50 protein-coding genes and 5 pseudogenes (1 of these 55 cut by a window edge) are annotated in these 57,671 nt (G+C 35.7%); 34 read left to right on the top strand and 21 right to left on the bottom strand.

All coding sequences use genetic code 11. The features are described from left to right. Positions 1–598, top strand: the final stretch of a protein-coding gene (gene pepF, locus KHA94_RS04745; protein WP_213100949.1) for an oligoendopeptidase F. It extends 1,190 nt beyond the left edge of the window; only the last 598 of its 1,788 coding nucleotides appear in the window; its start codon lies off the left edge, out of view; the stop codon is at positions 596–598. Positions 599–705: 107 nt separating this feature from the next. On the opposite strand, the gene KHA94_RS04740 is transcribed toward pepF, so the two are convergent. Together KHA94_RS04740 and KHA94_RS04735 are read right to left on the bottom strand one after the other, a co-directional pair. Then, on the bottom strand, positions 706–1,473 hold the full coding sequence (locus KHA94_RS04740; protein WP_213100948.1) for an alpha/beta fold hydrolase: 768 nt from the start codon (positions 1,471–1,473) through the stop codon (positions 706–708). Between the two features lie 181 nt (positions 1,474–1,654). Beyond that, a complete protein-coding gene (locus KHA94_RS04735) occupies positions 1,655–1,903 on the bottom strand; it encodes a hypothetical protein (RefSeq protein ID WP_213100947.1) in 249 nt (82 codons plus the stop codon). A gap of 235 nt (positions 1,904–2,138) precedes the next feature. Between KHA94_RS04735 and KHA94_RS04730 the strand changes: the two genes are divergently transcribed. The 5 genes from KHA94_RS04730 (at position 2,139) to KHA94_RS04710 (ending at position 5,858) form a co-directional block, all read left to right on the top strand. Beyond that, positions 2,139–2,417 (top strand): hypothetical protein, encoded by a 279-nt coding sequence (locus KHA94_RS04730; RefSeq protein WP_213100946.1) that lies wholly within the window; start codon positions 2,139–2,141, stop codon positions 2,415–2,417. Positions 2,418–2,787: 370 nt separating this feature from the next. Further along, complete coding sequence (locus KHA94_RS04725) at positions 2,788–3,144, top strand: hypothetical protein (RefSeq protein WP_213100945.1); 357 nt, start codon at positions 2,788–2,790, stop codon at positions 3,142–3,144. 26 nt (positions 3,145–3,170) lie between these two features. Beyond that, positions 3,171–3,575, top strand: coding sequence for a hypothetical protein (locus tag KHA94_RS04720; protein WP_213100944.1), 405 nt, complete (start codon positions 3,171–3,173; stop codon positions 3,573–3,575). A 310-nt stretch (positions 3,576–3,885) separates the two neighbouring features. After that, on the top strand, positions 3,886–4,662 hold the full coding sequence (locus tag KHA94_RS04715) for an HAD family hydrolase (RefSeq protein ID WP_213100943.1): 777 nt from the start codon (positions 3,886–3,888) through the stop codon (positions 4,660–4,662). 71 nt (positions 4,663–4,733) lie between these two features. After that, the gene (locus tag KHA94_RS04710; protein ID WP_213100942.1) at positions 4,734–5,858 is read left to right on the top strand and encodes an NAD(P)/FAD-dependent oxidoreductase; all 1,125 of its coding nucleotides are present in this window, start codon (positions 4,734–4,736) and stop codon (positions 5,856–5,858) included. 104 nt (positions 5,859–5,962) lie between these two features. Here KHA94_RS04710 and KHA94_RS04705 read toward each other — a convergent pair whose 3' ends face one another. Continuing rightward, positions 5,963–6,448: an SRPBCC domain-containing protein gene (locus KHA94_RS04705; RefSeq protein WP_213100941.1), complete on the bottom strand. Its 486-nt coding sequence runs from the start codon at positions 6,446–6,448 to the stop codon at positions 5,963–5,965. Between the two features lie 238 nt (positions 6,449–6,686). On the opposite strand from KHA94_RS04705, the gene KHA94_RS04700 reads away from it, so the two are divergent. Together KHA94_RS04700 and KHA94_RS04695 are read left to right on the top strand one after the other, a co-directional pair. After that, on the top strand, positions 6,687–6,938 hold the full coding sequence (locus KHA94_RS04700; RefSeq protein WP_213100940.1) for a hypothetical protein: 252 nt from the start codon (positions 6,687–6,689) through the stop codon (positions 6,936–6,938). Between the two features lie 205 nt (positions 6,939–7,143). Further along, on the top strand, positions 7,144–7,998 hold the full coding sequence (locus KHA94_RS04695) for a chemotaxis protein (protein ID WP_249365301.1): 855 nt from the start codon (positions 7,144–7,146) through the stop codon (positions 7,996–7,998). Between the two features lie 32 nt (positions 7,999–8,030). Here KHA94_RS04695 and KHA94_RS04690 read toward each other — a convergent pair whose 3' ends face one another. The 3 genes from KHA94_RS04690 to KHA94_RS04680 form a co-directional block, all read right to left on the bottom strand. Next, the gene (locus KHA94_RS04690) at positions 8,031–9,260 is read right to left on the bottom strand and encodes an amidohydrolase family protein (protein WP_213100939.1); all 1,230 of its coding nucleotides are present in this window, start codon (positions 9,258–9,260) and stop codon (positions 8,031–8,033) included. A gap of 411 nt (positions 9,261–9,671) precedes the next feature. Continuing rightward, positions 9,672–9,851 (bottom strand): small acid-soluble spore protein H, encoded by a 180-nt coding sequence (locus tag KHA94_RS04685; protein WP_213100938.1) that lies wholly within the window; start codon positions 9,849–9,851, stop codon positions 9,672–9,674. Between the two features lie 201 nt (positions 9,852–10,052). Beyond that, positions 10,053–10,499, bottom strand: a complete 447-nt coding sequence (locus KHA94_RS04680; protein ID WP_213100937.1) for a hypothetical protein — start codon at positions 10,497–10,499, stop codon at positions 10,053–10,055. Positions 10,500–10,759: 260 nt separating this feature from the next. On the opposite strand from KHA94_RS04680, the gene KHA94_RS04675 reads away from it, so the two are divergent. Then, positions 10,760–11,041, top strand: coding sequence for a hypothetical protein (locus KHA94_RS04675; protein WP_213100936.1), 282 nt, complete (start codon positions 10,760–10,762; stop codon positions 11,039–11,041). Between the two features lie 56 nt (positions 11,042–11,097). Here KHA94_RS04675 and KHA94_RS04670 read toward each other — a convergent pair whose 3' ends face one another. Then, entirely contained in the window at positions 11,098–11,610 is a 513-nt protein-coding gene (locus KHA94_RS04670; protein ID WP_213100935.1) for an undecaprenyl-diphosphatase, read from the bottom strand. Positions 11,611–12,040: 430 nt separating this feature from the next. On the opposite strand from KHA94_RS04670, the gene KHA94_RS04665 reads away from it, so the two are divergent. The 3 genes from KHA94_RS04665 (at position 12,041) to KHA94_RS04655 (ending at position 15,007) form a co-directional block, all read left to right on the top strand. Next, a complete protein-coding gene (locus KHA94_RS04665; protein ID WP_213100934.1) occupies positions 12,041–13,645 on the top strand; it encodes a C40 family peptidase in 1,605 nt (534 codons plus the stop codon). Between the two features lie 369 nt (positions 13,646–14,014). After that, the gene (locus KHA94_RS04660; RefSeq protein WP_213100933.1) at positions 14,015–14,353 is read left to right on the top strand and encodes an ArsR/SmtB family transcription factor; all 339 of its coding nucleotides are present in this window, start codon (positions 14,015–14,017) and stop codon (positions 14,351–14,353) included. A 123-nt stretch (positions 14,354–14,476) separates the two neighbouring features. Next, a complete protein-coding gene (locus KHA94_RS04655; RefSeq protein WP_213100932.1) occupies positions 14,477–15,007 on the top strand; it encodes an SRPBCC family protein in 531 nt (176 codons plus the stop codon). Between the two features lie 75 nt (positions 15,008–15,082). Here the strand turns inward: KHA94_RS04655 and KHA94_RS04650 are convergent. Beyond that, positions 15,083–15,169, bottom strand: a pseudogene (locus tag KHA94_RS04650) (AsnC family transcriptional regulator); the annotation flags it as partial. A 460-nt stretch (positions 15,170–15,629) separates the two neighbouring features. Between KHA94_RS04650 and KHA94_RS04645 the strand changes: the two are divergent. Next, positions 15,630–16,268: a class I SAM-dependent methyltransferase gene (locus KHA94_RS04645; RefSeq protein WP_213101298.1), complete on the top strand. Its 639-nt coding sequence runs from the start codon at positions 15,630–15,632 to the stop codon at positions 16,266–16,268. Positions 16,269–16,467: 199 nt separating this feature from the next. Continuing rightward, positions 16,468–16,782 carry a thioredoxin family protein gene (locus KHA94_RS04640; RefSeq protein WP_213100931.1) on the top strand — a complete coding sequence of 105 codons (315 nt, stop codon included), beginning with the start codon at positions 16,468–16,470 and terminating at the stop codon, positions 16,780–16,782. Positions 16,783–17,712: 930 nt separating this feature from the next. Here the strand turns inward: KHA94_RS04640 and KHA94_RS04630 are convergent. Continuing rightward, entirely contained in the window at positions 17,713–18,903 is a 1,191-nt protein-coding gene (locus KHA94_RS04630) for a coenzyme F420-0:L-glutamate ligase (protein ID WP_213100930.1), read from the bottom strand. A gap of 112 nt (positions 18,904–19,015) precedes the next feature. On the opposite strand from KHA94_RS04630, the gene KHA94_RS04625 reads away from it, so the two are divergent. The 5 genes and pseudogenes from KHA94_RS04625 to KHA94_RS04605 all read left to right on the top strand — a co-directional run bounded on the left by KHA94_RS04625 (position 19,016) and on the right by KHA94_RS04605 (position 24,649). Further along, positions 19,016–19,903, top strand: a complete 888-nt coding sequence (locus KHA94_RS04625) for a LysR family transcriptional regulator (protein WP_213100929.1) — start codon at positions 19,016–19,018, stop codon at positions 19,901–19,903. Positions 19,904–20,030: 127 nt separating this feature from the next. Further along, positions 20,031–21,203: a multidrug efflux MFS transporter NorA gene (norA, locus tag KHA94_RS04620; protein ID WP_213100928.1), complete on the top strand. Its 1,173-nt coding sequence runs from the start codon at positions 20,031–20,033 to the stop codon at positions 21,201–21,203. 77 nt (positions 21,204–21,280) lie between these two features. Further along, positions 21,281–21,477: pseudogene (locus KHA94_RS04615) on the top strand (MerR family transcriptional regulator); the annotation flags it as partial. A gap of 702 nt (positions 21,478–22,179) precedes the next feature. Then, on the top strand, positions 22,180–23,718 hold the full coding sequence (locus KHA94_RS04610; protein ID WP_213100927.1) for an ABC-F family ATP-binding cassette domain-containing protein: 1,539 nt from the start codon (positions 22,180–22,182) through the stop codon (positions 23,716–23,718). Positions 23,719–23,962: 244 nt separating this feature from the next. Then, on the top strand, positions 23,963–24,649 hold the full coding sequence (locus KHA94_RS04605) for an MBL fold metallo-hydrolase (protein WP_213100926.1): 687 nt from the start codon (positions 23,963–23,965) through the stop codon (positions 24,647–24,649). An 895-nt stretch (positions 24,650–25,544) separates the two neighbouring features. Here KHA94_RS04605 and KHA94_RS04600 read toward each other — a convergent pair. Next, positions 25,545–25,754, bottom strand: coding sequence for a hypothetical protein (locus KHA94_RS04600; protein WP_213100925.1), 210 nt, complete (start codon positions 25,752–25,754; stop codon positions 25,545–25,547). A 528-nt stretch (positions 25,755–26,282) separates the two neighbouring features. Here KHA94_RS04600 and KHA94_RS04595 point away from each other — a divergent pair. The 6 genes from KHA94_RS04595 to mprF all read left to right on the top strand — a co-directional run bounded on the left by KHA94_RS04595 (position 26,283) and on the right by mprF (position 32,971). Continuing rightward, positions 26,283–26,852, top strand: a complete 570-nt coding sequence (locus KHA94_RS04595; protein ID WP_213100924.1) for a DinB family protein — start codon at positions 26,283–26,285, stop codon at positions 26,850–26,852. Positions 26,853–27,252: 400 nt separating this feature from the next. Next, complete coding sequence (locus tag KHA94_RS04590) at positions 27,253–27,417, top strand: hypothetical protein (RefSeq protein WP_213100923.1); 165 nt, start codon at positions 27,253–27,255, stop codon at positions 27,415–27,417. Positions 27,418–27,709: 292 nt separating this feature from the next. Then, the gene (locus tag KHA94_RS04585; protein ID WP_213100922.1) at positions 27,710–27,931 is read left to right on the top strand and encodes a DUF3955 domain-containing protein; all 222 of its coding nucleotides are present in this window, start codon (positions 27,710–27,712) and stop codon (positions 27,929–27,931) included. A gap of 360 nt (positions 27,932–28,291) precedes the next feature. Continuing rightward, complete coding sequence (locus KHA94_RS04580; protein ID WP_213100921.1) at positions 28,292–30,088, top strand: S9 family peptidase; 1,797 nt, start codon at positions 28,292–28,294, stop codon at positions 30,086–30,088. A 467-nt stretch (positions 30,089–30,555) separates the two neighbouring features. Next, a complete protein-coding gene (locus KHA94_RS26455; RefSeq protein ID WP_338030711.1) occupies positions 30,556–30,993 on the top strand; it encodes a hypothetical protein in 438 nt (145 codons plus the stop codon). Beyond that, positions 30,881–32,971 (top strand): bifunctional lysylphosphatidylglycerol flippase/synthetase MprF, encoded by a 2,091-nt coding sequence (gene mprF, locus KHA94_RS04575; RefSeq protein ID WP_338030702.1) that lies wholly within the window; start codon positions 30,881–30,883, stop codon positions 32,969–32,971. The genes KHA94_RS26455 and mprF overlap by 113 nt, the downstream gene beginning before the upstream one ends. Before the next feature lie 286 nt (positions 32,972–33,257). Here mprF and KHA94_RS04570 read toward each other — a convergent pair whose 3' ends face one another. Both KHA94_RS04570 and KHA94_RS04565 read right to left on the bottom strand, forming a co-directional pair. Continuing rightward, complete coding sequence (locus KHA94_RS04570; protein WP_213100920.1) at positions 33,258–34,565, bottom strand: VTT domain-containing protein; 1,308 nt, start codon at positions 34,563–34,565, stop codon at positions 33,258–33,260. Positions 34,566–34,846: 281 nt separating this feature from the next. Further along, entirely contained in the window at positions 34,847–35,803 is a 957-nt protein-coding gene (locus KHA94_RS04565; protein WP_213100919.1) for a DUF1259 domain-containing protein, read from the bottom strand. A gap of 544 nt (positions 35,804–36,347) precedes the next feature. Between KHA94_RS04565 and KHA94_RS04560 the strand changes: the two genes are divergently transcribed. The 4 genes and pseudogenes from KHA94_RS04560 to KHA94_RS26600 all read left to right on the top strand — a co-directional run bounded on the left by KHA94_RS04560 (position 36,348) and on the right by KHA94_RS26600 (position 40,584). Continuing rightward, positions 36,348–37,895, top strand: a complete 1,548-nt coding sequence (locus tag KHA94_RS04560) for a vanadium-dependent haloperoxidase (RefSeq protein ID WP_213100918.1) — start codon at positions 36,348–36,350, stop codon at positions 37,893–37,895. 346 nt (positions 37,896–38,241) lie between these two features. Continuing rightward, positions 38,242–38,589 (top strand): annotated as a pseudogene (locus KHA94_RS04555) (superoxide dismutase); the annotation flags it as partial. Positions 38,590–39,036: 447 nt separating this feature from the next. Next, positions 39,037–39,213 carry a hypothetical protein gene (locus KHA94_RS04550; protein WP_213100917.1) on the top strand — a complete coding sequence of 59 codons (177 nt, stop codon included), beginning with the start codon at positions 39,037–39,039 and terminating at the stop codon, positions 39,211–39,213. Positions 39,214–39,359: 146 nt separating this feature from the next. Further along, positions 39,360–40,584, top strand: a pseudogene (locus tag KHA94_RS26600) (ATP phosphoribosyltransferase regulatory subunit). Between the two features lie 51 nt (positions 40,585–40,635). Here KHA94_RS26600 and KHA94_RS04540 read toward each other — a convergent pair. The 8 genes from KHA94_RS04540 to KHA94_RS04505 form a co-directional block, all read right to left on the bottom strand. Continuing rightward, positions 40,636–41,304: a metalloregulator ArsR/SmtB family transcription factor gene (locus tag KHA94_RS04540; RefSeq protein ID WP_213100916.1), complete on the bottom strand. Its 669-nt coding sequence runs from the start codon at positions 41,302–41,304 to the stop codon at positions 40,636–40,638. A gap of 1 nt (position 41,305) precedes the next feature. Next, a complete protein-coding gene (locus KHA94_RS04535) occupies positions 41,306–42,529 on the bottom strand; it encodes an MFS transporter (protein WP_213100915.1) in 1,224 nt (407 codons plus the stop codon). After that, positions 42,516–42,977, bottom strand: a complete 462-nt coding sequence (locus KHA94_RS04530; RefSeq protein ID WP_213100914.1) for a MaoC family dehydratase — start codon at positions 42,975–42,977, stop codon at positions 42,516–42,518. The genes KHA94_RS04535 and KHA94_RS04530 overlap by 14 nt, the downstream gene beginning before the upstream one ends. A 28-nt stretch (positions 42,978–43,005) precedes the next feature. Continuing rightward, entirely contained in the window at positions 43,006–44,160 is a 1,155-nt protein-coding gene (locus KHA94_RS04525; RefSeq protein WP_213100913.1) for an acetyl-CoA C-acyltransferase, read from the bottom strand. A 38-nt stretch (positions 44,161–44,198) separates the two neighbouring features. After that, positions 44,199–45,497 (bottom strand): MFS transporter, encoded by a 1,299-nt coding sequence (locus KHA94_RS04520; protein ID WP_249365299.1) that lies wholly within the window; start codon positions 45,495–45,497, stop codon positions 44,199–44,201. A 93-nt stretch (positions 45,498–45,590) separates the two neighbouring features. Then, a complete protein-coding gene (locus KHA94_RS04515) occupies positions 45,591–46,013 on the bottom strand; it encodes a Zn-ribbon domain-containing OB-fold protein (protein ID WP_213100911.1) in 423 nt (140 codons plus the stop codon). Next, entirely contained in the window at positions 46,007–47,182 is a 1,176-nt protein-coding gene (locus tag KHA94_RS04510; RefSeq protein ID WP_213100910.1) for a thiolase family protein, read from the bottom strand. Before KHA94_RS04510 ends, KHA94_RS04515 begins: the two co-directional genes overlap by 7 nt. After that, the gene (locus tag KHA94_RS04505) at positions 47,179–49,125 is read right to left on the bottom strand and encodes an acetoacetate--CoA ligase (RefSeq protein ID WP_213101297.1); all 1,947 of its coding nucleotides are present in this window, start codon (positions 49,123–49,125) and stop codon (positions 47,179–47,181) included. The genes KHA94_RS04510 and KHA94_RS04505 overlap by 4 nt, the downstream gene beginning before the upstream one ends. 298 nt (positions 49,126–49,423) lie before the next feature. Between KHA94_RS04505 and KHA94_RS04500 the strand changes: the two genes are divergently transcribed. The 5 genes and pseudogenes from KHA94_RS04500 to ltrA form a co-directional block, all read left to right on the top strand. Then, on the top strand, positions 49,424–49,918 hold the full coding sequence (locus KHA94_RS04500; protein WP_213100909.1) for a hypothetical protein: 495 nt from the start codon (positions 49,424–49,426) through the stop codon (positions 49,916–49,918). Positions 49,919–50,047: 129 nt separating this feature from the next. Next, positions 50,048–51,685, top strand: a complete 1,638-nt coding sequence (locus KHA94_RS04495) for an NAD(P)-binding domain-containing protein (protein ID WP_249365298.1) — start codon at positions 50,048–50,050, stop codon at positions 51,683–51,685. Positions 51,686–51,766: 81 nt separating this feature from the next. Next, positions 51,767–51,973, top strand: coding sequence for a hypothetical protein (locus KHA94_RS04490; protein WP_213100908.1), 207 nt, complete (start codon positions 51,767–51,769; stop codon positions 51,971–51,973). Between the two features lie 1,746 nt (positions 51,974–53,719). Then, positions 53,720–55,039 carry a hypothetical protein gene (locus KHA94_RS04485; protein ID WP_213100907.1) on the top strand — a complete coding sequence of 440 codons (1,320 nt, stop codon included), beginning with the start codon at positions 53,720–53,722 and terminating at the stop codon, positions 55,037–55,039. A 769-nt stretch (positions 55,040–55,808) separates the two neighbouring features. Then, positions 55,809–57,290 (top strand): annotated as a pseudogene (gene ltrA / locus KHA94_RS04480) (group II intron reverse transcriptase/maturase); the annotation flags it as partial. A gap of 112 nt (positions 57,291–57,402) precedes the next feature. On the opposite strand, the gene KHA94_RS04475 reads toward ltrA, so the two are convergent. Next, positions 57,403–57,671, bottom strand: a 269-nt coding sequence (locus KHA94_RS04475; RefSeq protein ID WP_213100906.1) for an IS3 family transposase, incomplete at its 5' end; no start/stop codon positions are given.

Genomic DNA, 57,671 nt, shown 5'->3' with positions numbered 1-57,671 from the left:
ATTGAGTGCTCAGCATCAGCCGCAAATTACTGCCAGATATAGCATTTTTGTTGCGGAGGTTGCATCAACCGTTAATGAAGTCCTTTTAATTAACTATTTATTAAATAATGAAACAGATCCTGAAATACGTAAGTATCTACTGAATCATTTCATTGATCAATTTAAGGGAACCTTCTATACACAAGTAATGTTTGCCGAGTTTGAGAAATTAACACATGAAATGGCGGAAAAAGGACAGCCATTAAATGTCGATGTGTTTAATCAAACATACGAAGCACTTTTTAGGGAATACAACGGTGAAGAAATTATTTTCGATGACGAATTGAAATATGGCTGGTCGAGGATTCCTCACTTTTATCGTCCTTTTTATGTCTACAAATATGCAACAGGATTTGCTTCAGCCATTCATCTTGCAACGAAAATCCTTGAAGGGGATCAAGATACTCTAAATTCTTATTTAGAGTTTTTAAAAAGCGGAAGTTCAGATTATCCACTTGAATTATTGAAAAAAACAGGTGTAGATTTAACAACTTCTCTTCCGATTGAAAATTCTATTAAACGCTTTGCTGAGCTAGTTGAAGAATTTTCGAATCTTTAAAAAAGCACTTGAATCCTGAAAAATGAGAGGCAGCACCCTCTATACATCAGAGAGTACTGCCTTATTCGATTAATTGACTTTCTAAATTGGAGATGATACTCAACTTCTTAATCATGTGAAAGACAAAACTGCTTGATCATTTTATTTAACTCATAAGCAGCTTTTGTCGGGATTTGATGTTTAGTATTTGTGAATTTTAATTCATTATTTGGTAATTTCTCATTGAGCAGTTTTGCGTACTGATGAAATGATTTATCCTTCATACCATAAACTAATAAAATTGGATGATCAATGTTATTAAGCTGATCGTTACAATCATACAGCAAACTGTATCGATAATACTGTTCGATATTCCGCAAATCACTTAGTCGGGCATCGGCAACCATCTTTTTAAAAAGTTCTATTTTATTTGCATTTCCAAAAGATATAGCCCAAGTCAAAACCTTCTTAGCTCCTGCATTTGCCAGTTTAACTCCTAAAGAAATCTTTTTCCTCAAACTATCATCATTTACATAAGACATGCCACTGATAATAATACCGCCTAAAGCACTATCTGGAAAAGTAAGTAAGAATTCCAGTACAATTGATCCTCCAGTGGAGTATCCGCATATGTATGCTTTCTTAATTTCCAAATGATCCAATAACTGTTTAATATCTTCAACAACTAACTTATACGTTATCGGTCTCTTTGAATATTGACTTTTTCCATGACCGCGAATATCAAAAGTAATGACTTGAAAATGCTGTGATAAATCCTCCATTTGATAAAGAAAATTTATAGAAGTAAGTAAAGGAGGATGAATGAAAACGATTGGTGTTCCTTTTCCTTGCACATTATAGTATAAGCTGCTACCATTTACGTTTAATAAGGGCATGTTTTAACCACCTTTAATTATAAAGTCTAAAAAACAAACTGATTTCTTTATTATTACAATTAGATGCAAGTCAAAACAAGATTGTAATTTTCTCAATGACTATATTTTACGCAGTTTTTACTTAATTATTTTCGATAGTTAATAAATTTAGAATCTAAAATCAGAAAGAAGCAAATGAATATTACGTAATAAAAGGGGGTACTTCTTCCGGTTCTTCTGGAATTACCTCAAAGCCAGTAATCTGAACAATGTCACCATACGTATCATTCACATACTCGATTAGCTTTGAATCTATTACTAACTTTTTCTCTTCATTCGTCAAATTTTCCTTATCTATTACCTTCTCGACTTGATTATCCGTTTTTGCGCTACAAACGACTAACCCTAATGAAAGAAAAATACAGACGAAAAACCATTTCTTTATGTTCATATCCTCCCTCATCGTACTCTATTTTCTACTAAACTAGTACCTATTCCTTTCCGGGGTCACCGCATGCCTGCAAAATAAGACAGATTTACCCCATCGATGTTTAAGATGATAGGAACCAACACCTTGTACCTAATTCGAAGGTCCGTACGAAATTCCTCATCGACCAATAGGTCCTTTTTATGTGCCCAGTAAAGACTTATACTTTATTTTAAATATTTTGAAAGGAGGTTAAAAAATGAGAAGGGCAAGCGGAATAGTTGGTTTTGTACTTGTTTTAATGCTTACGGTAGGAGTATCACCTAACCAGGCTTTTGCCGTGTGTGATGGACACGGTTTTGTTAATGAGAACACTTCAGCTTATGATTGGCCTGGGGGACAGTTCATTGATGTGTATCTGCCTGGAGAAGACACGTTCGTACATGGGAAGATGTTAGATGATGGATGGACATATAGGTGGAATGGGGGTGGGTTTATTCAAAATAAAGATTTCTGGTATTTTGAGTGCAGTTATTAACTTGTCCTAAGACGATGTCTCTGCATCGATATGAAAGTTCTCTAACCGTACTATTTTTTAGTATCGGTAGGGGACCCAATTAAAGTAATAAACTTTTATTCTGATAACCGCATTTCTACTTGAACATAATCATTAATATACGTCAGCTTTGCCTCAAGAAAATCACCAGTTAATTTCTTCTTATTCGGTTCATATTCCCTTAGACAATGTGTCTATTTATTATGCTTCTAAAATGCAATCAAACACTTGATTTTAGTCTTAGCGAGCAAAATCCGCGTTTTATCGGCGATACCTGAAAATATAATGAGAGGGGCTTGTCACATTGAGAAAATATTACTGGGTTCTGACTGCCTTAGTCGTGACTTTGTTTATGACAACAACTACAAATGCTTCTGCTGCTGTTTCTGACAGTATTGAGTACAAAAATCTAATGTATTCAAAAGCCTTTTTGCATGACAGTAGCCTGGGCCCTACTAAATTAGTAACCAATTGTCGAAATACTAGTGGTTGGCTTCAAAATGTTTATTTAGAAAGGTCTGTTGCTGGGGGCTGGAAAGTAGAAAAATCATCGTCGATCAATTGTGGCTGGTGGTCATATCAACATGATGAAATAAAATGGTTAACTGACAATACTGGGAATTATCTGCCTAAGGGAACATACAGATTTGTATTTCAAAATCAATCCGGAACAAATTCTACGACCTATATGAATTATACAATCTACTAAAGTTTCTCTAAAAAGGAGGAATATTCGTGAGAAAATTTCCTGTATTATCGATGATTGCCGTTGCATTGTTATTTGCTATAACACCGAATGCATACGCTGAATACCCTGTTAATGGATACGTCGAATACAAGTATCAAACATGGTCAAAACAATTCCTTCACGATAGTTCTTTTGGTTATTCCACCTTGCGTACGTCTTGCGATAATAAAACCGACTCTACTCAAGTCGTTACCTTGGAATACAATGATAACGGCACTTGGAGACCGATGAGAACTAGTAAATTTTCATGTATTCTTTGGAAAACTGATGTGATCCGTTGGCTTCATGATTCTAACGGAAATATATTGCCGACAGGGTATTACAGATTTCATTTTACAAATAATTATGGTTGGGGTAATTCTACAACCTATTCATGGTATGAAGTTTATTAATTAATCGCTCACCAAAATAATACCCCAATAAAGAGATAAGTCGGGTTTTTATGTAGGAAAGCTCTTAACGTTGTAATACGCATTTTCCTAACGGTACACCTCATTAAACACAAATAGGAGAGAAATTCAGTTTTCATGAACGCTTGATCGGCTCAAGTGAATAGAAAGAAGTGATACATCAGCTGGCAAACTTTCAAAATACTATTTTGAAAGTTTGCTTTTTCGTTATAAATTCACAAGATCAATTTTTTTCTATGATTACTCGTGATAAACTTGTATTTAAAACTACTAAATAAAAGAGAGGCTCACAATGATAAAAGCTATTTTTTTCGATTTAGATGATACACTTCTTTGGGATCAAAAAAGCGTAAAGGAAGCCTTCATAGCTACTTGTAAATTAGCAGAAGATCGCTATAGATTAGACCCTTACCAGTTTGAAGAAGCCGTTCGGGAAGAAGCAAGAAATCTATACTCTTCCTATGAAACTTATCCATTTACACAGATGATAGGGATCAATCCTTTTGAAGGGTTATGGGGGAATTTTTTAGATGATCAAGATGAATTTAGAAAAATGAAAGAAATCGTTCCTGCATATAGAAGAGACGCATGGGCTTTAGCCCTAAAAAAATTAGGTGTGGAGGACCCAGACTTTGGGCATGAATTAGCAGAGCAGTTCCCTCAAGAGCGCCGAAAAAACCAATTTGTGTATGAAGAAACATTTCAAGTTTTAGATACTTTAAAAAAGAACTATAAACTCCTATTATTAACAAATGGTTCACCTGATTTACAAAATACAAAATTAACGATCACACCAGAAATTGCCCCATATTTTGACCATATTGTCATTTCCGGCGATTTTGGAAGAGGGAAGCCTGACCCATCTATTTTTGAACATGCTTTATCTCTTATGTCCATGAAGAAAGAGGAAGTGATTATGGTAGGAGATAACTTGATGACAGATATTCTTGGTGCTAATAAAGCTGGAATTAAATCAGTGTGGATTAATCGTCAAAATAATGAAAGAAACGATGTCATTCCCACATATGAGATTCAGCATTTAGAGGAGCTTTATCAAATATTAAAATAACTATATAGAAAAGCATTAACTAAATTAATTTAAGTATGATTTTAAAATAATTAATGAATAAGGTGTTAACGATGAAAACCTTTATTGTCATTGGCGCTGGTATATTAGGTGCATCATCTGCTTTCCATCTTGCTAAAACAGGAGCGAAGGTGTATTTGATCGATCGAAATGAACCCGGCCAAGCTACTGATGCAGCTGCTGGCATTATTTGTCCATGGCTTACACAACGTCGGAATCAAGCATGGTACAAACTTGCTAAAGAAGGGGCAAAATATTATTCGACTTTGATTCAGTTATTAGAAGAAGATGGAGAAATGAATTCGGGTTACAAAAAAGTTGGGGCCATAAGTATTCATACAGATGAAATGAAATTAGATAAAATGGAGGAACGTGCATACAAACGTAAGGAAGATGCACCTGAATTGGGTGAAATTTCTCGTATATCATCATCTTCAGCAAAAGAACTTTTTCCTCCATTGGCAGATAATTATTCTGCCGTTCATATTAGTGGGGCAGCTCGTGTTAATGGTAGAGCTTTGCGACAATCTCTTGTTAATGCTGCTCGGAAGAATGGGGCTGTCATTATACAGGGAAATGCACAATTAATTTATAATGCTGGGAAAGTGATTGGAGCAAAAGTAGAGGAGGAGTCTTTCTTTGCAGATCAAGTAATTGTCACCGCAGGCGCTTGGGCACATGAATTATTAAAACCGCTTGGGGTAAACTTCCTCGTATCATCCCAAAGAGGTCAAATTGTACATCTTCGTTTGAATGATTATGATACGAGCAATTGGCCAGTCATTATACCACCTAATAATCAATACATTCTGGCATTAGAAGATGGCAGTATTGTGATAGGGACCACACATGAAGATGATAAAGGATTTGACCGTATTGTAACAGTTGGTGGGTTACATGAAATATTCGATAAAGCTTTATCTATTGCACCTGATCTATATGATTGTGAAGTAGTTGAGACAAGAGTAGGATTTCGACCATTCACACCCGGATTCCTACCTGTGATTGGTCCATTGCCTGGCTTTGAAGGAGTATTAATTGCGAATGGCCTAGGTGCATCTGGGTTAACCATTGGACCTTATTTAGGATTAGAATTAGCAAAGCTCGCTCTTGGAAAGTCTGTTGATATTGATCTTTCTCTCTACGATGTTGGTGGAGCGATAGAATTACTGAAGTAATCCTGTTGGTTTAAAAGAAAGGAGATTGGTTCTGCTCCAACTCCTTTCTAAGACAAATATTATTAATATGGCTTGTCCAACAATTATTTATTACTAATTCTCATTTACTTTCTCAATTGCCTGAATATACTTTTTATGCCATTTTTCCATTCGGACTCTCTAGAATGAAAGGCAATTCCATCGAGAAGCGCTTTAATAACTTCTAAGCATACATGCCATCCTGCAAGATCTTTAGAAGTATAATTAGTCATTTTATATATTTTTTCTGTTAAGATTAGCCGACAGCCCTCTGACTCTGGATACAATTCGAAGCGGACACTGTCTTCTCCCCACGTAATCTGTATTACGGAAAACATTTTGAGTTCAGTAATTTCCAACTCCTCAAATGTACCATCCTGCATGTCAAACTTAATGATTCCACCCTCACGGAGTTCTTCAACACTAAGTTCTGAAAACCATTTTGATAGCATCTTATTATCTGTCAGCATAGACCATACTTTTTCAACAGAATGATGAAGCTGGCGTTCAAAATGGGCGAGATAAATACGATCCGTTTTTTTATTTCTGCTAACATCATATTCCTCCTCCATATAGATCTTAAAAATATTTGATAAACTTAAATAGTAGTGGATTAAAACCAGGGCGGTTTCTTGTATTACAGAAAAAAATCCTGAATTTGATATTTCATTGGGTTATCAAGTGCAGAATGAATGTTAAAATAAAAAAGAATCAAGGTCATGAAATAATTGCCTTCAAAATGGGCCTCACTAGTAAAGCAAAAATGACCTAAATAAATATAACTGAACCTATCTACGGATATATTTTTATATGAATATTCCAGTTAAAGGTAAAATATCAATAGACGAACTCATCCATCCGAAAGTGGAGGCAGAAATTTCCTTTATTCTTAGTGAGGAACTTGAAGGTCCAGATATAACTGGAGAACAAGTGATGGAAAAAACAGAATGGATTTTACCTGCATTAGAAATTATCGATAGTCGGTATCAGAATTTTAAATTCAAGATCCCTGACGTCATTGCAGATAGCACCTCCGCATCTAGAGTGGTTTTGGGAAACTGATCTTAACTGGCGGAATAACATAGGCTATTTTGTTAAACAAATGCGATATCGTTACTTCAAATTTTGAAAATAGGTGAAATTTCATTTCGAATAAGTTAATTAAAAAGAGTAGCAATATCTAGGAAAAATTAACCTTAACACCTATGTATGAACACTCTCTAAATTGGAGTAGTATTATATATAGCAATGAGGAGGGAATATCAACTTGAAACAAGTAGCCGTTGCTATAATCCACGGTATGGGAAATCAAAAGGAAAATTATGCTGAAAAGATGGCAGCTATCCTTCAGCAAATGATTAATGACAAAGCACATTTTTTGTTGAAGGATTCTTGTAATCCAATAGTTATTGAACCCGTCTATTGGGCAAAAGTCTTTGAGGACCGAGAAAATGACTTATACAAGCGTTTAGTAGTAGATAATAACCTTCGATACAAATGGCTTCGAAGATTTATCATTCATTATTTGGCAGACGTGATTGGTTATCAACCAGTAGAAACAACTAATCATAATTATCATCTTGTCCATAGGAAAGTGGCAGATTCTCTAGAAAGACTTGCCAAAAAAGCCGGTCCTGATGCACCATTATGCGTGATTTCCCATAGTCTTGGTACAGTGATTGCCAGCAATTTTTTCTACGATTTGCAGATGAATCAAAAGAATGTTGAGTTTTCCCTTGATGATTTATCACCTCTAGAGAAAGGAGACTCTTTGGCACTATTTTATTCAATGGGTACGACAATACCGCTATGGAGCCTCCGCTATGATAAATTTGATAGACCTATTCATATTCCATCCCGCAAAATAGAAGAATACTACCCAGGACTAAAAGGAGAATGGATTAATTTTTATGACCGGGATGATCTTTTGGGTTATCCATTAAAGGGTGTAAGTCCTGAGTATGAAAGAGCAGTGACCGAGGATAGAAAAATTAATGCGGGGGGCATACTTGTAAACTGGAATCCATTCTCACACTCCGCATATTTAACAGAAAAAGATGTGCTCAAGCCAATTGCAGATGGCTTGTTTCGGGTATGGAAGCACATAAACAATATTAAGTAATAGAAACCTATTACGGTAGAAGTAAATAAATCCTATTTATTATTTGTTCTATCTATCACTTTTACGCCTCTAAAATATACTTGTTTTAGCTTTTCAATTTCAGTAATTTCTAAACCTGGAATACCGTCAGAGATTAGAAAGTTAGCATCCATACCTTTATCTAATCTTCCAATGCAATCTTCTTTTCCTAATACTTTTGCTGGGTTTGCTGTGATTAAAGCTAAAATATCATTTTCATCATATTGATTCTTTTTTAAGAGCTTCATGGCTGGTTGAGCAATTAACATTAACACATCGGGACCCTTTAATTTATCGTCTTGAAACGGAAGCCATGAAGCTCCTTTGTACGGAGGCAGATAGGAGTCTGTCGAAATAGATACAGAAATATCATTTTCAACTAACTTTAATATTTCTTCAGGAGAATTTGGCTCTAAATGAGTTCCTCCTAATGGCGTGACAACAATTTTTGTATGTTGTTTAGCTGCCTTTTTAATTAATTCATAAGAAATACCATGTGCATGGTGTAAGATGTCTACTTTTGCTTCTAGAGCCATTTTAATTCCATTTTCACCAGCAACGTGAGCACCTATTTGTTTTCCTAATTGATGATAAATTTCTACTATTTGTTTTAATTCTTCTAACGTATAGATGATTTCACCTGCTCTAGGCACTTCTTTTTTTGTAAAGTTTGCTGGTGTAGCATTGATAAATATATTTTCGCCTGGATAATCACTTGATTGAGCGATCTTATGCACTAAAACAGGATCAATTAAATCGTTTTTATTGACCTTCCTTGACTTTGTAATTGAAGTGAAATGGGCTAAATGTTCAAAACCGATGGATATGCTTATAGCTGCAAATGAAATATCTAAAGGCAAATCAGTAACTGCATGACGATAATCCGTTATGGAAAAATTGCAGAGAGGATGCCCGCATATTTGTTCTCCAAGGGCTGTGATTCCAGCTGATAAAGCCTGAAAAAGGATTGCTTTACCGCCTAATAGGTGAGTTTCTGGAGTAACGGGATAAAGTGAAGATGGTGCGAATTCAAGTAAATGCGTATGACAATCGATAAGAGAAGGTGTAATGACGGAATCAGAACAATCAATTAATGGTATATTAGGATATCGTTTACTCAGTATCGCCCAATCCCCAATTTCTGTGATTTTTCCTTTTTCAATTATCATTGCGCCATTTTCTATTGAACCCATCCTACTTACAGTAACGATTTTCTTTCCTAGAATCATATAAATACTACTCATTATTTATCCCACCAAAAATGGAGTTAAAAAGTAACCTAAAACACAAGCGGTAATAAATCGAAGAATCATTCCTACAATCGCAGCTTCTAATACTTCTTTTTCATTAAGCTCTGATGTTTCAGCCCATGTAACTGGTATTTGACCAAAAATGACAGATATTAGAAGATCAGAATTGGCTAAAACAAAGATCCAACAATTAAACGCGGGTCGATTGTGCTAGTTAGTTCAGCAAGCTGAGCAACAGCTAAGGTCGGAGATGCAAGTATTGATACAATCCCCTAGCTGGTTCAATACTTAAAAATGTGAGAACGGAAGCTAAAGTGGATTCTAAAATACCGAGTGAAGTAACTGATCCTTTCTTTTTTAAGCATTACTTTTGCGTGATTTCCTAAGAGAAATATTTAACAAAACTTAATGTTCTGTTAAAAGAGATAGAGAAACCTCTTGTTCATTCTTAGGTTCATCAAGAGGGAAAATTCTTGCTGTTTCATTATTTGCATCTACTTTTTGAATATAAATTGGAACTCCATTATATGTTACATTAGCCATTACTGGTGAAGCAGCAATCGCTTGTGCACGTTGTGTATTCATTTAAATGACCTCCTAGATTTAATTACAGTTATAATGTTTACTTCAAATTCCTTAAATATTCTTTGTCCGAGTGTGATGTAAGCTTAAAAAAGATATGTAAAATAAGGCAACTGCCCCAATGGACGTTGCCTTTCGTGTTGGATATTTTTCGCTTAAATTTGGCGTAGCTCCTAATTAATATGCCCCACTCTGCTGTTCACTTCAAGCAGGAAAAGACACCCCCATTGAACGCAAAGCTTCCTTTGCTTGCTTTAGGTACGCTTCTGATTGTCCTTGCCATTGGATAATTACTTTAATAAATGGTTTATAGTCAGGACTTGCATTCTCTTCCATTATATTTAAGCCTGCTCGAACTTTCTTATCGCGAGCTTCAGCATTTAAAATACAGGCAATCAATGTTGCTATAATTGTTTGCTGTTGTTCACTGTTAATTAGTCTACGAGACGACCCAGCTGCAGATACACGGTGGTAGGAAGCAGGAACTAAATGGCTATGCATTTCATCGAGACCCTTTAAATTCTTTGTTTGGGGAATATGATAAAGTTCACTGCTCATAGAACATACTATTTCTTCTGCACTTAAACTTTGATGTAATAAGTTCATAATATGTTCCCAGTTTTTTACTCTGCCATCATAATGTTGAAACATTAAACCATCACCCTTATAAGAAAATTGAACTCTTATCATTGTTATGATTAATATTCCAATAGGTGTATTTTATTTAGACGATTGTACCGGAAAAATGAATGAACTTGTTTTATGATGATTCAGCTTCAAAAAAGTATCGTTATCAAAAGTTTACACCAAATCAAAGCATTACCAGCATTATCATTCATCTTTAAGAACATATTAGAAATGGAGAGCGGCCAATTTTGCTTTTCAAAACTCTTAAGAGGAAGTGTATTAAAATGAATAAATGGATAACAATGCTATTAAGTACACGGATATTACAAAACATATTTGGCAGAAGACGAAATAATCGAGGAATGATTTTGGCATCTTTGTTAGGGTTAGGAGTTGGTGCAGCAGCATTTGGATTAAGCAGGAATCGTAATAAAAATATGATGAATCCACTGCAAAATATAATGAATAATTTGCAAACTCCATTTAATCGCCAAGTCCCAAACGCTGCATTAACAGAGTTTGCAAAAGAAATAACACCTAATAAAGACACCTTAACCAACAAATAAATTTCTAATAATATTAAAATGCCCACTTAATGTGGGCATTTTAATACATAAAAATATTAACGTGCAAAGTAATTTACAAAACGGTTCGTTTTTTCAAAAATAATGCTCGTTAATGTGCCAATAAAGGCACTTCCAATAATATCAGAAGGATAATGATGCCCTACCCATACACGTGAGAAGCCAGTCACAATAGATAAAATCCACATAATTGATCCGATGAAACGTTGATAAAGAAAAATAGAAGTAGAGACAGCAAAAACAAGCAGGGTATGTTTGCTTGGAAATGATGAATCCATTTTTGAGGGAATAAGAATGCCAACCCTTCGCTTTACAAATGGTCTTGATTTAAAATAGAACAGTTTAATCAATATGTTTATTAACATAGTTATCCCCGCGGAAATTACCGCATTTCGAGACATTATTTTATTAGCGTCATTTCTGAACCACATAAAAATCAGAACAAAAATGAACACATAGCGAATTCTGTTAGATATCAAAATCATTAGTATATCAATTGGTGAACAACGCCCAGATAGCTGATTGATTTCCTTAAATATCTTGTAGTCCATAAAAAGTATCTCCTTAAATAATTGATACTGATAAATTTCCCACCTTCTAAAAAAATATGTAAGCTTAATCTCGGGATCTCTGTTTTTCATTCTTTAAAGAAATAGCTCGTTGAGAAAAATTTAATGTTTCTCAACGAGCGGCAGTTATGATTGTATGGGGTGTTTTTGCACATCTCCCGAAAAAGGGGAGCTTAATTTTTAGGATAATCGGGAAATAGTGTGGAAATTCACAAAAAAAGATTTTAATTTCGTCACAGGTCATTTCTCAGGCATGATTTTTCTAGCTGTGCTTTTTACGTGCAAAACTTCCGTTAGTCCTATAAGAGCCGCCCTCTTATTCCTGCATTAACAAAAATAGATATTGTTAACTATTGTAGCCAGACTAAGTTATTTGAAATAATAGAAAAAAGTTAAGAAAGGAGTGAGAGAAATGCAAAAATGGCGGAATACATGTTTAATTCTAGGAATCTACTTTTTATCCGTTTTCTTTAGTCCTACAGTCTTTGCTGCTGAAGAATTAAGTATTACAAAAACAGCTCAAAAATACCTTGGGTTTCCTTACATTATAAATGGTCAAGAGCCCAATCAAGGATTTAGCACAGGGGGATTAACTAAATATGTCTTTAAAGAAGTGAAGAATGTAGATTTACCAATGTCTCCTAGAGAACAATTTAATCTTGGGAAAGCTATCGACAGGAAAGATCTCCTGCCTGGTGACCTTATTTTTTTTTCAGGAATGAATACGAGTGAGGTCACAAGTGTGGGAATATACAATGGAAATGATGAAGTCATCATCAGTACTGTGTCAAAAGGAGTCATAATAACTAAACTAACTGAAGGGTCTTATTACGCTGATAGGTATATTAGCGCCAAACGAATTGAAACTGATAACCTTTATCAAGTCGAACATCCTTTGTTAGTAGAAGCCATGAAGTATGTTGGAACCAACTACTCAAGTAATGGAAAAACGCCTGATGAAGGCTTTAATCCGGCAGGATTCGTTCAATTCATTTTTGAAAAATCCTTGAATCTCAATCTTCCTGAAAATTCCAGTGGACAATGGAGCATAGGAACGAACATATCTAAAGAAGATCTTCAGCCTGGTGACGTTCTATTCTTTAAAAATAAGGATACAGGAGAAATCACCACAACGGCTTTTTATGTAGGAAATGGAAATATGATTTACAGTTCTGTTTCAGAGGGTGTCACAACGATCAATTTTGAACAATCTTCTTATTGGAATGATCGTTATTATGGAGCAAAGCGAATAACAGAGGTTCCCGATATTGATCGAAAGGACCCTCTAATCAATGAGGCTTTGAAATATATAGGAGTACCTTATCTTGAAGGTGGTAAAACACCCAAAGGATTTGATTGTTCTGGATTCACAAAATATGTATATGAAAAAGCGATGGGGATTCACTTGTCTGAAGCACCAGAACAGCAATGGCTGCTAGGAACCCCTGTTGAAAAAAAGGATATAGAAATAGGGGATCTAGTTTTCTTTAAGGATACCCACCGACCAGGCATTTCCCATGTTGGAATATATGCTGGAAACAATCAAATGATACATGCTTCAAGAACACAAACAGCGAAAGTTGAAACCATTTATTTGTCTAATAATTATTATACGGAAAAATTCGCTGGTATCAGACGTGTGAAAAACCTTAAAATTCCTGAGAATATTCCGGTTATTAAAAAGGCTACAGACCTTCTAGACGTTCCTTACCTATCAGGTGGTACAACACCGGAAGGATTTGATACTGGAGGTTTTATCCAGTATGTCTACCGACAAATTGGTATAGAGCTACCTCGTTACGGAAAAGACATGCTTCAAAAAGGAACAGAAGTGAAAGAGGGGGATTTACAGCCGGGAGACCTAGTGTTCTTTGAGTCCAACAGCATCATCCCCGCCATCTATATTGGAAATGAACAAATTGCAGTGGTTTCAAGAAGCGAAGGGGTTCGAATTGTTAATTATAAAGTGAGTTCTTATTGGGGACCCATTTACCATAGTGCAAGACGCATTTTATGAATTGTTGACTAAATACTAATAGGTAAAGCCTGTCTCTAAAGAAGGGCTTTTGTGTTGTGTACCTATAGGGGTAGCAACAGCGTAACTGATTGATCGAAGTCAGGGATTTTTAGTGACCTCTGAGCTTCCTGATTAGGACAAAACAGGGCTGACAAAACCAAGCAGGTGTTAAAGGTTCAATTGTTGTTTTCAGAAAATATTTTTTTCGTTAATTTGTTGACAACAACATTCCTTAATTTTATATTCCTTTTAAGGAATGTTCAACAACTGGAAAGTCAATCATAACCATCTGGGAGGATGCGCAATGAGCCAACCACTGTGAAAGCCGTGTTTTGTTAAGGAGAACCGGATCGGGAGGGGGCGGAGGAAATGAAGACGACCACTTTGAGTGCGCTTGCCGAATCTAACCGATTACAGATTGTCGAACTCTTGCGGAACGGGCCCCTTACGGTGGGGGAAATCACCGAACGACTGAGGCTACGCCAACCGCAAGTTTCGAAACATCTTCGTATACTTAGTGATGCCGGCATTGTCGAAGTGCATGCGTTCGCCAATCGGAGGATCTACCAGCTGCGGCGGCAGGCGTTCCAAGAACTGGACGCTTGGCTGGACTCTTTCCGCCGCATCTGGGAGGAGAAACTCGACCGCTTGGACGATTATTTGCAGGAACTACAAAGCAAGGAGGGGTGCCGCGAAGATCAGCAGTAATTTTTTTTCCCCTTCTGAAGGGGTGGCGAAAGTTCTAATGTCATTTTGATGATCTTACCTTGTTTTATGGCAATCATGCCACAAAATAAAAAAGCCAAAAATGGCTCAGGAGGAAAAATAACCATGACAAAAAATATTTCATCCCCAATGACGCATCGTATTGAAGGAGAAGGAAGAACTCTTGTTCTAGAGCGCGTCTTTAACGCTCCTCACTCCCTTGTATTTCAAGCTTTCTCTCAGGAAGAGCATCTGAAGCGCTGGTTTTCGCCAAAGGGTTGGTCGCTCCCCGTGTCCAACTTCGACTTTCGTCCAGGTGGAAAATGGCATTACTGCATGAAGTGTACCGATGAAAGCCAGGAATATTACGGGAATGAATCATGGGGAATCACCACCTATGAGGAGATTGTGGAGCCGGAACGCATTGTTTACGTTGACTCGTTCTCCGACCCGGAGGGCAATATCGTGGAAGGACTTCCCACGACGAAAGTTACGATGACGTTTATTGAGCAGGAAGGGAAAACGAAGTTGATCAGCAGTGCCGAATATGTGTCAGCTGAAGCACTCAAACAAGTAATGGACATGGGAATGCTTCAGGGCGTGGCCCAAACCTGGGACAAACTGGCCAGCCTGTTGGAGGAGCTTCAAACCAAGTGATTCTATGCTGGAAGCAAAAAAAGCCGCGTTGTCGGTTTTTTTTGCGTGATTTTAGTCGCGTGGGAAAACTTTTCGTTACCCCTCTTCACTAATAAAAGGTTCAATTATCCTTTTGTCATGCGAAGATAACACGATATTGGTTGAGGGTGTGCCGTATGCCATTAAGTTTATATTTAGTCCTTACACCTGGCATTTTTACTTTGTTTGGTCTCACTATTATTTCTTACTTGATTAGTTTTCTATTTATGCGATTAGAAAAGAAGAAACGATTATTAAACAACAATTCAGCGGGGGTCTCTTTCCCAGTCATGCTTTTAACTTTTCAACTTTCGCCAATATTTCAAAGTCTTCGCAACTCTCTCGTTTCGCTATCCATATATATCAAAAGTGAAGGTTCAAATCAACCATATAATCCGATCTGGGAAACCTGCTTTTTGGACAGAAATACGGTGAAACGTAAAAACTTGTCCCGATGCAAAAAACCAAACCCGTTAGTTTTCCGCTGCCTGGTTTATTTTCATCAAGCCACCTTTTGTTGGTGGGACCCCATTAAGAACTATTTCTCATTTAATTCATATTATACACATAAGAATTATAAACTTTAAAACAAAAGGTGATAATGATGGGCAGAGAATTCCTTGAGTTATTTGAGAAATGGGCAGATTCCTATGATGAAACAGTAGCAGGAACTGATATTGAATATCGTGAAGTTTTTAAAGGGTATCAATTAATACTTGATCATGTTGCAGAACATTCATACGGTCATGTTTTAGAATTTGGATCAGGAACTGGAAACTTAACAGAAAAACTTGTTAGAAAGGGGCTTAAGGTTACAGCTATTGAACCTTCACATGCCATGAGAGAGATTTCACTTGAAAAATTAAAAGGGAAAGCTAACATTCTAGATGGGGACTTTTTATCTTTTCCAGTTATAAGCCCGATAGATACAATAGTAAGTACTTATGCGTTTCACCATTTAACAGATGTGGAGAAAGCAAAAGCGATTGCTAAATATGCAAAATTATTAAAGACGGGTGGAAAAATTATCTTTGCAGATACGATGTATCCTTCAATTGCTGAGTATGAAAAGGCGATAGAGGATGCAAAGTCAGCAAATTTCCTTGCATTGGCTAAGGATTTGCAATCGGAATATTACCCCACAATTCCTTTTTTACAAAAGATAACTGAAGAGAATGGTTTTTTAGTCACTTTTCAGCGTTGTAATGATTTTGTGTGGATAATGGATTCTGTGAAATCATAAATTGGATTTCAATCTTTAACTATTACCTCTCTTTTTGTTTTTACCTTAGTTGCTAGCATTAAAGCTGGTATGTTAAACTCTTTGTACCATACAATTGGTACAAAGGGTTTATTACATAAAGGACTCAACATAAATGATCATTAATAAAAACATGTTAGCAAATGAGTTGGAAGATTAGTGAACAACAGGAGGATAAATCATGATACAAGTCAAAACAGAAAAAGAATATAGTGAATTAATCAGTCAAGATGAAGTAACAGTTGGTGTTTTTACGACAACTTGGTGCCCAGATTGCAAACGTTTAGATATGTTCATTGATGAAATTATCGCAGAGCATAAAGACAAACAATGGTTTATGATTGACCGTGATGAATTCCCGGAAATTTCTGAGAAACATAATGTAATGGGAATTCCATCTTTATTAGTATTTAAAAAAGGGGAAAAGATTGCTCATTTGCATAGTGCGAACGCCAAAACGGCAGATGCAGTAAGTGAATTCTTAAACAACTTATAAAATATGTTCTGTTGTGCTGCAGGTTGCATTTTCAGACCGTTGAGAAATTTCTTCTCAACGGTCTTTTTCTGTTGACGAACAAGTTGCTAATTAAAGGTAAAATACTAGCACTTGTACAAATAGTCAAATAAAGATCAAAAGAGGGGGTTCTTATTTGGCTAATATTCAAATAGTAGAGCTTGAGAATGAAATGCTAGAAGGAATGGGAAGCTATTGTCTTCGGAGTAGAAAAAAGTCGAATGGGTACATAAACAAAAATAAATGATTAAACGATAGATTTGAAGAAGGATTAAAATATGTAAAATTGATTGAAAATAAAAGACAAGTGGGGTTTATTGAGTACACCTCAGCTGAATGTTCTTTTAGAGCAGTTCACGCTGACGATTATTTAGTAATCCATTGTTTATGGGTCAGTGATATCGGAAAAGGATACGGGACTAAACTTATAAATAAATGTCTTCAAGATGCTAGCACTCAATCAAAAAAAGGTGTAGTCGTAGTGCCAAATTCTGAAACTTCTTGGGCACCAAGCAAGGACATCTTTCTTAAAAAAATTTTATAGAAAATAATGTGGCAAATGCAAATTAGATAGTGGAGGCAGAAAAAAGGAAGCAGTCATTTCATTTTATGAAAACTACAATGAAGATTATTTTTGCGAATATATTTGAAATTGGTCATTTACCAAATTCAGAAATTGATGAAATAAAACTATTTGATAAACTCCCTAAAAATCTTACATATTCTGAAGTTCAACCCCAACTATTCGAAAAGACAATGGCATTCTTAAGTCATCGAGAGCAAATTCGGATAATCCAGAAGTGATAGGAAAGGGTAAAGAAAATAAATTTTCATAAAAAAAAGCGGAAAATCCTTATTTATTAAAGAATTTTCCGCTTTTTCCTTTACTATCTTTTAAACACAATATGATTATTATTTTGTATAGTTATCAAAATAGCCTTGTATAAAAACGATCGGGGTTCCTTTATCGCCACTTCCTGATGTTAGATCAGATAGGGATCCAATTAGGTCTGTAAGTCGTCTAGGGGTAGTCCCTTGGGATTCCATCGAACCTACAAGATCTGAATCTTTATTAGCAATATATTGTGAAATAGCTTGTTTCAATTCTTCCCCTCTTAAATCTGCAAAGTTATTATCGGCTAGATATTTTAGTTTTATTTCATTCGGTGTTCCGTCAAGACCTGCCGTGTATGCTGGTGATACAACAGGATCAGCAAGCTCCCATATTTTTCCGACTGGATCTTTGAATGCTCCATCTCCATAGACCATAACTTCAACATTTTTTCCAGTTTTTTCATTAAGCATTTGTTGAATTTGGTCTACAATTGGTTGACAATTACGCGGGAAAAGTTTAATGCTCTCATCTGTCGCTTTATTTGAACCGAGAAGACCATATTCCTCATTATACCCACTTCCAGAAATTGGATCTACTAAAATATTATCAAGGCTATAAATTTTTTCTCCACCATTTGCTTTTAAGATTCGCTTCGTTCTAAATCGTGTATGGATGTCGCATGTAAGAACACTTTTTGTATAATTTAAAATAGTTTTTGCATTGTTAGAGAAGATGACTTCACATTCAACACCGAATTCTTCCACTAGCGATTTATAGTAATCAATGTAATCGACACCCGTAAAGGTATGCTTATTATATCCGAAATGCTCACGGAATTCTTTTTCAGTTAATACGTCTGTCCAAGGATTAATGCCCTTTTCATCAAGTCTGTCAATGTCAACTAAGTGGTTCCCAACTTCGTCAGAAGGATAGCTAAGCATTAAAACAATTTTTTTCGCACCTTTTGCAATACCACGAAGACAAATTGAAAAACGATTACGGCTTAAGATTGGGAAAATGACACCGATCGTATCGTCTCCAAATTTAGAACGCACATCTTCAGCAATATGATCAATCGTTGCATAATTTCCTTGAGCGCGAGCGACGATCGATTCTGTTATAGTAACAATGTCTCGATCATTTATAGTAAATCCTTCAGCTTCCGACGCTTTTAAAACACTATCTACAACAATCTGTTCGATGCTATCGCCTTGATTGATAATGGGACAACGAAGACCTCTAACAACAGTTCCAACTACTCTATCCAATATAACCGCTCCTAAAATTCATTTTTAAATACTACCTACTTGAAATATACACCAGTTTATTGGTATAAGTAAAATTAATATATCTAATGATAGGTATAAGGAGTGGTTATATATGGTAAGTAAATTAGACTTATATAAAGTATTTTGCATCGTCGGTAAAGCTAATAGTTTTTCAAAGGCAGCAAAGAAGCTTCACATGACACAGCCTGCTGTTAGTCAAGCTATAATGCAATTAGAAAGAGAATTAGATACACATCTATTTAAGCGAACGCCAAGAGGAGTATCTTTTACAGATGAAGGCAGTCTCCTCTTTGAATACGTTCATTCGGCCATTAGTCTAATTGATGCAGGGGAAGAAAAGATTTTAGAATTTAAGAATTTAACAACTGGAGAATTAAACATTGGTGTAGGCGATACGATTTCTAAGTATTTTTTACTTCCTTATTTAGAAGATTTCCGGAATAAATATCCCAATATTAAGATTAAGGTTTTAAACGGCACAACATTAGAGCTTTGTTCCTTCTTAAAATCAGGAGAAGTTGACCTTGCCATTTGTAATTTACCGATTGACGATTCTTCAATAGTCCAAAGACCCTGCTTAGACATCGAAGATACGTTTGTTTATGGGGAGAAGTATAAGAAGCCGTTTTCTAAACCAGTTAGCCTACATGAATTAGTAAAATTTCCATTAATTTTTCTTGAGCAAAAATCAAATTCACGGAAATATGTAGATGAGCAATTATCCTTGCTAGGAATAAAAATTTCTCCAGAATTTGAATTAGGCTCGCATAACTTATTACTGGAGTTTGCAAAAATAAACTTAGGAGTTGCATGTGTGACAAAAGAATTTTCGCTTGAGTACTTAAATGAAGGAGTACTCCGTGAAGTACAACTCATAGAAAAAATTCCAAAGAGGAGTATAGGGATTTGCTATATGAAAAGTGTACCTCTATCGCACACATCAACAAAATTTGTAGAAATCATCGAAAATAATATTTAAATTATTTATCATAATAAGGTCAAATAAAATCATGAGTTAAAACATTAAGAATATTTATTGACTCTCCACTAAGGGGAGACATTATATTGTTGATTATATGTGTTTTTCAATAAAAAGGGGAGTCATTATGCAAAAACAGAATATAACGTTAGCTATATTATTAATGAATTTATTCATTGCCTTTTTAGGGATTGGACTTGTTATTCCGGTAACACCTACAATCATGAATGAATTGAATATATCTGGATCGGTTGTCGGCTATATGGTTGCATCTTTCGCTATTACACAGTTAATGGTATCACCAATTGCAGGTCGTTGGGTTGACCAATTCGGACGGAAAAGAATGATCGTTATTGGTTTATTCATTTTTAGTATTTCAGAGTTTTTATTTGGTATCGGAAAAAATGTTGAGGTACTCTTTATTTCACGAGTTCTTGGTGGTGTGAGTGCAGCATTTATTATGCCAGCTGTAACAGCATTTATTGCGGATATTACTACAATCAAAACTCGATCAAAAGCTCTAGGCTATATGTCAGCATCTATTTCAACAGGTTTCATTATCGGACCTGGTATTGGAGGTTTTTTAGCAGATATTAGTACTCGCTTACCATTTTTCTTTGCGGCAGCTTGTGGGTTACTTGCAGCCGTTTTATCTATCATCACGCTTCGTGAGCCAGAGCGAAATCCTGAAAATAAAGAAGTGGAAGGGCAGAAAACAGGGTTTAAACGAATTTTTGCACCGATGTATTTCATAGCCTTTATGATTATTTTAATTTCATCGTTTGGCTTAGCTTCATTTGAATCGTTATTCGCTTTATTTGTCGATCATAAGTTCGGGTTCACTCCAAAAGACATTGCCATCATAATTACAGGTGGTGCCATTGTGGGAGCGATGGTACAAGTTGCATTATTCGATCGCTTAACGAAAAGTGTCGGCGAAATCCGCTTAATTCGTTATAGCTTGATTTTCTCGACGATTCTTGTGTTTCTACTAACAATGGCAAAATCATACTTTTTGATTTTACTTATCACAGTTTTAGTATTCGTTGGATTCGACTTAATGAGACCAGCAGTGACCACGTATTTATCTAAAATTGCAAGCGATGAACAAGGATTCGTTGGAGGAATGAACTCGATGTTCACAAGTATCGGTAACGTATTTGGTCCAATTATTGGCGGGATATTATTCGATATCGACCTAAATTACCCATTCTATTTTGCAACAGTCGTCTTAGCGATCGGTATTGGGTTAACACTTGCTTGGAAAAAACCAGCTCATATTAAAGTCAGCACACACTAAATAATCTCATGCGTATTCTTTGTTCCCTGCAAAGAATACGCTTATCTATTATACTTTAGTGTAAGGAAGTGCAAGAAATGAAGGAAACACTTTATTCAATTGATGAGGTATCAAAACTAGCGAATGTCTCGATAAAATCAACTTATTAACCTGCATATGTCGATCCAGATACATACTATCGCTATTATAAAGATTCGCAGCTATACCATCTGGATTTAATTAAATTACAAAATATATTGGAACACCTTTAGAAGGAATGAAAAAACGCAGAAATTAAGGACAGTTGATTTTTTGGATATCATTGCTTACACCAAATATAGAGGTTACAACAATTCCAAATGGGGGTCACCATATCAAAAAAAGAAAATTGTACGTTTAGACACAATTTAGCTGATTACCTGTACGTTAAGATGTTACTGAAAACGGATATAGACGGGACTTGTTTGGATTTTTAGGTTAATTATATTTAGACGTGATTTAAATGATTTCTTGCATACTAGGAAACTAATTTTGGGGATTATTAATACTTACAGACGTAAATATAAATCTCAACTTGTCATTTATTAATATTTGATTTAAAATTTTTAATAAGGAAGGTGCTTTAAAATGCTTTATATAAAATTTGTAAAACTCATTAGAAAACTTTGCTCCGCACAAATGTATACGATGAAGCGTTGTACGGAGCTTAATCAAGAAGCATAATGCTTCTTATATTCATCGGCTGAATAGTCAAAAAAAGTGTAGTTTTTACTATACTTATTTAGTTATGACTATTTGCTGATGGAAGGATAGATTAAGGGGCCATAGACGATGCTTTGTCTATGGCCTTTTGTGTTTGTTGCAACACCAATGAGTTTTACAACAAATTGGTGTTGTATATACCGTGCTGAAAAGTACGATACATCACAAAGCAGAGGGCTAGTGTCAAAAGACACTACTCTCTGCTTTTTTATTTTTTTAGAAAAGAGGAATCATTATGAGCTTACTTAAAGTTGAAAATTTATCACATTCTTTTATAGATAAAACCTTATATGAAAATGCTTTTATTGATTTGCATAAGGGCGAACATTTGGGGATAGTTGGGCAAAACGGTGCTGGAAAAAGTACCTTAATAAAAATATTTATGGGAGAGATTATTCCAGATGAAGGGAAAATCAAATGGCAATCCAATATTCAAATCGGACATTTAGATCAAGATGCTGAAATCGATGGAAATAATTCGATTTGGGAATATCTCAAAACTGCGTTTGTAGATTTGTTTGAAATTGAGAAGAAAATGAACAAACTATACCAAGATAGCTTTATTACTGGTGATACTAATCAATTACTACAAGCTGCAACATATCAAGAACAACTGGAAGCTAATGATTTCTATTCCGTAGATAGTAACATTAATAAAATTGCTGCCGGTTTGGGTATCGATGCAATTGGAATAGATCGTAAGATTCAAGAGCTAAGTGGTGGACAACGTGCCAAGGTCATTTTAGCGAAGCTTTTACTGGAAAAACCCAATGTACTGTTGTTAGATGAGCCTACAAACTTCCTTGATAAAGAACATGTGGAATGGCTTGCAAATTATTTAGAAGCGTTTGATGGTGCTTTTATTGTCGTTTCCCATGACTTTGATTTTTTAGAAAAGGTATCTTCTTGTATATGTGACATAGAGTTTGGAACTATCAAGAAGTACTATGGCAAGTATTCAGATTTTCTTCGCCAAAAAGAGCATTTACGACAGGACTATATTCGCCGATATAATGCTCAGCAAAGAAAGATTGAAAAAACGGAAGAATACATCCGAAAAAATATTGCGGGGAATAACTCTAAAATAGCAAAAGGACGTAGAAAACAACTGGAAAGGATAGAAAGAATCGCTCCACCTACATTCACTCATAAGCCATCCATTCAGTTTGATGAAGTGCCAATTTCATCACATACAATACTCACAGTCAAAGACCTTGAAGTTGGCTATGAATCAGCACTTTTACCAAAATTAAATTTTTCAGTTATGGGTGGACAAAAACTGATTATTACAGGGTTTAACGGGATTGGAAAATCGACTTTATTAAAAACTTTAGTTGGGCGTATTTCGGCCATTTCAGGTTATTTTCGATTTTCAGACCAGATAAAAATGCGATATTATGAGCAAGATTTAAACTGGGACAACGGAGCAATGACACCCCTCCAGATTATCTCGGAACAGTTCCCTAAACTGAATGTGAAGGAGATACGGCAGCATCTAGCTCGATGTGGCGTAAAAGATAAGAACGTTTCACAAGAAATTAGCACATTAAGTGGTGGAGAACAATCAAAAGTGAAATTATGTGGTTTGATACTGTCTCCTTGTAATTTTCTCATTTTAGATGAGCCTACAAATCATCTGGATGCGGAAGCGAAAGAAGCTTTACGGAATGCTTTAATCCAGTTTAAAGGAAGTGTGTTACTCGTTTCTCACGAAGAGAATTTTTACCGTGATTGGGGAGATAACATTTTTAACATAGAAAATGGCGTGATCTAAATTCTATAAAAAAACTTACGATAAAACAAAAGGTGTTAAAGAAATTGATACTATATAGTTAATTCATATGTGTGAGAACTCTCACTCACACATATGATTACATCTTAAATTATTTTTAATAAATGAATGACACCAACGATTATCATTCATATGTTTGTCTCTAAATTCACCATCGGTTTACGAATAATAAAGTTGTATAAAAAACAATAAAGTCGTTGAAAAGATAAAATAATGGAGGAAGAAAATGAAGATAATAGAGCTACCAATTGAATTTGAATTTAATGGACAAAAAAATTACATTTATCCTAGCTTAGTTATATTGAATAATGAACTAACTTTGGTCGATACAGGGTATACAAGTTTCTTACCTTTAATTGAAAATGAAATTTTAAAAAATGGATATGAAGTGAAGAGTTTAAAAAATATTATTATTACTCACTATGATGATGATCATATAGGTTCCCTATATGATTTCAAAGAAAAGTATCCTTGGATTAACATTATAGCTAGTGAAAGTGAATCAAAATACATTAGTGGCGAAATGAAGTCACAGAGATTGGTTCAAGCCGAAGAAATGCTAGAGAATATGCCAAATAAAGAAATCCAATTTGGTAAATGGTTTATACAGCAATTAAAGAATTTGAAGCATGTTTCAATTGATGAAAAGGTACATGATGGCGATATGATTTTAGATAACAAATGTAGAGTAATAGCAACACCAGGTCACACTTCTGGGCATATTTCATTATATTTTCCAAGTTTAAAAAGCGTAATTACAGGTGATGCAGCTGTTAATGAGGGTCATGAATTGATCATTGCTAATCCACACTTTTGTTTAAATGTTGAGAAAGCGCAACAGTCTTTAAGAAAGGTTAAAAAACTTAAAGCAGAAATTTACTTTTGTTATCATGGTGGGAAGTTTACTTTATAATTGCTGTTGGTTTGAAATATAGTTTAACCGTTTTAAAATTATCAAGACCAAAATTTAAGAAAATCAAATAAACTAAAGGGTTCCACATATTAGTCATGACTAATATGTGGAACCCTTTATGTTTAACTATCGAACTCGTTAGTTGAATAATATTCCGTTACTTATGATACTGTTGGTTTGGAATAAAGTTTGATTAAAAATCACTCTAAACTCTTGATTTCACTGCATATAAAGAGCCATCGTTTTGAACAAAGATTGATCAAAACGATGGTTTTCTTCTACTTTTAGGGACTGCTTTTTATAAAAAAGTTCGATCAAAATTAAATATAAATGTTGATATAACAGTATTTTATTGATTTTGATATGCTTAAAACGGTTAAACTTTCTTCAAAACGGTGCAACTTTTTTCAAAACAGTTCAACTTTGTTTTAATCCGACAGATACAGTTCTGCCTGAAACTCCCATAGCTAAAGCAATGGGGTTCTTGAACGACTAGCTTGTTTCTTCTATACTCTCCCCCATTTTAATCCATCAAATAGGGTACAACATATAGACACTACAAAGCGTTTGCTCAAGACTTCCGCAGCCAAACACCTCAGCGGTGCTTATCGACTGCTGGGCTCGTTTCTAACCCAATATTTCTTTAAATTACAAAACTGATTATTTTGTTTGTTTAATGTTATTCCTATTATATCAGATTTACAGAAAAAAGAACATATGTTTCTATATTAATCTTCAGATACTTGAAGTACCGCTAACAATTAGACTTTTTAGCGGCACTCCGTATCTGACCACACTTTCATCCCACGTCTAAAGACAGGCTATGCCCGGTGTGGGCTTTCTCGTTCGGGAAATTTGTAATGGGGGAGACAGTCACTTTTCCGATTTCGTCCTACTACTGCTTCTCCCCGACCAACCCATAGAAAAACAATTCCATCAATTGATCCATACTCCTCGTTATGCTTTTTTGATTCGACGATTTCCAATACCGATTCAGCTCATTTTTGTACATCGTGAAGTACAGCATAATTATTTCTTCTGTTTGATCTCTATGAATGTAACCCAATTGCTTTCCAATCGCGACAAACTTCATGAAAAATTGCATGATTTTCTGCTCGGTATAACCCTTATTCTGACGATTCTGAACTCGATAGAAAAGGAAAAAATAGTGTTACAGCTTTTGTATCCTTTTTTTTTGATAAAAGCTTTATGCTCAATGAAGAGGTGTGGGGCTTTTATGAAAGAATTTGTTTTGTACAAAAGAGGAATGGGACAATGCTTTTAAATATGAATTATCGGAATATAAAGGAGCAAAAGGTTCTGTTCAGTTTCCTTTAGAAAAAAAGCTACCTTATGAATTAATAAGCGAGATCGTAAAATATAGGGTTGCTGAGAATATAAAGAAAGCAGAAAGCAAAATGAAAAAGAAGAAATAATCTCATTACAATTCCAGTTAATGATCATTTCCTAAGCAACTGCTTTTTAGTTCAAAAAAATTTTATAAAATGAAACAAGTTCCTGGAAAAAATATATAATTGATCTATTAGAATGAATAGGAGGATTATAGTGAGCTTGGATGTAATAAACCGAGCTCGTTATTCTCAATTTGAAGTCAAACGGAGGATTCTAATAGATGAAATCTGAAAGTATATCAAAACATTTTCAAACATTATCTCAGCAAAGATCTCAATTCACGCATGAAATTCAATTTCTAACACAAGAAAAACTATGGTATCGGAAAGATGCTGGAAAATGGTCTATTGGAGAGCATTTATATCACTTATATTTAATAACAAGAATGCTTAAAGTCGCGACTAAATTTTCTTTTGTACTTATTCCATATGCCAAAATGAAAAGAAAAAAACCATTTTCAACTGAAATACATGACATTTATGCTGAATTTAAAGAAAGAAAAGGAAGAGGGATGAAAGCCCCATCGATTTTAATACCACCTAAAAAAATACGCTATTCTATGGACATGAAAGAATTAGAACAATTGTTGCTGAACGAGACAAATGAATTAAAAGCATTAGTTAAAAATATTGAAGAAGATATTGCGGGACACATTGTGTTTTTTGATCCAATAGCTAAGTATCCTAACCTAATTCAGGCAATTCAGCTACTGGCTATACACGAGAAGCACCATTTTACAATTATTGAAAATACCTATAAAACGGTGCTTGAATCTAGTTTGAAAATATAGTTAACCTTTTGAATCAACTGCTTACCTTTATTATTCAATATATCGTAGACGACAACCTTATTTAAGTCCCTTGAGATTGGACACTTAAAAAAGTGAACTTCACAAGGGGCTTTTTTATTTTACATTTCAGCGTAAAAAATTCCATAAATAATATTTTATTCTACGTTAAAAAATAAAAAGAAAAAGGAATCCAGAAAAAGGAGAGGTAGGGAATATGAGAGGATATGTTCTTTCGATTTGGAGATTAATCGACCCCATTTACTATTTTTTCACACACCTTACATTACTTCCATGTGAAGGAACTAAGGCAGGACACACATGCCTATAGCTCCAAAATTGAATAAAAAAAATGATATCTTCTTATACTATGATCGATACTAATTATTAGGAGGAATAATGAATGACTGAACAAAATAAATCCATTGATCAAGGACGAAATAGTATGAAACGCGGGGTTGAAGCAGTAGGGGATGCAGCAAAAAATGCAATTGATACGATTGAAGATGCTGGAAAAGCAGCTGTTGACAGGATCTCGGACACCATTAAAGATGTTACTGCTAGATAATTGGTTTTAATTTACCTTTAAAAAAAGTGAAGAAAGCAATGAATAAGGATGAAAGGATCGTTAAGTAGCGGTCCTTTTTATTATGAATTAGGCACAACTTTAACTTAGATTGAAAATACGTATAAAACACCTAGTAGTTATTTAAAATACAACAATTATTTATTGTTTTACGATAAATAATTGTTGACTAGAGATGTATTTCGGATTATTATATTGATAGTAAGTTTAAGATGTGTTTTATGAAACATAAATAATAAATTTACATTATTCTCGGGTAAAGGGGAGTATTTTTATGAAGAATAAATATCTATTAGCATCAACACCAATATTTTTAGGGGTTATTTGTCTTATTATTACTAGCATGACAGAATCAACTGTTGCACCAGACGGTATGTTGAATGAACCTTACTTCTTTTTAATACCTGTAAGTTATATATTGTTCTTTATTGGTATTATTTCATTTTTGTTTATGTCAATGATTTCTATGTTCAAAAAGAAAAACATAGCTAAATAATCAAGTCAAAGACCAGTTCATTACAGGGGACCTGGTCTTTAATTTTAGATTAGCAAAACATTATGGGGAATTATTAAAGCTGTATTGCTAAGGGATAGCACTTGCTACCCAGGTGCTTCTTTTTTACTTTGGCAGGTCAAATAAAAAATGATTGTAGCTAATTTACGCACATATTCAAATACACTTTTAATAAAAGGAATTAATACCAACCGTCTTACACAATAAAGCATGATACTCATTAAGTCTAAATATAATGAATTGGTATATAGGTTTTGTTTAACGAATATTTCTCCAAACAAAACTCAGAAATAATTCTATTATGGCAGACATTTTTGAATCTAGATGATGGGTGGTAATGAAATGGATGAAATTAGTCTAGATCCTTATGTACATGTTCGTACAGTGAAAAATCTTGAATACGAACCAAATGGAAAAAAAATAAGCTTTATTTCTGATTATACGGGATTACCACAGGTATGGGATTATTATCGTGAAAATAGGATGGTTGCCCAATCTTCTTTTTCAAAGGAAGGAATCACCTTCATAAAATTTGTAACTGGTACATCGGATCGGATTATCGGAATGGATGTTTCTGGAAACGAAAGGGAACAATTATTCTTATTAAAGAATGAGGGAGAGCTGATCGCCCTGACAAACTCCCCAGAACATGTTCATTTATATGGAGGAAGCTCTCCAGATGGAAAATGGATTGCTTGGTCCAGTAATCGGAGAAATCAAGCATTCTTTGATATTTATATTCAGAATCTTGAGACCCTTGAAGTTCGCCTTGTTTATGCCCAAAATGGGAGGTTTTCTGTTGTGAAATGGTTTCCAAATGGGAATTCATTATTGGTTAGAAAAACAAACTCTCCCCTTGATCATGATTTAGGTGTGTTATCACTTTTAACTGGCTGCATAAACTGGATAACAGAGCATACAGGAGAAGCAAGTTTTATAAATATCCATTTTAATAAAGAAGGAAATCATATTTATCTATTAACAAATAAAGACCGTGAATTTTTTGGGCTAGCATGTATTCATTTACCCACTAAAGAATTCACTTGGATAGCGAGGGGAAAGTGGGATTTTGAAGGCCTAGCCATGAATAATGAAAAAAATAAGTTAGCATTCACCATCAATGAGGGAGGAATATCAAAAGGGATTATACTAAACTTAGATACAGGTACTCTTTATACATGGGAAACACCCATGGGAGTGATTACTAATCTCAAATTTTCACCTACAAATCAAAAACTCCTCTATATATTGAACGGGCCGGCACACCCATCTGATATATGGGAGCTTGACCTTGAATCCCTTAAGACAAAACGTCTTACATATTTTTCACACAACCCCATTCTTGAAGGAAAATTAATTGAGCCTTCTTTAATATTCTATCGTTCTTTTGACAACCTTCTCATCCCAGCCTTTTACTATAAGCCAAAACATACAGCTGAGAAAATGCCTGTTGTCATATTTATTCATGGTGGTCCTGAAACTCAAAGTCGCCCCGTTTACAACTCTCTTTTACAATATTTTCTATACCGTGGCTATGCAGTAGTAACTCCAAATATTCGCGGCAGTACAGGTTACGGAAAAACGTATACTCATTTAGATGATGTTCGTAAACGGACGGATGCTGTGAAAGATCTTATTTCATTAGTGGAATGGCTAAAAGGAGATAAGAATGTTGATGTTGGAAAGATAGCAGTTATGGGAGGAAGCTATGGGGGATTCATGGTTCTTTCCGCCATCAGTCACTATCCAAACTTATGGGCGGCTGCCGTCGATATCGTAGGAATTTCAAGCCTGCGAACATTCTTAAAAACAACAAGTCCTTGGCGGAAGAAGTTTAGAGAGTATGAGTATGGAACGATTGAAAAGGATGGTGATTTTTTTGACCAAATCGATCCATTGAACCATGCAGATAAAATCACCTCTCCTCTTATGGTAATCCATGGAGTTAATGACCCGCGTGTCCCAATTGAAGAATCAGAGCAGATCGTGAATAAACTTAAGGAACGAAATCATCCTGTTACATTTATTCGTTTCGAAGAGGAAGGTCATTCGTTAGTAAAACAAAAAAGTAAAAAATATGCATATTCTAAGATTGCCGACTTTCTTGAAAAATACATTGGAAAAAATCAGTTTCTTTAATGTTGATGAATGTTTTTTAAAATTAATTGATTAACAGCGTGATATAGGGCATTAGATCATGCTGTTTTTATATTTGATGTAAAAAGTTAAAAACATGATTCCACGTTTTGGCGGAAGAACTCTTAGTTTTAAGTAAATCACTAACGATTTTGTACAAATGAAACACTTTTTAATAGGTATGTATATTACTCTTGGTAGATACAAATAATGTTTCGTATGATAATTTATTCTAATTATAGGAATTAATGGATCGAATTCCACTGTGAAGTAACATATATTTGCTTTTGGTAAATCATACGCGGGTTTTTTTACCAGTGAAAAAGGAAAGAAAAAATAGGGGATGAGTATGCAAAGAATAATAAACATAAAAAAGATATTTCAATTCCTAAAAATAATTTTTCCACTCATTTTATTAATTCTGGCAGTCATTGAAATAAAAAAATTCACAGGGGGACATAAATGTAGAGTTGCTCCGGCGTGAAGTAAGCCAAATTCATTTTGTAAAGCTGGCCATCGTTCTATTGATTACGATGGCAGCAATATTGCCAATGTTTTTTTATGATTTGGTAATTGTTAAAAAATTGGGGATAACTGTACCGACAAAAAAACTGATCAAGCAGTCTTTAATTATAAACTCCTTTTCAAATCTAATTGGGTTTGCCGGTTTAATCGGAGTGATGCTTAGAACTTACTTCTATCAAACACATGAAATGGACAAGCGCAGACTGCTTAAGACAATTGCTCACGTTTCATTATTCTATCTAACAGGCATTTCCTTTGCTTTCATTAGTTATACTTGCAGGCTACAGAGATTTCCCTCTTTTATTAAGCAAAAAATGGATTTATTTAGCCGTGATAGGAGTGGGGCTGTATCTTCCGGTCCTATTAATCATTTCTTTCATTAAAAACAATAAAGGTTCAGACACATCCATAAATTTACGAACTAAGTTCCAACTTATTTTGATTTCTTTCATGGAATGGGCAGCTATCCTCCTAGCTATCTGGATATTGGCCATGGTGATAAAAATTCCTCTTCACTTTAACGAAATCTTTCCTATTTTTATTGTTGCGTCATGTGCCGGAATTGTAAGTATGATCCCTGGAGGCCTTGGATCATTTGACCTCGTTTTTATTTGGGGATCACAACACTTTGGGATACAGGATGAAAAGATCCTTTTCTTGCTGATTTTATATCGGATTGGCTATTTATTCATTCCATTTTTATTTGGATTTGTATTATTTGTAAAGGAATTCTGGGAAAAATGGAATAAATCATGGGATAATCTGCCGAATGTGCTTCTACAGAATGCAAGTCATGTGCTATTAACAATATTAGTATTTTTTTCAGGGCTAATCTTACTTCTTTCGGCATCTGTGCCAGGAATCGTGAAAAGGTTGAAATTTGTCGAAGATCTTTTATCATTCCCCATTATTAGCTTATCCCACCAGCTTACTGTTGCGGCTGGATTTCTCCTGCTTGGTCTATCAAGAGGAATTGAATATAAAGTAAAACGGGCTTATCATCTGACCATCGCGGTTTTATTCTTTGCTGCTATATTTTCACTTTTTAAAGGATTTGACTATGAGGAAGCACTCGTAATGCTGGTTGTAGCCTTACTCCTTCGAATGTCCAAATCACGATTTTATAGGGAAAGTTATGTTTTGACATGGAGCAAAACCATTTTTGACGTAATAATGATCATACTCATTACTTCTATGTATGTGATCATCGGATACATAAATTTACCTACAGCAAAAGTCAATATCCCGACAAAGTTAATCCCTTATGTTATTACTGATTATCGTGATTTATTTTACAGTGCTTTTATTGGACTTAACATTGCCTTATTCGTGCTTGTCATTGGAAATGTCATTAAAAAGCCACGGAATAGGTTTATGGAAAGATCTAATAGCCAGGAAGAAAAAATACGCGAACACATTAAAAAATATAATGGAAATGTTCTAACCCATTTAATTTTCCTGCATGATAAATTTATTTTCTGGAATAGCAAGAACAACGTCCTGTTTTCCTTTCAAAAATACGCGGACAAGCTCGTAATTCTTGGAGATCCTATTGGAGAGAAAGCCGATTTTCCTTATGCAATTGAAGAGTTTCAACAAATTTCAGATCTTCATGGGTATACGCCCGTATTTTATGAAGTTAGCAATAAAATGCTTCCTAATCTTCATGAAAGTGGTTTTGCCCTTTTTAAACTTGGCGAAGAGGCATTTGTTGATTTAGAGAAATTCTCCCTTTCAGGTAAAAAAATGAAAGGGGCAAGAACTGTTAAAAATAAGTTTGAACGAGAGAATTATATTTTTGAAATTATTATACCGCCTTTTAGTAATGAGTTACTGAATGAACTAAAAGAAGTATCGGATGATTGGCTTCAAGGTAGAAGGGAAAAAGGATATTCATTAGGTTTTTTTGATGAAAATTATCTGAACAAGGCTGAAATTGCTATTTTGAAAGAAAAAGGGACAAAGATCATCGCCTTTACAAGCCTGATGCCAGTTTATGATAATAACGAAACGATTTCTGTGGATTTAATGCGCTTTATACAAGATTCTCCTTCAGGAACGATGGATTTTATCTTTCTATCTTTATTTGAATGGGCAAAAGAAGAAAGATATAAAAACTTTAATATAGGAATGGCACCACTTTCTAACGTAGGGCATTCCAAATTTGCGTTTTTGAGCGAAAAATTTGCCGCACAAATCTATCTGCACGGCCATGTTTTCTATCATTTTCAAGGCTTGAGAAAATTCAAAGAAAAATATGCAGATTCATGGGAATCAAAGTATTTGGCTTATCGTAGAAAATCTTCACTTCCTTTTACCATGGCACAAGTGACACTTTTAATAGGGAAAAAAAGAAAATAATTACACTTACTCAAAACGAATTGTTTTATCTGGAACATTTCTTTTATTAGTATTCTGTTGAAAATGTTAGAGTAGTGTGGTTTCTTGGAAATTCTAGAGTTATTCTGGGTTAGTTAACAATTTTCAGATTCGGGGGCAACACTTCTAATAGCGTTATATGGTTTACGACATATGCAAAAAGGGCTTTCTAAAATATTAGGAAAGCCCTTTTCGTTATGTTTGAGCTGCAAAATCAACAAGCTAGGAGAAAATATTCATTCTTAACAATCATTTTTCTCATCAATTGTTACTTTATATACTTCAATCTGTTGAGCCTGTTTGTGAATCGGAAAATTTCCATTACTAGAATGTTTAGACTTAACCAAACTCCGCCAAAAGCGTAGCCAGCTACAACATCACTTGGTAATTGTTGCATCAAGTAAATGCGGCTTAATCCAATAAGGATGATAATAATAAAAATTAATATAGAAGCAAACGTTTGCATCCATGCATTTTTTGAGTATCGAACGAAAAGATAGGCGAAAAAACCAAATAGAAAAAAAGCAGTTATTGATTGTTCACTAGGAAATGAGTACAAAATTTGTTTTGTTAACCGAGGATGGACAGGTTGCAAATGATAATAAATACGCCTAATTCCTTCCTCAAAAAATTCCCCTCCAATTACTACAAAGAGCAGAAAGGAAATTTCCAGAATTCGATCTTTCGACTTTAACAAAATCCATAAGGAGGTTAAGACAATTAAGGGGATTGTTACCTTAATGGATGCAAATAAACCAAAAGAACTCATCCACGGTTCCCAACTTTCATCAAATATTAGCGTAACTAATGTGATTACAATCGTATCAAATTGTTTAAATTCATTGTTTAAGTAATTTTCAGTTAAACTGATAACGAAAATGACAAAAATTAAGAATAAGACTGCTATCACTGCAATTAAAAGCCTAAGCCTTCTGAGAGAGTGAATTCGTTGTACTCCTTTACCTAGTCCAGCCATAATCGTTTCTTTTATTTTTACTTTATATTTTCTCAGAATATAGATAAAAACAAAAAGAAAAATGAAAATTACACTTCCGACAAAAAAGTATTTCTTAAGCGAATCATGGAACAGCTCCCACTGAGGGCCTAATAATTTTCCAAGAAAAATAAATGTCCCTGTCCAAATAAAGGCACCTAAATAGGCATAAATAGCATATGCACGAAACGATATATGAGTAATACCCGAAAAATAACCTGTAAAATGTCTAACTCCTGGTATGTAAAATGCAACCACTATTAGTTTGTTTCCATATTTTTCAAACCAATTAGACATTTTTTCTAGTCGATCCGGCCCCATATGAATTCGATGACCATGTTTATGAAAAAAAGGAGCTCCCAATTTATAGCCTACCAAATAAGAGATAGTCATACCTGTACAACTTCCTAAACCTGCTACTACGCTACTGAGTAACCAACTTAACTTCCCTTGATACACAAGAACACCTGCATAACCCATCAGGAATTCCCCTGGTATCGGAAGAGCAATAAGTTCTAACATAAGAGATAAAAATAAAATGATATATCCATGATGTTCAATCAAGTTTGTTAAAGATTGCATTTTATTCCTCCTATGTTAGGTCTGATTTCTGAATCGAATCTCTATTATTTCCATCTATTCCTCTTTTTAAAAATGTTGTTAAATATAGAATTGCCATCATCTTGTCCAGTTACTCAAGTACATATGGTGGCTTTTTACCAATAATAGAACAAGAATCAAAATAAATAATTATTCATTTTGAGAAATAGAGGAGAACGAAGCTACATTCATTAAATAGGCTAATAAAAATAAGCTGACTTACTTAAAATAAAGGAAGTCAGCTTATTTTTAGCATGGTTTTGTTATTTACTATTAGTTTGGTCAATAGCTTCACGAATCCCTTTTGCTAATTTGACCGCATCATCGTTTGCCCAAAAGTGGATGAAAAAGAGACGTGGTTTTTCAAACAACATGTGATTATGCAATGCGTCAACTTCAATACCATATTTGCGTAAAGTTTGTATCACTGGATTTACTTCATTAGCAGTTAAGACAAAATCTCCTGTAATTGCCGCTTTTCCTTCGCCTGTGGGTTGAAAGTTTATAGCTGTTGACGTTCCCATTGAAGGAGGGATAGTCATTCCGTTTTCCTTGATTTGTTCAGCACGAGGAAACCCAACCTTGTAAACTCCATTACTTATCGATCCTTCTTTACCGATAATACCATCAAGTTTCTCTTTATCTAACGGAAATTCTCCTTTGACCGATGGTTGGACTGCCTTAATAGGGGTACTCGATTGATCGATTCCTGATCGAAGTGCTTTAGCTAGAGCTACTGCACTTCCATATCCTTCAATATGCATATACATAATTTTAGGAGATTCTCTCATCAAATGATTATGTAAAGCTGTTATTTTTATGCCACCACGGATAAGTTCAGTCATTACTAGATTGACTTCTTCCTGTGTTAGAACTAAGTCTCCCATAACCATTACCTTATCATTCATTTCTTTAAATGCTAACCATGAACTTAATGCGAAGGCAGGATTTAGCTGAATACTGTTAATCGATACCTCTAAATCTGATCGAGGTAGACTGAAGTAAAGCAAGTCCCCTTTTTTTATTTCTCCACTTTTACCAATCACCTGTTCAACGGATTCCCAATTCGTCATTTTTGCAGCCATGGCAGGGGTATCCGGATTGATACTTTGGTTTTTTATCTGTGTTTTATTCGTATTAGATGTAAAAGAACATGCTCCAGTAGCTAATATCTGCAAGATCAATACTAATCCAATTATGATTTTATTTTTTTTGATCATTAATTACTTCCTCCTTTTCACTATCGAGTCTTGCACCATTATAGGTAATTAAAGGGGGAGGCTATACATGACTTCTGATAAAGATTCGTTGAGAGTTAGTGGGATATTGATATTTTTAGGATATATGGATATATCCAACTAGACATTTTTGAGAAAATTCGAAGATAATAATTGGGATAAATGGCATTATGCCTACGAAGATGAGGATAAATATTCAATAGAAGATTTAACCGGTGTAAACTTACAATCAGATCATATAAATCCATTTTACGATGCAGTTGAAGAGCTTTACTTCAAGTAGGAGTAAAGCCTTTTTCATGTACTAAAGACGTAGGATAGTGGCATAAGACCAATGAACAAAAATTGCTAAAACCAGATGGTGAATAAATTAAAATAATTTGGAAAAATGTGTTTTCTCAATAGTTAGTTAACCATATCTTATTAATTATATTGAATACAATGAATAATGGTACATGTCTATTTAAATTTCTCTAGCAATGGAAAAGGTTATATAAAACCAGAATAAAAAACAAAAGGTGATGTTATGAGCAAAAGGAAGAATAAGAAAAAAAAAAGCTGTCTAATTGGCCCTTTAAATCAAAAAGATCGAAACAATAAAGCCAAGCGAATTAGGGTCCAAGCTGCAAAATCCCAAATGAAAATACCAATTTCAAAACACTTTTGTAATAGGGACGAATTTAGATATAAGAAGAAGATAGGTAGCTACACTAAAGGATTACCACATAATTCTCTAGGGATAGTTGAGAACAGTGCCTATCACAATTTCTTAAAGGCACTCAAGTCTGGTAAAACCGAAGATTTTGAATTAATTCCACTTGGGGGTATGGTAAAATTAGCTAATCCACAAGCAGCCTATGCTTTTGATTTAGTAGGAACTGATAGTCACCAATTTAGAATTGCAGTTCCTCCATCTTTTAGCAGTGCTTGGGAGGCAAGTGAAATGGCTGAAGTATATTGGCAGGCACTAACCCGTGATGTACCTTTTGAACAGTTTGATACGAATCCTTTAACTCTAGCGGCAGCTTCAGATCTTACGAGATTTACAGATTATCGTGGTCCAAAGATCAACGGGAAAGTTACCCCATCAACATTGTTTCGTGGAGAAACAAAAGGTGATTTTGTAGGACCATATATTTCGCAATTTCTTTGGAAGGACATTCCATATGGAGCTACTACAATGGTCCAGCGTTATCGTACAACTATTGCAGGTTCTGATTATATGCATTCTTACGATGAATGGTTAAAAATCCAAAACGGTTCACCAGCGGTATCTCCTAAAACAGATAACACTCCACGTTATATTCGCAACGGTCGCGACTTAGGGGAATTTGTCCATCATGATTTCTCCTTTCAATGCCCACTTTCAGCTTGTTTGATTTTATTAAGCTATGGAAAAGAAGCATTAGATCCTGCTAATCCGTATTTAAGCTCAGCTACTCAGGCCGGATTTATAACCTTTGGGGGTCCTCATATATTGGATTTAGTCGTTAGGGCTGCAAGACAAGCACTTGAGGCAGCTTGGTTTCAAAAGTTCCTCGTCCATCGGAGAGTCCGTCCTGAGGAATTTGGAGGTCATGTGCATAATCACATGATAAGGAAAGCATGTTACCCTATCCACGAAGATCTGCTTCAATCTCAAGTTCTATCTGAAGTCTTTCGAAAATACGGAACTTATCTTTTGCCTATGGCCTATCCTGAGGGCTGTCCAACACATCCTGCTTTTCCTTCTGGTCATGCATGTATTGCTGGTGCAGGAATTACAATCCTTAAGGCATTCTTTAATGAGTCATATGTTATTCAGGATGCAGTAGTTCCAAATGTTGATGGCACATCATTAAAGCCTTACTTAAGTGAGCCTCTGAAGATAGGTGGAGAGTTAAATAAACTTGCATCTAATATTGCAATAGGTCGAGACACTGCAGGTGTTCATTGGCGATCAGATGCAATAGAGGGTCTTAAGTTAGGGGAGGCAGTTGCCACAAGCATTCTCCGGGACTACAGATCAACTTATAATGAAAACTTCAAAGGATTTACTTTTAGTAAGTTTGATGGAACATTAATAACAATTTAAAGCTTTATCTACCACTAAGACAAATCCTATTTATCGACAAAAATATTTGTTAAATCAGTGTGGATCGTCATAGACGGTCCTTTTTTATGCAAGAAAGGGTAAAAAAAGCGACTTAGGAAAATTAAGGAGAAAGGGGACAAGGGTAAGGAATCCCAACTTACCAATATATATAATTTTTTAAAATTACAAGGTAGGTTACTTGAAGAAGGTTATTATTTACATATGAACAATGATTAATTAAAGTTAAATATTTGAATTTGCTAAGGCACTAGATCGATATTGAAAAGTAGCAAAGCTTTTTAACAATTGACTTCTTTTTTTACATGACCATAAAACCTACGGAGTAGCTTCTCCTAACGGAGGTGGAGCTCCTACAGGTGTAGTTTCGGAAGTAATTAATCAAGCTTTTGGAAGCTTTGATCAGTTTAAAGATGAGTTTACAAAAGCGGCTACAGGTCGTTTCGGTTCAAGTTGGGCTTGGTTAGTTGTTGATAATGGACAACTTACTGTTACTAGCACACCTAATCAAGATAGCCCACTAATGGAAGGTAAACAGCCAATTCTTGGTCTTGATGTTTGGGAACATGCCTATTACCTTAATTATCAAAACAAGCGTCCTGATTATATTTCTGCTTTCTTTAATCTAATTAACTGGGATGAAGTAAACAAGTTATATCAGGCTGCACAGGCTTAATTTAATCATTAATTCTTCAGAACACCTTCCTATGTTTCAAGCATTTCTCGAATCAAGGAGGTGTTTTTTTAAATAAGGACAATGGACAATGCACGATAATACCTTCCACATGCGATCTCATTTTCTCTCAGATTTCATCAAGAATCCTCCATCGTTCTTTAATCTCTATTAGCATGTACGTTTGAAGAAAACCCCCACTGATGGAAGTTTCACTCAATTAACCTAAAATAGTTTTCCGTTTTCATTATTCAATCTCTCCAACATATTTAAATATTTATTATTATATTATTTCAAAGTATTGTTTTTGCAAATCTTCAAGAGCGTACCGTACGGAGAGATGACTCCGACATCCAAATTCGTGACTTGAATGATTGGGGCAACCCATCCGAGCTGTACAAACTAAACGCGACGCACTTTTTGCAGATGGTTGTCGAAGAGGGTGTTCTGATGAAATACACTTTGGTTCCCTATGCAGCAGGGCTTAACGATATGATACTAGCAGGGCAAGTGCCGTATGAAAAGAAGGAAAATCGCAAAACTAAATCTGAATACCTCTGCATCAAAGAAGCTGATTTGATATCAGCAATTCCAGAGACAATAATATGGCATAGATTCCTTCATTAGGCACCCGTTTAAGGGCGTCTTTTGTTATGGTCTTTATAATACAATATGAGATGTAAGCTTATAATAAAATTTGATTTATAAAACAAATTAATGTAAAATCAGGTGCGGTTTTTTTATTTATTAAAAAAATTTGGAGGTAAAGAAATATGAAGAAAATGGATTATCAAAATGTGAAGGGTACACAAGATTATTTACCTAATGATGAAGTAGTACGAAGAAATATTAGAAGAACTTTAGAAGATGTATTTACCCAATACGGATGTAAACCCCTGGAAACTCCTATATTAAATTACACTGAATTGCTTGCTTCAAAATATGGTGGAGGTGCTGAAATATTAGAAGAAATGTACACATTAACGGATAGAGGAGAAAGGGATTAGCTTTACGATACGACCTTACTATTCCCTTTGCCAAAGTTGTTGCTATGAACCCAACATTGAGAATGCTGTTTATGAGATATGAAGTTGGTAAAGTATTCAGAGATGGTCCAATCAAAGCAGGACGTTTTCGTGAATTTACTCAATGCGATGTTGATATTGTGGGAGTTAAATTACAAATTGCTGAAGCAGAATTAATGATGATGGCATTAGATGTATTCCGTAAACTTGGTTTAAAGGTAATGATTCAATATAACAATCGGAAATTATTAACGGGTATGTTAGAAGTGTTTAATACAGAGGAGGACAAAATAAATAAAGTTGTTTTAATCCTTGATAAACTTGAAAAAGTAGGATTAGAAGCGGTAACATCGGAGCTGACTGAACAAGGTCTTCCAGCTTTCACTGTCCAATCAATAAAAAAGTTTTTGAACAATAAAAATAATAAAAGTTATAGCTACTTTGAGCCTTTTGCAAAACAAAATAAACAAGTTGAACAAGGATTAGAAGAATTAAAAGAACTGGATACCTATTTAGCTTTCCTAGGTGTTAATGGTAAATGTGTATTTAATCCGTTCTTAGCAAGAGGATTAGAGATATATACTGGCACTATTTATGAAGTTTTTTTAACAGACAAAACCATCAAGTCTAGCATTGCAGTGGTGGTAGATACGACAATGCGATTGGTGGACTCATTGGTACAAATGAGAAATTTTCTATAGAAGAATCGAATGTCGATTTTTACATTATACCAATGAATACTCAAAAAGAATCATTATTAGCAGCAAGTTATTTAAGAGAACAAGGGTATACGGTCGAATTGGAAATGGGGAACAAGAAGTTAGGTAAAGCCTTAGATAATACGCATGTGTTTCTTTGTGCTCACAATTTGGTAGGGGGGGAATTTCCAAATGGTAACAGCGAAGTTCACATAAAGATAAGCCCCGCAGAGATTTTTTCCTCTCCACAGAGCCTTTCCCGTATTACTATTTGAATCAGTCACATTCATCAATGTGTAATTCATCGGGGAGAGACAGGCGTGATTTCACGTACTTTTCGCTATTTCATTTAGTTTTCTCTTCCAATGCTGTATTCCAGCACTTAATCGAATGGCTTTGAAACCATGTGCTGTTAGGATTTCAACTGTATCGGTTGCATAAACACAATATTGACCTCGACAATAGACAATAATTTCTTTATCCTTTGGAAACTTCGATAATTCATCATTTAATTGTTCATAAGGGACAGATAGAGCTCCAGGAATATGCGCAACATCATATTCAGATGTTGGACGAACATCGAGCAATATAAAGTTACCGTCCTCCTCTATACGCACTAAAAAAGCATCTAGATCGATACTATTAATCTGATCGGGTCGTTCAATATACTCATTACGCAGCTGGTTGATCTCTTCCAACTGGTCTTCTGTTACTTTTTGTAAAGAATTTATTAAATCACAAACTTTTGTATTGGCCAATTTATAAACCATAAATGTTCCTCGTTTTCTAAATTTAACGAGTTTAGAATCTAGTAAAATTTGTAAATGTTGAGAGGTGTTGGCTATGCTCATTTCTGTTTCTTTTGCTAACATTTCTACCGTTTTTGGGCCCTGTGTTAATAAATCTAATAATTCCATTCGCTTTGGACTCGTTAGTGCTTTTCCAACTCTTGAAAAATGGTAATAAATCGTATCATAGAACTCTCGCTTCTGCATTTTAGCCTCCAAAATCTATTTTTGTCTGTTTCAGTTTAAGCAAGCGTAACATTGATAGAAAACCTAAGATGGGTCCAGGGATAAGGATTAAAAAGGCGTATCTCCATCCAACTAATGTTTCAAATAAAGGTACAGATAATATAGCAATAATCGTTAGAAAGAAGCCGATAGCTAACTGTAACGTTAATGCTGTTCCCACATATTGTGGTTCAGCATGTTCAGTAATGAGTGCGGAAAACTGAGCGGAATCAGCGATAATACTTATTCCCCAAACGACACCCAAAATGACGATTAACCATAGAGAACTTCCAAAGAAATAGCCGATACATAATGTAATGGTTCCTGAGACTCCTAGAGAAAACAAAGTTAATTTCTCGCGCCCCATTTTATCTGCATATACCCCTCCAAACCAAGCACCAAAAAACCCAGAGGCAATGACAATGAATGTAAGAATAGAAGAGAGTGAGGAGTAATTTTGAAAGCCACTTGATTTTAAACTTTGTGTTAAAAACAGCCCAAACCAAGACCACATTGCATATAACTCCCACATATGACCAAAGTATCCGTAGTTAGCGAGCTTTATTGGTGTATGACGCAGGATACGAGGAATGGCATGTGGATCAAACATGCCGTTAGGTAGTGGGTAAGGGCCAACTTGAACTGTAAAGCGGATAATAATGCCTCCTATTATGGAACATATTCCTGTAGTTATTAACACGGTTTCCCAAGAAGAAGTTGCAACCCCTCTAAATAGGTGAGGGGTTGCAGAACCTAGTGTAAGAGCACCAACCAAAAAACCTAAAGCCATTCCACGGCGTAAACGAAACCAGGTTGATAACAATTTAAGGCTAGGTCCGTATACTCCTGATAAAGCAATACCTGTAATGAAACGAAAAAATAATGCATGTGTTAGATGATCTGCTAAAATAGCTGTTAAGATTGTAGAGACACCTGCCAAAACCGCAGACCAAAGGATCAAAATATTTGGTTGCACACGATCAGGCAGGTTGATAAATGCGGAAATTAACGAACCAATAACAAATCCTATCTGTACCATGATGGTCACAAAACTTCCTTGTAGACTGTTTAGATGCCATATGGTTACTAATTCTGGCAAAACAGCTGTCATTGAAAACCATGTGGTCATCGTGCCTACCATTGCTATTGATAAGATGACTAACTTGAAGAGGTGAACTTTACTGTATTCTGAATTATTTTTGTCCATCCAGACTTGCAGTATAGGTAACTGCTACTCCTTCTAGGCAAATGACATCATTTTGATTACGAACCGTTGTTTTGATTTTACATATCGGTTTATCATCTCTAACTTCGAGAATTTCTACACGTCCAGTAATGGTATCACCAACATATACAGGGTTTTTAAAATCCCAATTGACGGATAAGAATACTGAGCCAGGTCCAGGCAGCTTTTCCGCTACTATTGTATTTAGAATTCCTGTTGTTACCCCTCCTTGAACGATCAATCCTCCAAAACGTGAGGCTTCTGCTGCCTTTTTATCTGTATGAAGTGGATTTCGATCACCTGTTAGGGCACTAAATAATTCAATATCAGCTAAGCCAATGTCTTTAACAAATTCTGAAAACGCTCCTTGTTTTGGTTTTTCTGCTCTGCAGTCTGCCCATCCATTTTTTTGCTTATTTAAGTTAGTCAATGAAAACACTCCCTTTAAAAGTATTAATCTAAACTTCTATTAATACGGCTATTCCTTGACCGCCGCCCCCACATAATGTTGCTATCCCGCGGCCGCCCCCACGACGTTTAAGTTCATGTGCCAGTGTTAATAAAAGTCGGAATCCACTGGCTCCTAAAGGATGGCCTAGGGCAATGGCTCCACCATTGACGTTTAATACATCGGATGGAATCCCTAGTTCACGTTGACTTGCGATAACAACACCAGCAAAAGCCTCATTAATTTCAAATAAATCAATATCAGAGAGAGTGAGTTTTGTACGTTCTAACAACTTTTTGATTGCATTGGCGGGTTGGAGATGTAACGTAGGGTCTGGTCCTGCGACATCTGCCCAATCAATAATGGAAGCTAGTGGAGTAACTCCTAATCTTTCACATGTTTCAATATTTGATATCAGACCAGCACTAGCACCATCCGACATTTGACTTGCGTTTCCAGCCGTAATTGTACCGTTTTCATTAAATACCGGCTTTAGTTTTTGTAATTTTCGAAAAGTAGCTTCGGGCCTTATCCCTTCATCTTCTGTTATAAGCTCATTTGAAACTTTAATCCCAACAATCTCTTGATTAAATATTCCCTTTAGCTGAGCCTTCGTAGCTCTTAACTGAGATGTTTCGGCATATTTATCTTGATCATCACGATTAATATTAAGATCTTGATTCACTTTTTCTGAGATTTCTCCCATCGATGCATCTGAAAGAGAACACCATAAACCGTCATTAAGAGTATCATAGAATTGAACAGATCCCATTTTTACCTCGCTGCGCAAAACGGAAGTATGAGGGGCGTTTGTCATTGAATCAAAGCCACCAACGATAAATAAATCTCCTTCATCTCTTTCAATTCGGCGAACAGCATCAGAAACAGAAGCTAGACTTCCAAGACACACATTATTTAATGTGATTGCTGGTGTAGTAAGATCCATTCCAGCTCTATATATGACCTGGCGTGCTGGATTTTGCCCTTGACCTGCCTGTATCACTTGACCAAAAATAGCGCCATTGGCCTTTTTGGTTGCAGGAACACGGCGGATTAGTTCAGACACCACATGTACTCCGAGTTCTATAGCTGACTTAGATTGAAGACTTCCCCTAAATCGACCAATTGGTGTTCGGACCCCATCAATTAATACTGCCTTTTTCAAATTAATTTACCCCCATATTTAATATATTTCAGGTTCATCTAAGCTAGAGAATCCTTGTAAGTTTCGCGTGCATAAATAGTAGAGATAATACTTAATATTCCTAGAACACTTAAATAAACAGCGATTGGCCAGCTTTGACCATCGAATTTTGCCAATAAATAGGTTGCAATAAGAGGGGAGAATCCACCTGCAAGGATCGCTCCTATTTGGTAACCGATGGATGCACCGCTAAGGCGTACCTTTGTGCCAAATAGTTCAGAGAAATACACTGCTTGTGGACCATAAACAGCATCATGTAGAATATTCAATCCGATAATAATCCCAATCGTAATTAAGAATATAGAGCCTGTATTCATCATCCAGAAAAAAGGAAACACAAATACGGTTGAAGCGATCGTACCAAACAAGTAAACAGGTTTTCGTCCGATCTTATCAGATAAATGCGACCAAAGAGGAAGGGTAGCCAATCCTATAACGGATGAAGTCATGACTGCATTTAATCCAACAGAGCTATCCAATTTCAGTGAGGTAGCAATATAGCTTAGGACAAATACGGTATAGATATAAAACACGGCGTTTTGTAATAACTTCATGCCAATAGTCAGGAACAAAGGCTTTTTCTGTTCTCGCAATACAGTTCGAACAGGACTTTTCTCCTGTTGTTTTTTATTAACTACATCTAGGAATACAGGTGATTCGCTCACCTTTAATCGAACATAGAGACCTACTATAACTAGAAAAGCACTCAATAAAAATGGAATTCGCCAGCCCCAAACCAAAAATGCCTCATTTGACATGTTGTTGGACACGGTTGAAAACGCTATGGTAGATAATAGTAATCCGGCAGGTACCCCCATTTGAGGGAAGCTTCCAAAAAGTCCTCTTTTATTCGGTGGAGCGTGTTCCACTGACATGACAACCGCTGATCCCCATTCTCCTCCAACTGCAAATCCCTGGACGATACGCAATAGACTAATTAATATTGGGGCTAATAAGCCAACTGAACTATATGTTGGAAGTACCCCCATTAAAAATGTGGCTATTCCCATCAGTAAGAGGGAAATGGTTAGAATTTTTTTCCGTCCGACTCTGTCTCCAAAATGCCCAAAAATCATACTTCCGAGTGGACGAGCGATAAACCCGGCAGCGTAAGAGCCAAAGGCAGCCATTGTACCAACTAGTGGGTCAAGATTTGGAAAAAATAGTATCGGGAAGACTAGTGCAGCTGCCGTACCATAAAGATAAAAATCGTACCATTCAATCGTTGTGCCCATGAAACTAGCCCAAGCTACTTTCTTTTGTTCCTTAGAAAGACCGTTGTTTTTTTCCTTTGCCATTCTTTTACCCCCTTGTCCTTCCATATTGGTATATCAGAACTCGTTAGCACAAAAGTGGGACGACAACTCTATATTCAACTATATTTTGTCAATTTAAGAGATTTGTTTTTTGAAGAAAGGTAACCATACATCATTACACTTCATATAGGAGACCTCAAATGGCAAGTCAATGATTAGATCTTCATCGGATTCTATTAAAAGGTGACTCATCATAGTAGGCCCCTCTTCCAACTCTATTAAACCTATTGCATAGGGAGTCACTTCATCCCATCCTGAGTGGCCAGGTTTATGAACCACACTCCATGTTTTTAATCTGCCCTTGCCTGAAGCTATTTCCCAAATTAAGTTATCACTCCAACACTCTGGACAGTGTCCACGTGGATAAAATACCCATTTATGACAATCTGAACATTTTTGTAACTGAAATTCATGTTTTGCCACAGCATCCCAAAACGGTTTTGAAATAAGAGTCATAGTTGGTCCCGGAACTTTTAGATTATTAAATTTATCTAACATGATTCTGCCCCCAATACTAGAGCTGTCACTTCACTTAACGTAGCACCGTTACCTGTAACGAGTCCAAGTCGTGCGTTGGGAATTTGACGACCGTTAGCTTCGTGCCGTAATTGGCGAACTGCTTCAATAATGTGGGACATTCCTCCGGCTAGATCAGGCTGGCCATAACCAAGCTGGCCCCCATGAGTATTAAGTGGCCAATCCCCATCATATCCAAAGGAGTGTTCTTTCATCCAAGTTCCAAATTTTCCTGGCAGGCATAGTCCTGCATCTTCAAGAGTGACTGCCACTACACTTGTGTAACAATCATACAAAGAAAGTAAATCCATTTCTTGTATATCCACATTAGCCTGATCAAGAGCTGCCGAAATTGCATACTTAAATGGTGTGGTTGTTAAAGATGGTGATTGACTAACAGCTCTATGTGTAATTTTTTCTCCAGCACCTAATAGATAAACAGGTGGGGTTCCTTTCGAACGAGCTGCTTTAGCAGATGTCACAATAAATGCTGCACCACCAGCTACTGGCATCACAATTTCGTATAAGTGAAGCGGGTCAACTATCATAGGAGAATTAAGCACATCCAAGACCGATGCAGGTTTTCCATAAAATATCGCTTTTTCATTGAGTTGAGCATTTTTGCGTGCCCAGTGTGCAATGAGAGCAAATTCCTCCTGTGTAGAGCTAAATTCTGCCATGTGCCGTTGTTTAAGAAGAGCATAAGAAGTATTTGCCCCAGAAGCACCAAAGGGTACATCGAACTCACGTATCGGATTACGGTTTGGTGACCGTGGGGGCAGTTTATCTCGTTCTCGGGTATTAGCTAAGACACATAAGACTGTTTCACACATACCAAAATTAATTGCAGCCGCCGCGCGCCATAACATTCCTGCACCTGTTGAACCACCAAGATCAACCACATTGCCCATTTTGGGCTGTATTCCAAGATATTCTGCAACTGTGGCTGGTACATGTTGAGGAGTTTCTCCTACTTGAGGGCCAACAAGGAGACCATCAATTGCCTCTTTTTCAAGGCCAGCATCCTGTATGGCTAATTTAGCTACCTCCGCAATCATTCCTAAGGTCGTTGCTCCCTCCGTGAACCTTTTAGGAGCCATTTCACCTATACCTACAATTGCACAAAGTGGTACCCGTCTTTTGTTACTCATTTAAACTCTCTCCCTAATAGAATCGAATATTCTGCGAGACATTCTGGGTTGATAATTGATGCATGATTTTTAATAGATTTGCCTAATACAGTTGACTTTACGGCACCTTCTACCTTTTTCCCATTAAGGGTATAAGGTATTTCATTCACACAATAAATCCGATGGGGTACATGGCGAGGGGAAGCATTGGATCGTATTTTATAGCGCATACTTTTTGCCGTATCAATATCTAGATTTCTATCTTTTGTAACTACACATAAGACAATTTCTTCATCCCCATTATTAGGTAACCCGAACACAATAGAATCTTGTATTTCAGGAATTTGATCAATTACACGATAGATTTCAGCAGTGCCAATTCGAACTCCGCCAGGCTTAAGTGTTCCATCTACTCGACCATAAATGATTATTGATCCGTGGTTAGTTTGTTCGGCTAGATCTCCATGAGTCCAAATCCCAGGGCGATCAACAAAATAGGTGTTTTTATAACGTTTCTCTCCATCCTCACCCCAGAACGTTATAGGCATACTAGGGAACGGCTGTGTGCAAACGAGATCACCTTTCTGATGGATCACCGATGCTCCGCGGTCATCAAGGACATCTACCGCCATCCCTAGGGCTTTACAAGATATTTCACCCGCTCTCACAGGATGAACAGGTGAGCCCATCACGAAACATCCTATTATTTCAGTACCTCCAGAAATAGAAGAGAACATCATGTCTTGTTTAATATTTTCATAGACCCAATGAAACTGTTCAGGTGAAACAGGAGCTCCTGCAGATAGAACACTACGCAGTTGAGGGAGATCATGTTTTAGATTGACTGGATAGGTCTGTTTCATCAAGACCTCCAGATACTTTGGACTTAATCCAAAATGGGTGATCCTTAAGCCTTCCGCATATCTCCAAAGCATTCCAGGTTCATTTTTTAATACAGGTGCCCCATCATAAAGAAAGATTGTAGCTTCACTTGCTAAACCAGAAACGAGCCAATGGTACATCATCCATGCCGTATTGGTATACCAAAACATGACATCTCCTGGCTTTATATCACAATGAAATTTGTGCTCCTTTAAATGTTGAATTAGGGTGCCACCCACGGAGTGAACAATCGCCTTTGGAAGTCCTGTTGTACCAGACGAATATAAAATGTATAAGGGTGATTTAAAAGAAACACGTATAAATTCAGGTGATGAAGAATCGTTATCACATAATTCTTCCCATGTGATTATTTTAAAATCGTTCACATTCGATAGACCGGAACTATTACCTATTGTGACCAATGTAGAAAGGCCATCAATTGAATCACAAACTGTGCTAATCGGTGCTCCCATATCAAATGTTTTCTCATTGTATTGGTAATCTAATGTAGCGATGATTACTTTTGGTTTCACTTGGCCAATTCGATCTACAATTCCTTGAGGTCCAAAGTCTGGTGAACAAGAAGTCCACACTGCTCCTAAAGAGGCTGTTGCTAACAAGGCAGCTAATCCTTCAATTCTATTCGTAACAATCCCCGCAACACGGTCACCTCTATTGATTCCAAGTGAGCGCAGACCTGTCTGTACTTGAGCGACTAATCTACGAAGTTCTCCCATTGACATACAACGGTATTCTCCATTTTCATCGCCTTCGACTATCGCTATTCGCTTTTCATCTCCACGGAGGAGATTCTCAGCAAAATTCAATTTCGCATAAGGAAACCAACTTGTTCCTTGCATACAGCCATCTTCTGGTCTACTTAATACTCCATCGCCTTTTTCCCCAATAATATTCGCAAAGTCCCATACCGCTGACCAAAACTCTTTAGGTTTAGCAAAAGACCAACGATGAAAATGTTCATAAGGTAGAAGTGATTTACCAATATGATCGGCGAACGCTTTCAAGTTGGAATTGGAAATAAAGGCTTCATCAGGTTCCCACAAAAAACCAGGTTTTTCCATTTTAACCAAGAATTATTCCCCCTTTTCATCTTTAATAAAAGATTAATAAATAAAAATGTGTATGTTAGTGGATGTTTTTTATGTAGACCTTACTGTTATTTTAATTTCAATCTCTTATTAAATAATTCAATTAAACTCTTGATTAATATGTATGACGGTGAAAAATTAAAAATTACAGTTTTTTTGGGGGAGGGGGGCGAGGACGTGTGACTGGGTGCCTATACGATGTACGGTTACTTTTATTAATAGGAAAAAGATTGACAATATATCGTAATTTTTAAACAGAAAAAGGGGAGGTATGGATGAATATAAAATTTTTAAAATAGGCGATTTTCTTGAATATGTTTTAGAATTCTGGGTTCCTCGAACTCGATATGGTGATAAAACTATACGAAATGAATCTACTAAGGGATCGGATATCATTGGCTTTAAAATTATAGATGATAAGAATGATTCTCCAAAAGGAGAGTCTCTAAATGCAATTAAGCAGCGCCTTTATTTTAGGAATATGCTTAAAGATGCTGAACGTATTGAGAGATTTCAAAATATAGAAGATCGTCCTTACAAAGAAGTAAATGGTGCAGCAGCAGTTTTAAATACAGATTTATTAGATGAGTTAACTATTTCGAGTACTAAAACTTTGGTATTATTACCTTTTGAGATTAATGCCAAAGCTCATCTAGGAATACTGAAACTGCAGAGGAAAAAATCCAAATTCCAGTTAATATCGGGAGCTAGGCTTTTTATAGTCTATTTTACTGTTTTTGTTGAAGCAGAACTTTATAAAAGCTAGCATTCGTTTCATTTCATTATATACAACAGGTTGAACAGACCACTTTAACCAAAAAACAGTTTAATACTTTTGCATTATAATAAATATGATAAATTATTAACTTTAACTTAATAGGGAAGGGTGTAGCTTATGTCCATCACACAAGAAAAATATGAAAATATGGTTGCCGAGAATACAAAGTTAGAGCAGCAGTTGAAGAAGTATAAGCGAAGGGCACAAGTTTCTGTCGTGAAAACAGAAATGGAGTTTTTACTAAACGTATTAATACCAAACATAGAAGAAGACTCGGATTTACCTTATGAAATATTTATGGAATTAAACTACCCTATACTTGAATTTCACGATTTACTCAAAGTTACAACACTATTATTAAAAATTAACCGTGATGATTTGGCGATTTATTTTAGTCATCATTATATATCAGAAAAATACATAAGGCTCTATGATTACACTTATGAATCGGAAGTAGAAAGTATTGAATCAATCTTATTCGCTTTTATAAAGGAGCTATTTGTTGAAAAAGACGTAAAGGAGAAACATCTTGAACTCTTTTTTAAAATTATCTTATTAGAAAGTGGTAGTCAAGTAGGTGCAAACATATTAACTTGGGGCCATATCCGATTATTTTCACCATGGCGTTATATCGTTGATAAAGCTGCAAAGAGTCTACTGGAACAGAATAATTGGACACATCCTGAATTAGAAAAATTGCCAACAGGGAAAGAACTCGTAGAACAATACTTAGAACCACTTTCAAATCTTAGCGAAAATCAACCATATATTCAATTAAATACAAAGGTAGTATCAATTGGTAAAAAGGATACGGATAAAATGAAAACACTAAACCGAGAAAATATCCCTTTTATTATTCATACAGAATCTAATGGATCATATAGAACTTTTGAGGCAAGAGCTGTAATTGATGCAACTGGAACCTGGGGAAATCCGAATCCAGCCGTATCAAGTGGAATATGGCTTAATGAGGAGAAATCGCTTCATGATCAAATATTTTATGGAATCCCAAATGTTTTAGGGAAAGAAAAGGAACGGTATGCCAATAAGCGAATAGCAGTTATAGGCGGTGGGCATTCAGCTATTAATACTTTATTAGATTTAGCTAAACTTAAAGAGTCCTTTCCTAAAACGGAAATAATATGGATAATGAGAAGACGACATGTCGAAGATGCATATGGTGGAGAAGAAAAGGATGCATTGGCAGCTCGTGGTGAGTTAGGAAGCCGGATCCACAACCTTGTAGATGATCAGAAAATAAAAGTAATTACTCCATTCCTAATCCAAGTGGTAAAAAGATCTCAAGAAGGAATTAAGATTAAAGGCATTCAGAACGCTGAGGAAAGAAGCCTAATTGGAATCAACGAGATGATAGTAAATACAGGAAGTCGACCAGATTTATCAATTATAAATGAAATAAGATTATCTATCGATTCTTCAACAGAAAGTGTTGATGCTTTAGCTCCACTTATTGATCCAAATATTCATAGTTGTGGCACCGTCCGTCCACATGGAGAAAAAGAATTGCGCCAACCAGATAAAGGTTTTTATATTGTTGGTGCAAAAAGCTATGGCCGTGCTCCAACATTCTTAATGGCGACAGGTTACGAACAGGTTAGATCAGTTGTGGCCTATCTAAGTGGAGATATTGAATCTGCAAAAAAAGTGGAACTGGACTTACCCGAAACTGGTGTGTGTAGTGTGAATTTAAATACAAAAACATCTTGTTGTGATGATTCAACTTCATGTAATTAGATAGTTAGTGTAAAAAGGGGGGCTTAGTGCTTCCCTTACTACTTTAAAGAAAACCCATTTGAGAATAAAGGTGATAAAATTATGGTTATAAACCATGCGGGGGTATTAGGAAGAGAGTATTTGATAGCGTATATGAAACTTATAATAAGTGCTTTTGAATGTTCAGTTGATCAAGCGAAGGATCTGACTTTTCAACGGTTGTTTACATTGAAAGAAGATAGCATGGGGCAGGAGACATATCAGCAATTCCTCCTAGCATATAAAGAACTAAAAGAGTTAGTGTTATGACAATAGAGAGGTTTAAATACAAATAAAGTTGTTACATTTACAATAAATTTATTTAAAAATGTTCTTTCTAATTATGCCACAATCGGGCCATTTAATGGGTGCGAAACGTTCCTGACTTAAATGAAAGGTGGTCACACAATTTCGGTAAAGGTCAGGCAGTTTAGAATTCTAAAACTGAAGGGTTATGTCGAGGAGTCGAATGAGGAGGTAACGCTCTGAAAGGCTCCCCCTGCGTCGAATAGCACGCTGTTTAGTAAGAAAGAGTGTGTTATAAGCTCGGCTAATAGGCATGAGAATTTACCGTAACAGTTCGGCTGACGAAAGCCTACCCGATGGGGTGGTGTAAATCATGGTGCTTGGGTTGAACAGATAAGGTGAGAATGCAATGTACATACAATAAGATACTGTATTGCTGACAAACTTCTGAATGTACGGGTCTATAATGGCGTTATATAGAAATGTATTTACTACTAAATGTAGGGTTAGCTGTGGATGAGTAAGAATCCATTATATAAAAATCCATCTTGTGTTACAGGCACATGCAATGCTAACAGGCTCATAGGAAGCACCTAAGTTTGTTCTATAATAGACATAACTCAACGTTGTAAGCTGATAACGTGGAGAGCTTACTCTCGGTGAAGCGTTGAAAAGGAAAATAGTCGTGAGACTAGCGACTGTATAACTTTTCTTCATATCAGTGAAAGTGGTGGCACAGTACCGTCGAAGCGTGTAATGAACGCGGAGGGATAGCCACTAGACTAATAAAAGATTCATTCAACCATGCAAGACAATTCTTAAACGATTAATAAGGTTCTTGTAAGACTAATAGAGGTTTACCTCCCACGGGAGGCACCGACTTATTAAAACGGAAGAATTGGGACACGGAGGATGTCATAATTTCAGAAGTGTTGATGATTGAATCGAATTGGATTAGTTGGAACGCCGTATGAGGTGAAAGTCTCACGTACGGTGTGAACAGGGGGAAAAGGGAGCGATAACTTCAAACCCTTACCTATCTGTATAATAAGACTCCCAAACAACAAATGGATATTTATGTTAATGCCGTTATAAGATTGTGAAGAAATGTACTTAAACTATAAGGGCAATTTAGTTTAATAAGAGGAGGATTATTTGTAATTAAATGGAATATATACTTTGATCTTTATATTTTCATAAGAGGTAAATTCAATGTATATAAGAAAAGCTACGTTTGCAGATGCAAAAGCATTCGATAACAAAATGAACTACTTTTTTAAGAGAAGGATGATTTGATATTGACCCTTTATGTAGACATAAAGACAGAGCACATGATTGACCTAGCCAGTTAAAAGCCATAGACTTTGTCAAATAGATGTTAATAGTATGGACCTTCTCTTTTTTTATCAGTTGGGATCATACTAGTCACCTTTATATCCCGATAGGGATTTTCAAGCTATCTTACAAACTCCGCCATATCATCAATGCCAATATCTATATAATCCGCCTTCTTTTCCTCTAAAAATTCAAAGAACAATTTTCAATGCATAACAATAGGAACGTAATGTATTTCTAGCGGAACCTGCGTTGTCTTTATACTTGAGAAATTTCACCACAGGTTTTACAAATTCTCCATATTGATCAACAAGTACATACCTTCTTTATTATCATGCATCTCAATTAACAATTCACATATATTACCTTTATAGAATTGATTTAATTACATAAACTAGATTAGAATTATAATTTTTTAAGAAGGGAAGAATTAAAATGGCTAATAACGAAACTATGAACAGTTTAATGTCAAAAATTTTTTTTACTTTTACTAATGAGGATACTACACCTTCAGATATACCATTTTTTACTTTTCCATCTCCTGGATTAGCTATTAGTGCTGAAGATTTGACTTTTAACGATCCCAATAATCCTACACATAAAAATCGTCATTATGGATTTTCCCAATTAGTAAACAATATTCCAAATCCAATAGGATTTTGGAGTACATCAAGTTCAAAAGTTTGGGATATATACGAAAAAGCTATTACGAATGTACAACTAACTAGAAGTGAATTATCAGCAAACGAAAGACAGCAAGTTGAGGACTGTCGAAATTTTATTAGAAGCAATAAATCAACTTATGATCAATATCAAGCAATATATACTCTTGCTAATAAGAAATATACAACATTATATAATGCGGCGAATGCTCCAAATGCAGATCCTCAGACAATTTCAGATTGGAACACTAATGGCGAATCATTAAAACAAGAAAGAGACGAAGCTAAAAATGACTGGATAACTCTTGGGTTTAAAAATGAGTATGAAGAGAAAATTGGTATTTTAAAATTATTAACAGGAAGAGGTCCCGGGATTATATATAACAATTTGAGACAAGATTTTACTGACAGTAGAGCTACAGATAGTCGTCAAAATGAATTTTATCGTACTTATTATGATCCTGATGGAGCATTAACTTCATATCCAAACTCATGGTCAACACTTACTTTTGATCACAGTGATCTTCAAATATATACAAATAACTCATCATCTTCATGGGGAGGGGGAGCAGGTTTAGATTTTGGGTTATTTAGCGCTTCAACATCGGTACAACATACTGAAGAACAAGAAAGAATGGAATGTGATACAAACAATTTTTCAATGAGTGTGGATTTATTACAAATTCCTCTTTCAAGAGCTTGGTACAAACCTTTTATTTTTGATAACCGTTCATGGAGATGGGCTCCAGGTATAGGAGAACCTCCTATATCCGATGGCCAAATTCCTCCACAAACTCGTGTTTCAATGCCTTTAGTACCTGTTTCACTTGTTGTAGCGAAAAACCTTAATTTAACAATAGACAAGTCTTCTTCAGTAAACCAAAGAGCATTTGAAAGAATTGATGTGAGTGCATCAGGTGGATTTGGACCTTTTAGTATTAAAGGAAATTATCACTCTGAAAACAGTACTTCTAGTCTACAATATGAGCATACTAGCACAGGGATCAAAGTAGATGGAACTCAAATTATAGGATTTATTTGTGATATTTTACCACAATCACCAAATCCAGATCCAAACTTGGATTGGGGATAATAGGTTTATTTTTTATAGCAATCCTATTATTATTTTGGCGTTCTTCCGCATTCGGGCGCCGTTCGACAAGTTCTGTTATAAGTGTTTTCTTACATGAAGTACAGGGGATTATCTAATATTAATCCTAACTTTACAATGGAGGATGGGAATGACGGAACCATGTATCCCGAAACCATCCCGTCAATACTCCTGCATGCGTCATTACTGACAGGTCATGAGGTCTGAAGTACAGGTGGATTCGGCAGAACGAAGGCTGAAGCCATTCTTTAAGAAAAGGTATGCTAACGGATATGCCGCACGGCTTAAAAACTAGATATGGTGAGAATTGTTCCAACCTAAAGGAACTGACGAACTTCCGAAGGTAAGGGTCTAAAGATTGAACATAGGGAAACTTATGTCCCATCTAACGATGGGGTGAGTGGTGTTGAGTAAAAATGCGCCCTCTGAAATACGCTATACCGAACAATGGCGGTATCCAGCTCACAGGCTTACAGGGAGCACCTACGTCTAGAACTGAAAGCTACGTTGTAAGGGACTTGGAAAACAAGGAACGTTGAAACAAGGACTGTCATCCGAAACGGTTGCTATAAGGCACAAGCCGAAATGCATTCATCCTTGTGAGGGTAGGGGCACGACTGATGAATCTTCTGTAATGGAAGTGGAGGAACAGCCCCAAGTCTAACGAAATTGAACGATTATTTTCCAAACGTGTATTGCACCGATCGGGTAAGAACGTGGGAACATCACCTCGAAAAGGAGGGGTGCCACAGTGCAGACTCTACGATATTGGGACTACTACGGCATGACGGAAACCTTTACGGACTTATACGATAAAGCCACAAAACGTGAATCGTTCAAGTATCTATATGACATTATTACATCCAGAGAAAATATTTTATTGTCTTATCGAACCATAAAGTCCAATAAGGGGTCAAAGACGCCGGGAACTGATGGGAAAACCATCAATGATATTGAGAAACTATCAGATAATGAACTAGTAACAGAGATTCAAAACATACTAAAAAACTATCGCCCAAAGAAAGTCAGACGGAAACTTATCGAAAAAGATAATGGCAAATTAAGACCTCTTGGAATTCCTTGTATTCTTGACCGAATTATACAACAAAGTTTTAGACAAGTACTGGAACCCATAGTAGAAGCTCAATTCTATAAACACAGTTATGGATTTAGACCTCTTCGGTCTACCCATCATGCAATGGCAAGAGTACAATTTCTTATCAATCAAGCTACACTTCATTATGTTGTGGATATTGATATCAAAGGTTTCTTTGATAACATTAACCATACTTTGCTCATAAAACAGCTGTGGAACATAGGTATCCAAGATAAAAAGGTCCTAGCGTGTATTGCCAAAATGCTAAAAGCTGAAATTGATGGCGAAGGCATACCCATAAAAGGCACCGCAAGGAGGGTTATTATCACCGTTGCTTTCAAACGTTGTGCTTAACGATTTAGACCAGTGGGTATCTAGCCAATGGGAATTCTTCCCTTTGACTAAACCTTATAAAACAAGGGAAGGTCAATTGTACGCTAAAAAACGTACCACTCTTAAAGAAGGATACTTGGTGCGTTATGCAGACGATTTTAAAATTCTCTGTCGAGATTGGAAAACTGCTCAAAAGTGGTTTCATGCCGTAAGGCAATATTTAAAAGGACGTTTGAAACTAGACATTTCGCCTGAAAAATCACAGATTATTAATCTACGAAAACGTGAATCTGAATTCCTCGGATTTACCATCCAGGCGAATAGAAAAGGGAAAAAGAGAGTAGCACATACAGGCATAAAAGCAAATAAAAAGCGAAATATCAAGGTAGAGGCCAAAAAGCGTATTCTAAAAACTGAAAGCCTCACCAACCGCACAAAATGCACTACTCTTTAATAGTTTTGTATTAGGAATCCATAACTACTTCAATCGAGCAACGCATGTCAATATTGAGTTCTCACGTTTATCCTATAGATTTGCGAACCTTCATGTACAATCGTCTTAAATCTGTCGGGAAATATGAACATCCTACAAACCCATCACCAACTTATAGAAAGTTCTACGGTTTGGGTTTCAAAACATTTAAAGTAGCCCGTGTTTACCTATTCCCTCTTGCCAATGTAAAAACGAGGAACACCATGAACTTCACTCAAAGTTTGACTCCTTATACAGTGGCAGGAAGAGAACATATACACAAACAGCTTCGAATGGATATTCAACGTGAAATTTCCGTCCTAATGAAATCGTGATACTATGTCAAGAAAATAGACACAGATTTTCTACCGCGCTATCGCTTGGTGGCCTGCACAAAAAAGTTTAAAAGAAAACCATTTTTAAACTTTTTTGTGCAGGAAAATTTTATGCCACTGTTTGAACATACATTTTCTCAAATTCATTAGGTGTGTGATAGTCAAGAGTTGAATGAATTCGCTTTGAATTATAGAAGAATTCGATATATTCAAAGATCGATTTTCTGGCTTCATTTCTTGTTCTGTATCTAGTTTGATAAACGAGTTCACGTTTAAGAATACCGTGAAAGGACTCGATACAAGCGTTGTCGTAACAGTTTCCTTTGCGGCTCATGCTGCCAATCATCTGATATTGTTTTAATAGTTTCTGATATTCAG

Origin of the sequence: Cytobacillus citreus (assembly GCF_018343665.1) — a bacterium.
Classification (GTDB): domain Bacteria; phylum Bacillota; class Bacilli; order Bacillales; family Cytobacillaceae; genus Cytobacillus; species Cytobacillus citreus.
This window is presented reverse-complemented; position numbering and strand designations above follow the sequence as displayed.

Bases quoted from the DNA above. Each gene is read 5' to 3' on its own strand.
- KHA94_RS04740 (WP_213100948.1), bottom strand. From the start codon at position 1,473: ATGCCCTTATTAAACGTAAATGGTAGCAGCTTATACTATAATGTGCAA.
- KHA94_RS04735 (WP_213100947.1), bottom strand. From the start codon at position 1,903: ATGAACATAAAGAAATGGTTTTTCGTCTGTATTTTTCTTTCATTAGGG.
- KHA94_RS04730 (WP_213100946.1), top strand. From the start codon at position 2,139: ATGAGAAGGGCAAGCGGAATAGTTGGTTTTGTACTTGTTTTAATGCTT.
- KHA94_RS04725 (WP_213100945.1), top strand. From the start codon at position 2,788: ATGACAACAACTACAAATGCTTCTGCTGCTGTTTCTGACAGTATTGAG.
- KHA94_RS04715 (WP_213100943.1), top strand. From the start codon at position 3,886: ATGATAAAAGCTATTTTTTTCGATTTAGATGATACACTTCTTTGGGAT.
- KHA94_RS04710 (WP_213100942.1), top strand. From the start codon at position 4,734: ATGAAAACCTTTATTGTCATTGGCGCTGGTATATTAGGTGCATCATCT.
- KHA94_RS04705 (WP_213100941.1), bottom strand. From the start codon at position 6,448: ATGGAGGAGGAATATGATGTTAGCAGAAATAAAAAAACGGATCGTATT.
- KHA94_RS04700 (WP_213100940.1), top strand. From the start codon at position 6,687: ATGAATATTCCAGTTAAAGGTAAAATATCAATAGACGAACTCATCCAT.
- KHA94_RS04690 (WP_213100939.1), bottom strand. From the start codon at position 9,260: ATGAGTAGTATTTATATGATTCTAGGAAAGAAAATCGTTACTGTAAGT.
- KHA94_RS04685 (WP_213100938.1), bottom strand. From the start codon at position 9,851: ATGAATACACAACGTGCACAAGCGATTGCTGCTTCACCAGTAATGGCT.
- KHA94_RS04680 (WP_213100937.1), bottom strand. From the start codon at position 10,499: ATGTTTCAACATTATGATGGCAGAGTAAAAAACTGGGAACATATTATG.
- KHA94_RS04675 (WP_213100936.1), top strand. From the start codon at position 10,760: ATGAATAAATGGATAACAATGCTATTAAGTACACGGATATTACAAAAC.
- KHA94_RS04670 (WP_213100935.1), bottom strand. From the start codon at position 11,610: ATGGACTACAAGATATTTAAGGAAATCAATCAGCTATCTGGGCGTTGT.
- KHA94_RS04665 (WP_213100934.1), top strand. From the start codon at position 12,041: ATGCAAAAATGGCGGAATACATGTTTAATTCTAGGAATCTACTTTTTA.
- KHA94_RS04660 (WP_213100933.1), top strand. From the start codon at position 14,015: ATGAAGACGACCACTTTGAGTGCGCTTGCCGAATCTAACCGATTACAG.
- KHA94_RS04655 (WP_213100932.1), top strand. From the start codon at position 14,477: ATGACAAAAAATATTTCATCCCCAATGACGCATCGTATTGAAGGAGAA.
- KHA94_RS04645 (WP_213101298.1), top strand. From the start codon at position 15,630: ATGGGCAGAGAATTCCTTGAGTTATTTGAGAAATGGGCAGATTCCTAT.
- KHA94_RS04640 (WP_213100931.1), top strand. From the start codon at position 16,468: ATGATACAAGTCAAAACAGAAAAAGAATATAGTGAATTAATCAGTCAA.
- KHA94_RS04625 (WP_213100929.1), top strand. From the start codon at position 19,016: ATGGTAAGTAAATTAGACTTATATAAAGTATTTTGCATCGTCGGTAAA.
- norA (WP_213100928.1), top strand. From the start codon at position 20,031: ATGCAAAAACAGAATATAACGTTAGCTATATTATTAATGAATTTATTC.
- KHA94_RS04610 (WP_213100927.1), top strand. From the start codon at position 22,180: ATGAGCTTACTTAAAGTTGAAAATTTATCACATTCTTTTATAGATAAA.
- KHA94_RS04605 (WP_213100926.1), top strand. From the start codon at position 23,963: ATGAAGATAATAGAGCTACCAATTGAATTTGAATTTAATGGACAAAAA.
- KHA94_RS04600 (WP_213100925.1), bottom strand. From the start codon at position 25,754: ATGCAATTTTTCATGAAGTTTGTCGCGATTGGAAAGCAATTGGGTTAC.
- KHA94_RS04595 (WP_213100924.1), top strand. From the start codon at position 26,283: ATGAAATCTGAAAGTATATCAAAACATTTTCAAACATTATCTCAGCAA.
- KHA94_RS04590 (WP_213100923.1), top strand. From the start codon at position 27,253: ATGACTGAACAAAATAAATCCATTGATCAAGGACGAAATAGTATGAAA.
- KHA94_RS04585 (WP_213100922.1), top strand. From the start codon at position 27,710: ATGAAGAATAAATATCTATTAGCATCAACACCAATATTTTTAGGGGTT.
- KHA94_RS04580 (WP_213100921.1), top strand. From the start codon at position 28,292: ATGGATGAAATTAGTCTAGATCCTTATGTACATGTTCGTACAGTGAAA.
- KHA94_RS04570 (WP_213100920.1), bottom strand. From the start codon at position 34,565: ATGCAATCTTTAACAAACTTGATTGAACATCATGGATATATCATTTTA.
- KHA94_RS04565 (WP_213100919.1), bottom strand. From the start codon at position 35,803: ATGATCAAAAAAAATAAAATCATAATTGGATTAGTATTGATCTTGCAG.
- KHA94_RS04560 (WP_213100918.1), top strand. From the start codon at position 36,348: ATGAGCAAAAGGAAGAATAAGAAAAAAAAAAGCTGTCTAATTGGCCCT.
- KHA94_RS04550 (WP_213100917.1), top strand. From the start codon at position 39,037: ATGAAATACACTTTGGTTCCCTATGCAGCAGGGCTTAACGATATGATA.
- KHA94_RS04540 (WP_213100916.1), bottom strand. From the start codon at position 41,304: ATGCAGAAGCGAGAGTTCTATGATACGATTTATTACCATTTTTCAAGA.
- KHA94_RS04535 (WP_213100915.1), bottom strand. From the start codon at position 42,529: ATGGACAAAAATAATTCAGAATACAGTAAAGTTCACCTCTTCAAGTTA.
- KHA94_RS04520 (WP_249365299.1), bottom strand. From the start codon at position 45,497: ATGGCAAAGGAAAAAAACAACGGTCTTTCTAAGGAACAAAAGAAAGTA.
- KHA94_RS04515 (WP_213100911.1), bottom strand. From the start codon at position 46,013: ATGTTAGATAAATTTAATAATCTAAAAGTTCCGGGACCAACTATGACT.
- KHA94_RS04510 (WP_213100910.1), bottom strand. From the start codon at position 47,182: ATGAGTAACAAAAGACGGGTACCACTTTGTGCAATTGTAGGTATAGGT.
- KHA94_RS04505 (WP_213101297.1), bottom strand. From the start codon at position 49,125: ATGGAAAAACCTGGTTTTTTGTGGGAACCTGATGAAGCCTTTATTTCC.
- KHA94_RS04500 (WP_213100909.1), top strand. From the start codon at position 49,424: ATGGATGAATATAAAATTTTTAAAATAGGCGATTTTCTTGAATATGTT.
- KHA94_RS04495 (WP_249365298.1), top strand. From the start codon at position 50,048: ATGTCCATCACACAAGAAAAATATGAAAATATGGTTGCCGAGAATACA.
- KHA94_RS04490 (WP_213100908.1), top strand. From the start codon at position 51,767: ATGGTTATAAACCATGCGGGGGTATTAGGAAGAGAGTATTTGATAGCG.
- KHA94_RS04485 (WP_213100907.1), top strand. From the start codon at position 53,720: ATGGCTAATAACGAAACTATGAACAGTTTAATGTCAAAAATTTTTTTT.